The sequence below is a fragment of the Corallococcus sp. CA047B genome (assembly GCF_003612065.1).
GTDB classification, from domain to species: domain Bacteria; phylum Myxococcota; class Myxococcia; order Myxococcales; family Myxococcaceae; genus Corallococcus; species Corallococcus praedator.
This window is the reverse complement of sequence record NZ_RAWD01000027.1, coordinates 1-49,853: the sequence shown is the minus strand read 5'-3', so window position 1 is coordinate 49,853 and position 49,853 is coordinate 1. Positions and strand designations below refer to the sequence as shown.

At 70.5% G+C, this 49,853-nt stretch carries 48 protein-coding genes and 1 pseudogene; 27 read left to right on the top strand and 22 right to left on the bottom strand.

Going from position 1 to position 49,853, the window contains the following annotated elements:
* The 3 genes and pseudogenes from D7X74_RS07310 to trxA all read left to right on the top strand — a co-directional run.
* Window positions 1-715: pseudogene (locus tag D7X74_RS07310) on the top strand (hypothetical protein); the annotation flags it as partial.
* Window positions 716-909: 194 nt separating this feature from the next.
* Complete coding sequence (locus D7X74_RS07305) at window positions 910-1,233, top strand: FKBP-type peptidyl-prolyl cis-trans isomerase (protein WP_120532196.1); 324 nt, start codon at window positions 910-912, stop codon at window positions 1,231-1,233.
* A gap of 39 nt (window positions 1,234-1,272) precedes the next feature.
* Window positions 1,273-1,659 carry a thioredoxin gene (trxA, locus tag D7X74_RS07300; protein WP_120532195.1) on the top strand — a complete coding sequence of 129 codons (387 nt, stop codon included), beginning with the start codon at window positions 1,273-1,275 and terminating at the stop codon, window positions 1,657-1,659.
* A gap of 39 nt (window positions 1,660-1,698) precedes the next feature.
* Here trxA and D7X74_RS07295 read toward each other — a convergent pair whose 3' ends face one another.
* Window positions 1,699-2,598 carry a hypothetical protein gene (locus tag D7X74_RS07295; protein ID WP_233602004.1) on the bottom strand — a complete coding sequence of 300 codons (900 nt, stop codon included), beginning with the start codon at window positions 2,596-2,598 and terminating at the stop codon, window positions 1,699-1,701.
* A gap of 117 nt (window positions 2,599-2,715) precedes the next feature.
* Here D7X74_RS07295 and D7X74_RS07290 point away from each other — a divergent pair, with 117 nt between their 5' ends.
* Window positions 2,716-5,223 (top strand): TonB family protein, encoded by a 2,508-nt coding sequence (locus D7X74_RS07290; protein WP_120532193.1) that lies wholly within the window; start codon window positions 2,716-2,718, stop codon window positions 5,221-5,223.
* Window positions 5,220-6,050, top strand: a complete 831-nt coding sequence (locus D7X74_RS07285; RefSeq protein WP_120532192.1) for a hypothetical protein — start codon at window positions 5,220-5,222, stop codon at window positions 6,048-6,050. Before D7X74_RS07290 ends, D7X74_RS07285 begins: the two co-directional genes overlap by 4 nt.
* Before the next feature lie 15 nt (window positions 6,051-6,065).
* On the opposite strand, the gene D7X74_RS07280 is transcribed toward D7X74_RS07285, so the two are convergent.
* The 6 genes from D7X74_RS07280 to D7X74_RS07255 all read right to left on the bottom strand — a co-directional run bounded on the left by D7X74_RS07280 (window position 6,066) and on the right by D7X74_RS07255 (window position 10,811).
* On the bottom strand, window positions 6,066-6,629 hold the full coding sequence (locus tag D7X74_RS07280; RefSeq protein WP_199732703.1) for a Uma2 family endonuclease: 564 nt from the start codon (window positions 6,627-6,629) through the stop codon (window positions 6,066-6,068).
* Window positions 6,630-6,722: 93 nt separating this feature from the next.
* Window positions 6,723-7,694 (bottom strand): Ig-like domain-containing protein, encoded by a 972-nt coding sequence (locus tag D7X74_RS07275; protein ID WP_120532191.1) that lies wholly within the window; start codon window positions 7,692-7,694, stop codon window positions 6,723-6,725.
* Between the two features lie 131 nt (window positions 7,695-7,825).
* Window positions 7,826-8,572: a putative metal-binding motif-containing protein gene (locus D7X74_RS07270; RefSeq protein ID WP_120532190.1), complete on the bottom strand. Its 747-nt coding sequence runs from the start codon at window positions 8,570-8,572 to the stop codon at window positions 7,826-7,828.
* A gap of 131 nt (window positions 8,573-8,703) precedes the next feature.
* A complete protein-coding gene (locus D7X74_RS07265) occupies window positions 8,704-9,345 on the bottom strand; it encodes a hypothetical protein (protein WP_120532189.1) in 642 nt (213 codons plus the stop codon).
* A 123-nt stretch (window positions 9,346-9,468) separates the two neighbouring features.
* Window positions 9,469-10,071, bottom strand: coding sequence for a hypothetical protein (locus D7X74_RS07260; protein ID WP_233595370.1), 603 nt, complete (start codon window positions 10,069-10,071; stop codon window positions 9,469-9,471).
* 44 nt (window positions 10,072-10,115) lie between these two features.
* Window positions 10,116-10,811 carry a hypothetical protein gene (locus tag D7X74_RS07255; RefSeq protein WP_120532188.1) on the bottom strand — a complete coding sequence of 232 codons (696 nt, stop codon included), beginning with the start codon at window positions 10,809-10,811 and terminating at the stop codon, window positions 10,116-10,118.
* Window positions 10,812-11,077: 266 nt separating this feature from the next.
* Here D7X74_RS07255 and D7X74_RS07250 point away from each other — a divergent pair, with 266 nt between their 5' ends.
* Together D7X74_RS07250 and D7X74_RS07245 are read left to right on the top strand one after the other, a co-directional pair.
* A complete protein-coding gene (locus D7X74_RS07250; protein WP_233602005.1) occupies window positions 11,078-11,914 on the top strand; it encodes an endonuclease/exonuclease/phosphatase family protein in 837 nt (278 codons plus the stop codon).
* Between the two features lie 6 nt (window positions 11,915-11,920).
* Entirely contained in the window at window positions 11,921-13,630 is a 1,710-nt protein-coding gene (locus D7X74_RS07245) for a carboxypeptidase regulatory-like domain-containing protein (RefSeq protein WP_120532186.1), read from the top strand.
* Between the two features lie 15 nt (window positions 13,631-13,645).
* Here D7X74_RS07245 and D7X74_RS07240 read toward each other — a convergent pair whose 3' ends face one another.
* Entirely contained in the window at window positions 13,646-14,188 is a 543-nt protein-coding gene (locus tag D7X74_RS07240) for a MarR family winged helix-turn-helix transcriptional regulator (protein ID WP_199741784.1), read from the bottom strand.
* A gap of 657 nt (window positions 14,189-14,845) precedes the next feature.
* Between D7X74_RS07240 and D7X74_RS07235 the strand changes: the two genes are divergently transcribed.
* The gene (locus tag D7X74_RS07235) at window positions 14,846-15,415 is read left to right on the top strand and encodes a HEAT repeat domain-containing protein (protein ID WP_199741783.1); all 570 of its coding nucleotides are present in this window, start codon (window positions 14,846-14,848) and stop codon (window positions 15,413-15,415) included.
* A gap of 42 nt (window positions 15,416-15,457) precedes the next feature.
* Here D7X74_RS07235 and D7X74_RS07230 read toward each other — a convergent pair whose 3' ends face one another.
* The 4 genes from D7X74_RS07230 to D7X74_RS07215 form a co-directional block, all read right to left on the bottom strand.
* Window positions 15,458-16,093 carry an EcsC family protein gene (locus D7X74_RS07230; protein ID WP_120532184.1) on the bottom strand — a complete coding sequence of 212 codons (636 nt, stop codon included), beginning with the start codon at window positions 16,091-16,093 and terminating at the stop codon, window positions 15,458-15,460.
* Between the two features lie 35 nt (window positions 16,094-16,128).
* Entirely contained in the window at window positions 16,129-16,569 is a 441-nt protein-coding gene (locus D7X74_RS07225; RefSeq protein ID WP_120532183.1) for a hypothetical protein, read from the bottom strand.
* Between the two features lie 115 nt (window positions 16,570-16,684).
* Window positions 16,685-17,077: an aspartate 1-decarboxylase gene (gene panD / locus D7X74_RS07220; protein WP_120532182.1), complete on the bottom strand. Its 393-nt coding sequence runs from the start codon at window positions 17,075-17,077 to the stop codon at window positions 16,685-16,687.
* Between the two features lie 139 nt (window positions 17,078-17,216).
* Window positions 17,217-18,062 carry an LEA type 2 family protein gene (locus tag D7X74_RS07215; RefSeq protein WP_120532181.1) on the bottom strand — a complete coding sequence of 282 codons (846 nt, stop codon included), beginning with the start codon at window positions 18,060-18,062 and terminating at the stop codon, window positions 17,217-17,219.
* A gap of 136 nt (window positions 18,063-18,198) precedes the next feature.
* Here D7X74_RS07215 and D7X74_RS07210 point away from each other — a divergent pair, with 136 nt between their 5' ends.
* From D7X74_RS07210 to D7X74_RS07185, 6 genes are all read left to right on the top strand, one after another.
* Window positions 18,199-19,764 carry an alpha/beta hydrolase gene (locus tag D7X74_RS07210; protein ID WP_370450723.1) on the top strand — a complete coding sequence of 522 codons (1,566 nt, stop codon included), beginning with the start codon at window positions 18,199-18,201 and terminating at the stop codon, window positions 19,762-19,764.
* A 20-nt stretch (window positions 19,765-19,784) separates the two neighbouring features.
* On the top strand, window positions 19,785-20,519 hold the full coding sequence (locus tag D7X74_RS07205) for an ATP-binding cassette domain-containing protein (protein WP_120532180.1): 735 nt from the start codon (window positions 19,785-19,787) through the stop codon (window positions 20,517-20,519).
* Window positions 20,516-21,688 carry an ABC transporter permease gene (locus tag D7X74_RS07200; protein ID WP_120532179.1) on the top strand — a complete coding sequence of 391 codons (1,173 nt, stop codon included), beginning with the start codon at window positions 20,516-20,518 and terminating at the stop codon, window positions 21,686-21,688. The genes D7X74_RS07205 and D7X74_RS07200 overlap by 4 nt, the downstream gene beginning before the upstream one ends.
* Window positions 21,689-21,794: 106 nt before the next feature.
* Entirely contained in the window at window positions 21,795-22,868 is a 1,074-nt protein-coding gene (locus D7X74_RS07195; RefSeq protein ID WP_120532178.1) for a DUF2804 domain-containing protein, read from the top strand.
* The gene (locus tag D7X74_RS07190) at window positions 22,869-23,126 is read left to right on the top strand and encodes a hypothetical protein (RefSeq protein WP_199741782.1); all 258 of its coding nucleotides are present in this window, start codon (window positions 22,869-22,871) and stop codon (window positions 23,124-23,126) included.
* Window positions 23,127-23,210: 84 nt separating this feature from the next.
* Entirely contained in the window at window positions 23,211-24,302 is a 1,092-nt protein-coding gene (locus D7X74_RS07185; RefSeq protein WP_147446488.1) for a zinc ribbon domain-containing protein, read from the top strand.
* On the opposite strand, the gene D7X74_RS07180 is transcribed toward D7X74_RS07185, so the two are convergent.
* The 3 genes from D7X74_RS07180 to D7X74_RS07170 form a co-directional block, all read right to left on the bottom strand.
* On the bottom strand, window positions 24,294-25,652 hold the full coding sequence (locus tag D7X74_RS07180; protein WP_120532176.1) for a phosphoenolpyruvate kinase: 1,359 nt from the start codon (window positions 25,650-25,652) through the stop codon (window positions 24,294-24,296). The genes D7X74_RS07185 and D7X74_RS07180 overlap by 9 nt on opposite strands.
* 16 nt (window positions 25,653-25,668) lie before the next feature.
* On the bottom strand, window positions 25,669-28,221 hold the full coding sequence (locus D7X74_RS07175; protein WP_120532175.1) for a M1 family metallopeptidase: 2,553 nt from the start codon (window positions 28,219-28,221) through the stop codon (window positions 25,669-25,671).
* Window positions 28,222-28,285: 64 nt separating this feature from the next.
* Window positions 28,286-28,480 (bottom strand): hypothetical protein, encoded by a 195-nt coding sequence (locus D7X74_RS07170; protein WP_120532174.1) that lies wholly within the window; start codon window positions 28,478-28,480, stop codon window positions 28,286-28,288.
* A 143-nt stretch (window positions 28,481-28,623) separates the two neighbouring features.
* Between D7X74_RS07170 and D7X74_RS42945 the strand changes: the two genes are divergently transcribed.
* The 3 genes from D7X74_RS42945 to D7X74_RS07155 all read left to right on the top strand — a co-directional run bounded on the left by D7X74_RS42945 (window position 28,624) and on the right by D7X74_RS07155 (window position 31,617).
* On the top strand, window positions 28,624-29,778 hold the full coding sequence (locus tag D7X74_RS42945; protein WP_158622194.1) for a hypothetical protein: 1,155 nt from the start codon (window positions 28,624-28,626) through the stop codon (window positions 29,776-29,778).
* A 111-nt stretch (window positions 29,779-29,889) separates the two neighbouring features.
* Window positions 29,890-30,636 (top strand): CHAP domain-containing protein, encoded by a 747-nt coding sequence (locus tag D7X74_RS07160; RefSeq protein WP_147444233.1) that lies wholly within the window; start codon window positions 29,890-29,892, stop codon window positions 30,634-30,636.
* Window positions 30,637-30,861: 225 nt separating this feature from the next.
* Complete coding sequence (locus D7X74_RS07155; protein WP_370450722.1) at window positions 30,862-31,617, top strand: transglycosylase domain-containing protein; 756 nt, start codon at window positions 30,862-30,864, stop codon at window positions 31,615-31,617.
* Window positions 31,618-31,636: 19 nt separating this feature from the next.
* On the opposite strand, the gene D7X74_RS07150 is transcribed toward D7X74_RS07155, so the two are convergent.
* Complete coding sequence (locus D7X74_RS07150; protein WP_120532171.1) at window positions 31,637-32,593, bottom strand: polysaccharide deacetylase family protein; 957 nt, start codon at window positions 32,591-32,593, stop codon at window positions 31,637-31,639.
* Between the two features lie 27 nt (window positions 32,594-32,620).
* On the bottom strand, window positions 32,621-33,091 hold the full coding sequence (locus D7X74_RS07145; protein WP_120532170.1) for a DoxX family membrane protein: 471 nt from the start codon (window positions 33,089-33,091) through the stop codon (window positions 32,621-32,623).
* A 95-nt stretch (window positions 33,092-33,186) separates the two neighbouring features.
* Here D7X74_RS07145 and D7X74_RS07140 point away from each other — a divergent pair, with 95 nt between their 5' ends.
* From D7X74_RS07140 to D7X74_RS07125, 4 genes are all read left to right on the top strand, one after another.
* Complete coding sequence (locus tag D7X74_RS07140) at window positions 33,187-34,113, top strand: LysR family transcriptional regulator (RefSeq protein WP_199732707.1); 927 nt, start codon at window positions 33,187-33,189, stop codon at window positions 34,111-34,113.
* A 289-nt stretch (window positions 34,114-34,402) separates the two neighbouring features.
* Window positions 34,403-35,788 (top strand): bifunctional lysylphosphatidylglycerol flippase/synthetase MprF, encoded by a 1,386-nt coding sequence (locus tag D7X74_RS07135; protein ID WP_120532169.1) that lies wholly within the window; start codon window positions 34,403-34,405, stop codon window positions 35,786-35,788.
* A 39-nt stretch (window positions 35,789-35,827) separates the two neighbouring features.
* On the top strand, window positions 35,828-36,802 hold the full coding sequence (locus tag D7X74_RS07130) for a trypsin-like serine protease (protein ID WP_120532168.1): 975 nt from the start codon (window positions 35,828-35,830) through the stop codon (window positions 36,800-36,802).
* A 111-nt stretch (window positions 36,803-36,913) separates the two neighbouring features.
* On the top strand, window positions 36,914-38,068 hold the full coding sequence (locus D7X74_RS07125) for a trypsin-like serine protease (protein ID WP_158622192.1): 1,155 nt from the start codon (window positions 36,914-36,916) through the stop codon (window positions 38,066-38,068).
* 9 nt (window positions 38,069-38,077) lie between these two features.
* Here D7X74_RS07125 and D7X74_RS07120 read toward each other — a convergent pair whose 3' ends face one another.
* Window positions 38,078-38,695 (bottom strand): hypothetical protein, encoded by a 618-nt coding sequence (locus D7X74_RS07120; RefSeq protein ID WP_120532166.1) that lies wholly within the window; start codon window positions 38,693-38,695, stop codon window positions 38,078-38,080.
* A gap of 80 nt (window positions 38,696-38,775) precedes the next feature.
* Here D7X74_RS07120 and D7X74_RS07115 point away from each other — a divergent pair, with 80 nt between their 5' ends.
* From D7X74_RS07115 to D7X74_RS44040, 4 genes are all read left to right on the top strand, one after another.
* Entirely contained in the window at window positions 38,776-39,705 is a 930-nt protein-coding gene (locus tag D7X74_RS07115; RefSeq protein ID WP_120532165.1) for a LysR family transcriptional regulator, read from the top strand.
* A gap of 180 nt (window positions 39,706-39,885) precedes the next feature.
* The gene (locus tag D7X74_RS07110; RefSeq protein ID WP_120532164.1) at window positions 39,886-41,196 is read left to right on the top strand and encodes a cytochrome-c peroxidase; all 1,311 of its coding nucleotides are present in this window, start codon (window positions 39,886-39,888) and stop codon (window positions 41,194-41,196) included.
* A 12-nt stretch (window positions 41,197-41,208) separates the two neighbouring features.
* Complete coding sequence (locus tag D7X74_RS07105) at window positions 41,209-42,327, top strand: metallophosphoesterase (RefSeq protein ID WP_120532163.1); 1,119 nt, start codon at window positions 41,209-41,211, stop codon at window positions 42,325-42,327.
* Window positions 42,328-42,348: 21 nt separating this feature from the next.
* Window positions 42,349-43,182: a c-type cytochrome gene (locus D7X74_RS44040; protein WP_233602002.1), complete on the top strand. Its 834-nt coding sequence runs from the start codon at window positions 42,349-42,351 to the stop codon at window positions 43,180-43,182.
* A gap of 28 nt (window positions 43,183-43,210) precedes the next feature.
* On the opposite strand, the gene D7X74_RS07095 is transcribed toward D7X74_RS44040, so the two are convergent.
* A complete protein-coding gene (locus tag D7X74_RS07095; protein WP_120532162.1) occupies window positions 43,211-43,438 on the bottom strand; it encodes a hypothetical protein in 228 nt (75 codons plus the stop codon).
* Between the two features lie 75 nt (window positions 43,439-43,513).
* On the opposite strand from D7X74_RS07095, the gene D7X74_RS07090 reads away from it, so the two are divergent.
* Window positions 43,514-45,916 carry a hypothetical protein gene (locus tag D7X74_RS07090; protein ID WP_120532161.1) on the top strand — a complete coding sequence of 801 codons (2,403 nt, stop codon included), beginning with the start codon at window positions 43,514-43,516 and terminating at the stop codon, window positions 45,914-45,916.
* 47 nt (window positions 45,917-45,963) lie between these two features.
* On the opposite strand, the gene D7X74_RS07085 is transcribed toward D7X74_RS07090, so the two are convergent.
* The 3 genes from D7X74_RS07085 to D7X74_RS07075 form a co-directional block, all read right to left on the bottom strand.
* Window positions 45,964-46,998 carry a rod shape-determining protein gene (locus D7X74_RS07085; protein WP_014400170.1) on the bottom strand — a complete coding sequence of 345 codons (1,035 nt, stop codon included), beginning with the start codon at window positions 46,996-46,998 and terminating at the stop codon, window positions 45,964-45,966.
* A 230-nt stretch (window positions 46,999-47,228) separates the two neighbouring features.
* Window positions 47,229-47,948, bottom strand: coding sequence for a glycosyltransferase family 2 protein (locus tag D7X74_RS07080; protein WP_120532160.1), 720 nt, complete (start codon window positions 47,946-47,948; stop codon window positions 47,229-47,231).
* A 56-nt stretch (window positions 47,949-48,004) separates the two neighbouring features.
* Window positions 48,005-49,462, bottom strand: coding sequence for a pyridoxal-dependent decarboxylase (locus tag D7X74_RS07075; RefSeq protein ID WP_120532159.1), 1,458 nt, complete (start codon window positions 49,460-49,462; stop codon window positions 48,005-48,007).
* A 114-nt stretch (window positions 49,463-49,576) separates the two neighbouring features.
* Here D7X74_RS07075 and D7X74_RS42940 point away from each other — a divergent pair, with 114 nt between their 5' ends.
* On the top strand, window positions 49,577-49,813 hold the full coding sequence (locus D7X74_RS42940) for a SelT/SelW/SelH family protein (protein ID WP_233595375.1): 237 nt from the start codon (window positions 49,577-49,579) through the stop codon (window positions 49,811-49,813).
* The last annotated feature ends 40 nt before the right edge of the window (window positions 49,814-49,853 follow it).

The following is a 49,853-nucleotide window of genomic DNA, read 5'->3' as shown; positions in this document are numbered from 1 at the left end:
GCCTCCGGCCGCTCCGCCTCCCCCCAGTGACGACATGAGCACCCGCGACAGTTCGCTGTCCGGCACGTCGTCCAGCTCGGATGCGACGGGTGGCAGCGGCGTCGCGGCGCCGTCTCAGTCGACGGACTTCCGTCCCTCGGCGACGGCGAACGAGGACATCGAGCCGCTGGAGGTGGAGAAGAAGAGCAAGAGCGACACCAAGGGCCTGACGCTGCTCATCGGTGGCGGTGTGGAAGGCTACACCGGCGCCCTGGCTCCGCAGTTGGCCCCGGGTCCCTCCGCGGGCGTGACGGCGTCCATCAAGCCGACGTCCGTGCTGGGCATTGAAGTCGGTTACTCCGGCGCCTTGAACAACATCAAGGACGCGGGGGTCTTCGGTGCCGACGACGGTCCGGACCTGGTCCGCAATGGTGGTCAGGCGGCCCTGACGCTCGCCATCGCTCCGACGCCGGTGCAGCCGTACCTGCTGGGCGGCATCGGTATCAGCAACTACCACTTCCGCGGCGGTGAAGCGCTGGGCTACAGCGATGACACCGTTGGCAACGTGCCCGCGGGTGTGGGTGTGCGCGGCCACTTCGGTCACTTCACGGCGGACCTGCGTGGCTCCTACAACTTCCTGTTCGACAAGCAGTTCGCTCCCAACATCGAGAGCGGCGGCGATCCGTCGGGCGGTGGTAGCTACAACGCGTCGCTGAACGTGGGTGGCACGTTCTGACCTGAAGCCTGAATGACGACATCCATGGCAGGAGCTGGCGGCGGGGAGCCCGGAAACGGGAGCCCCGCCGCCGCTCTCTTTTTTCATCCTGCTTTTTTCACCGAGCGGGCGACCATTCAGGGCGGCGGGAGGCTGCGAACGCCGTTAAAGTGCGCACTTTTCCTGGGTGGATTCCCGCCCTAGGAGTCATGCACATGAGCTTGAAGATCGAAGACGTGAAGGTGGGGACCGGGGCGGAGGCCACGGCGGGCAAGAAGGTGACCGTGCACTACGTGGGCACGCTGACCGACGGCAAGAAGTTCGACAGCAGCCGGGACCGGGGACAGGGCTTTTCGTTCCCCCTGGGCGCGGGCCACGTCATCCAGGGCTGGGACCAGGGCGTCGCCGGCATGAAGGTGGGCGGCGTGCGCAAGCTCACCATCCCGCCGGAGCTGGGCTACGGCGCTCGCGGCGCGGCGGGCGTGATTCCCCCCAACGCCACGCTGCTGTTCGAGGTGGAGCTGTTGACGGTTGGTTAGGACCTGACTTCAAGGACTCTGGAAAAAGAGAGGCCGTTCATGGCGACGCTCGAGATCACGAAGGACAACTTCAAGGAGACGGTGGGCAAGAACGGCATCGTCGTGCTGGATTGGTGGGCGACCTGGTGTGGCCCGTGCCGCGCGTTCGCGCCCGTCTTCGAGAAGGCGTCCGAGCTGCATAAGGACATCGCGTTCGGGAAGATCGACACCGACGCGCAGCCGGACCTGTCTGGCGCCTTCCAGATCCGCTCCATCCCCACGCTGATGGTGTTCCGGGACGGCATCCTCCTGTTCGAGCAGCCGGGCGCGCTTCCCCAGGCGGCGCTGGAGGACCTCATCAAGCAGGTCCGCGCGCTGAACATGGATGACGTGAAGCGCGAGGTCGAGGAGCAGCGCAAGGCCAAGGGCGGCTCTCCCGAGGCCTGACGTCCAGCCGGGCCCCTGCCCGTGTCCACGGGCAGGCGCCTACGGTGCGGTGGGCGTGCAGACCCCGCCGCCATTCAGGTGCGCTTGATCCACGATGCTCTGGGTGACGAAGGCCTGGAGCGTCCGCAGGTCATGGGCGCCGGGCTGGTAGACGACGGGTTGCCCCTGGGCATCCCGGAGTTCACCGCCGTCCAGCCCGTGCAGGTCCAGCAGGTCCTGGGATGACAGCCCCTCCGGGGTGATGGCGTGGTTCGCGTCCGCGGTGGCGGCGATGGCTTCGAAGCGAAGCTGCACGCCCCGGTGGGTGCCCAGCCGGTCGTAGAACATGTGTTCGGCGTGGATGGTGATCTCCGCCTCCGCCACGGAGTTCTCCGGCACGACCAGGCCCTGGGTCCCATCCACGCCGTTGATGCAGTCCACCATCCGCGCGTTGACGGGGAAGCCCATGCGGAAGGTGTAGAGGCCCAGCGCGGGGCCGCGGTTCTGCGCGCGCCCCTCCACGAAGTAGCTGAAGCCGCGCTCGCGCATCATCGCCAGGTCGTCGGCGGACACGGAGACTCCCGCCACGGTGCGGGCCTCCGGAGGGCTCACGCGGAAGGACACCTGGTGGCGCCCGGCCTCCAGGCCCGTCAGCCCGGTGAGCGGCACGTCCTCCTTTTGCACGTCCACCAGCACGTGCTCTGGCGACGCGTGCACGTCGCCGGCCGCGGAGGTGAGGGTGAAGTCCCCCACGGACACCAGGTACTTGCTGAACTGCACGGACCAGCCGTCCTGGAAGAGGTGGTCCGCGTAGCCGCGCTGGGTGCCGTCTCCACCGCTCAGCGTCAGGCGCACGTCGCCCCGGGCCGCCGTCTCACCGCAGCCGGTGGCCGCGAGCGCCACGGCCCCCAGCAGCAGGGGGAGCCGCCTCCATCGGACCGGGGTGCCTTGGGTTTTCATGCATCTGGTTGGTATTTGTAACGTGGTTGCAAGTCAAGTGTGGGTTGCGATATCCACGGGTCGCTGTCTGGGGGACCGCCTGCGTCGGGTGGTCACCGTGGAGCGAGGTCGTTGCCTGTGTTCATTCCGACGCTGGTGCTCTGGCTGCTGAGCGCGTCGCCCGAAGTGCCCGTGACTCCCCCCGTACCCGTGGAGGCCGCGCCGCCGGTGATGCCGGCGGACGTCCCCGCGTTGACGCAGCCCGTGCGGGTGTTGCTGCGGCTGACGCTCGACGACAGGGGCGAGGTGTCGCGGGTGGACGTGCGCGAGTCGGCAGGCGTGGCGTTCGACCGGGCCGCGATGGCGGCGGCCCTGCGTTGGCGCTTCGAGCCCGCGCGCCGGGGGGAGGTGCCGCTGGAGGTCCAGGTGGACGTGCCGGTGACGTTCGAGCCGGTGGTGCCACCTTCTGACGCAGGAGCCGCGCCGCGTGCCGAAAACACGGACGTCACGCAACCCGCTGATGACGGTGGTGGTTCTTCTCCGGACCCGAAGCCGCCGTCGTTCTCCACCACGGTGCGCGGCCAATCCGTTGCCCCGCCCCCCGTGGCGGTGGGGGACTTCCACATCACGGTGGGGCAGCTCGCGGACGTGCCCCGCAACTCGGCCACGGACCTGCTGTTGCTGGCGCCGGGCGTGATGCTCGCCAACCACGGGGGGGAAGGCCACGCGGAGACCCTCTACCTGCGCGGCTTCGACGCGGGCGAGGGCAAGGACGTGGAGATGCGCCTCAACGGCGTGCCTCTCAACGAGGTCTCCCATGCCCACGGTCACGGCTACGCGGACACGTACTTCATCATCCCGGAGCTGGTGCAGTCGCTCCGTGTGACGGAGGGGCCCTATGACCCTTCCCAGGGCGACTTCGGCGTGGCGGGCACCGTGGACTACCAGCTCGGGCTGGAACGCCGGGGCATCACCGCGTCCGCCAGCTACGGCAGCTTCGCGTCGCGCCGGCTGTCCCTGGTGTGGGGTCCTCCCGAGTCCACCGACGCCACCTTCGTCGGCGTGCTGCTGCGCCAGGGCCACGGCTTCGGCCCCAACCGCGCGTACGCGAACGCGGGCCTCATGGCCCAGACGGAGCTGCGCCTGGGCCCGGAGACGCGGCTGCGCCTGTTCGGTGCCAGCTACGGCGCGCGCTTCTCCACCGCCGGCGTGGTGCGCGAAACGGACGTCGTGGACGCGCGGCTGCCCTGTGACGCGGACGCGGACTCGCAGTTCTTCTGCCTCTATGACCCGAACCAGGGCGGCGCGAGCCAGCGGCACCTCGCGTCCGTGGAGCTGGTGTCGCGGCTGGAGCGCGGTGGGCGCTTCGTGCAACAGGCCTTCGCGGTGGCGCGCCAGATGCGCAGCCGCGAGAACTTCACCGGCTTCCTCCAGGACACGCCCCCGGTCGGAGAGGCGCAGCGCGGCGACAACACGGAACAGTCCTACCAGGGCACCACCGTGGGTCTGCGCGGGCGCTACACACCGGGCCTCACCTGGGCCGGTCAGCCCCAGCCGGTGGAACTGGGCTATGTGGCCCGCTACGACAACGTGCACACCCGCGCGCGGCGCCTGCGCGACAAGGGGGGCGCACCGTACGCCACCATCTTCGACAATCAGGTGCGCACCACGAACCTGGGCGCGTACCTGTCACTGCGCGGGGCCCCCATGGAATGGCTCACGCTCCGGGGCGGCGTGCGCGTGGACACCTTCCTGTTCGGCGTGGAGGACCTGAACCGTCCGGAGTCGGACCGGCAGGGCTCGCGCATCCCCGAGGAGTCGGTGGAGGCCTACGGGTTCTTCGCCAGCCCCCGCGCCAGCGCGGAAGTACGCCTGACGCCGCGCCTCACCTGGCTCACCAGCGCGGGCCTGGGCGCGCGCTCCAGCGACGCGGCGGGGCTGTCCGACGCGGAGTTCGCCCCCTACGCGCGGGTGACCTCCGGCGAGACGGGACTGGGCTGGCACTGGCGCGACGACGCGGGGGACTCCGCGCTGGAGGTCCGGGGCGCGGTGTTCGCCACGCGCGTGTCGCAGGATCTGGTCTTCAGCGAGACGACGGGGCGCAACCAGCCCATCGGTCCGTCGCAGCGGCTGGGCGCCTTCGGCACCGCGCGCTTCCAGTGGAACCAACGGCTGGACGTGCAGGCGAGCCTCGCGTGGGCCCGCGCCACGCTGCCCGTGCCCGGTGCGTCCTCGTGGCGGCTGTGGGACGGCACGGTGATTCCGTACATCCCGCAGGTGCTGGGCCGGGTGGACGCGGCCTGGCGTGGCACCACCACGGTGGCCCGGCAGCCGGTGGGGTGGAGCCTGGCATTGGGCCACAGCGCCATCGGGCCCAAGCCCCTGCCGTTGGACCGCTACAGCGAATCCATCTTCCTCTTCGATGTGGCGGCGCGGGCCCGCTGGCGCGCCGTGGAGCTGGGCGTGACGGTGGAGAACCTGCTGGACGCGCGCTGGCGCGAGTCCGAGTTCAACTACGTGTCCAACTTCCGCGGCCCCGACGCGCCCGCGTCCCTGCTGGCCACGCGTCACTTCTCCGCCGGTGCCCCTCGCACCGTGCGCGGCACCCTCACCGTGTACCTGGACCTCCAGGAGGACCGGCCATGACCTCTGCCTTGCGTCCCTCGCGTCGTGCCTTCACGCGGTTGCTGGGCGGTGCGCTCGTGGCGGGCGTCCACGCCTGCGGGCTGTCCGGCACAGGCGGTCGGAGCATCACCTTCCGCATGGGCCTGCGCACGGCCATGGCACCCGGTGAGGACACCGTCGGCGTCTTCACCACCGACACGGGCTGGCGCGTGGCGCTCACCACCGCGCGCATGGTGCTGGGGCCCATCTACCTGTTCGAGAAGGCCTCGCCGCTGCAGCCCCAGGCCCTGCTGCGCCGCGTGAGCGACCTGCTGCTGCCCACCGCGCACGCGCACGAAGGGGACTTCTTCTCCGGAGGCCGCGTGCTGGGGGAGTGGGACCGGGAGGTGGTGTTCGACCTGCTCGCGCAGCCGGGACAGGCGCGGGTGCTGGGACACTCCCCGGGCATCGCGGGCCTGGCGCGCTCATTGTCGCTGCTGCTCCAGCCGCCCTCCCGGGCCCTGGGGGCGGAGGGTGACGTGATGGAGGGGCGCACCCTGTTCCTGGAAGGTGTCGCGACGCAGGCGGAGGCGCGCGTGCCCTTCCGGCTCGCGATGGACTTCCCGCCCCCCGTGGAGCTGCAACGCGTGGACTTCGTTCCCATCCAGGCGGACCTGGATGACGAGGGGTTGTTCTGCCTGGAGGCGCAGCCGCACCGCTGGTTCACGGGCACGCGCTTCGACCGGCTGACGGTGCCGGCGGAGGGCACCCCCGTGGACGTGGGGCCGGAGACCCAGGTGCACCGCGCGCTGAGCGTCAACGTGCGGCGCTTCGATGCCTTCACCGGCGCATGGGAGCCCCGGGGCTAAGGGGGGCGGTGGGGCTCAGCCCGGCTGCCAGAACGGCGACAGCGTCAGCTCCACGTTCCCGAAGGGGTCCGCGCGCACGCGGTCCTCGTCGACGAAGACGTTCTTCAACACCCAGCGCTCGTGCTCCTGGCGGAACACCTCCAGGATGTGGTGCACGGGGTTGATGACCCAGGCGTGGTGGATGCCCGCGCGGGCGTAGCGGGGCAGCTTCGTGGCCAGGTCCAGCTTCGCGGTGGCGGGCGACAGCACCTCGCAGATCCAGTCTGGCGCGCGGTCGATGAAGGAGCCATTGGGCAGCGTCGGGGGCCGTCCGCCCACCCAGCCCGCCAGGTCCGGCACCAGCACGTCCTGGCCCAGCAGCAGCCGGGGCTCGGCGGTCCACCACCAGCCCTCCGGCGCTCGGCCGAGCAGCGGCGACAGCCCCTTGCGACGCGCGACGGAGGGCGAGGAGATGTAGAGGACGCCATCGAGCGCTTCGCCCACCAGGTAGTGGGGCAGCGTCTGCACTTCCTCATGGGGATCGAGCGGCTTGTGGGGAACGGGCTGGCGCATGCGGTAGTCCTCGCGGTGGGACTTCACCGTAACGAGCGCGCCCTTTTCGCCGCATCGGACCGCCGGGGAGGGCGACCTTGTCCTGGTGGACGTGCGCCCCTCCCCGCTGGACATGTCTGGCTACTCGCGCTCCAGCACGAATTGAAACTTCTCCGCCGGCACCGGTCCGAACTGGAACAGGTAGATCTGATCGCCCGGTGCGGACGTGAAGGTCAGCGTGTGCGTGATGCCCCCGCAGATGAACCGCGCGGGTGCGAGCACCGACACCACGTCCGTCCCTCCCGCCGTGTCGTTGGTGACCTTCGTGTTCACTTCCTGGCTCAAGTAGAGCGTGACGTGCTCGGTGTTCTCCGGGTCGGAGATGAAGGCCGTGTAGCCCCCGAAGCCCGCCTCTCCCGAGCGCAGGGTGACTTCGTAGCGCGCGTGGCCGGTGTTCGTGTCGGGCGGGAAGTCGAAGGGCGTGCGGCCCGCGGTGACGACCTCCGGCGTGTTGACGAGCGTGTGCGTGCACGCGTGCTCCATCGCTGGATCTCGCTCGCCGGTCGTGAAGTCCAGCGCGCTGTCGCCCAGGCCCGAAGTGGTGGGTCCCAGCGCGCGTCCTGCCCCGTCCTTCAGCGCGGTCAGCTCCACGACGTAGTGCGTGGAGACCTCCAGCGGCCGGTTGCTCTCCTCGGTGCGCGGCACCGTGACGGTGAGCGTGCGCGCATCCCCGGACCAGCTTCCGGTGAGCACGCGGGGCGGCACCGTGGTGTCCGTGCGGTCGCGCAGTGTCACCTGGGCGAAGGTCGGGTCCATGGGCTCGCTGAACGTCAGCGAGAGCACCTTGCGGAAGGCGATGAGCGGCTTCTCACCGGAGGTGTCCAGGTACAGCTCCAGCGGGTAGACCTCCGTGGCACCTTCGGTGGGTTGAGAGGTGGTGACGGTGGCGGTGGAGGTCGGCTCGGTGCCTGCGTCGGCGCTGGTGCCCGCGTCGGACCCAGCGTCCGCCGAGGTGCCGGCGTCCGGCGTGACGGTGGGTTCTTCGTCATCACAGCCGGTCAGGGCGAGCGCGGCGCAGGCAGCGAACAGGAAGGCGGCGGAGGACAGACGCATCGGGGTGGATCCTTCAGGAGAGGGGCACGGAGGAAAGGCCCACGCCGGAGCACCCTTCCGAGGGGAGATGCTCCGGCGCGGGAGCAGACCGTGTTCAGGTCCGCGTCAGCGTGGGACGGGAGTTCAGCGCGCTAGCACTGCGACCCGTCGCAGTTGTCGTCGATGCCGTTGCCACAGATTTCAGCGGCGCCCGGGTTGACGCTGGCGCCCGAGCCCGGCGTGTCGTTGCAGTCAAAGCGCTGCGTCGTGTAGCCGGAGGGCGGCGTGCACGCGGTCAGGACGGAGGTGGTGTTGTTGCCGTACCCGTCGCCGTCCGCGTCCTGGTAGTAGCGGGTGCGCGTGTCGTTGAGGAACTCCGGCACCACCGTGATGGCATTGCCCGTCGCCGGGCCCGTCGCGACGATGTACGTCGTGCCCGCCGTCAGGTCGTACACGGACACGGACACGAGCGAGCAGCCGGAGGCCGACACGGCGTGCGTCAGCGCGGAGGCCACCGTGGCGCTGGTGCTGCCGTTGACGACGGTGATGGGCACGCTCTGCGTCCGGTAGAACGCGTAGGAGCCGGTCGTCGCCGGCACGTACGTCACCGAACCCTCCGCGCCGGACGGCAGCGCGAGGTCATAGGCCTTGTGCTTCGTGCTGATGGCGGGCGCGCTGGTGGTGCGCGTGGCGCTCGCCGTGATGGCCACGTGGTCCGTGGGGTTGCCAGCGTGGGCGCACGCATGCGTGGTGATGCCCGTGCCCAGCGACGTGCAGCCGGCCTCCAGCTCCTGCGAGTCCTGGGCCTCGAACGTGGACTCCGGCTCTTCCATCGGGCCGCAGGCCACCAGGCCGAGCGACAACAGCGCGCTCAGCGCGATGCGCTTCGTCTTCATCATGGGGGTGTTCCTTTCGGGATGCCGGGCGCGGGGTGCCATGCGGCTTCAAGCCGCCGGTGCGCCCGGTACTCTGAGTCATGCCGTAAAGGTAACTCAGTTGCAATAGTGTCCCGGGTGATTCCAGGCCCGGGTCACTGGAGGTGTTCGATGACGAGTCCGAGTTCGGTGAGCGCGGTGGGTCCGAAGGTGACGGTGTACTGGACCTTGTCGGTCAGCTCGTAGCCGACCATCTGCTTCAGGCCTTCACAGAAGGGACCGGTGGCCTGGGCGGCGACGGGCTCGATGACGCGCTCGCCTTCCTTCACGGTGACGGCGAGCTCCGGGGTGCTCAGGTAGAGGACGAAGTCACCAGTGGCCCACGCCTTGAAGTTGAACGTGCCCACGGACTGGCCGCCCTCCTGTCGCAACTTCACGGTGTAGTGCGTGTGGAAGTCGTCCACGCGCGGCTGCCGGTCGGGGGATGCGGTGACGGTGGAGAAGGGACCATTCGCGACGTGGAAGCAGGCGTGCTCGCCGTTGTCCCCGAAGTCGAAGCCCTCGCGCGGGACGTAGTCCGGGTCCGGCACGCACGACAGGCCCTGCTCGCTGGCCAGGGAGCCCCGGTCGCAGTGACACCAGTCGCCCTCCGGCTCCCGGTGGATGTGCCCGTTCGGCTTGCACGGGTCGGTCTGCTCCTGCGGCGTGCCGCCGTCGGGTCCGGCGTCGTCGCCTCCGCAGGCGGTCAACGCCGCGATGCTGCCGGCCAGGAGGAGGGCACGGAACGGGATGCGCATGGGAGGACTTCCTGGTTGGAGTCTGGATGTAGATGCAATTGAGATACAGAAGTTTTAGGATGTCGGGAAGGCCCGGCCGCGCGGAGGCGGTCCCGGGCCTTCTTTCAGACGCCCGTGGAGGGGTTACTCCTCGTGGCCTTCGTGTGCCGTCTCCTCGATGACGAGCAGGAAGGTGGCGGCCTGGGGGACGACGGCCGCGAAGTCCACGCGGTAGTCGATGCCACCCTCCAGGTCTGCGGTGACGGCGGTGCGCAGGGTGCCGCAGACCTCTTGCGGGACCTCGTAGCGGCACTCCAGGCCGACTTCCTCATTCGTGGCCGCGTTGACGATGCGGACGGCGCGGTGGCCGGAGGTGAGGAGGGCGAACTCGTTGGACTCCTCGGGCGTGAAGATGACGGAGCCCGCGTAGCCCAGCGTCCAGTTCTTGTAGGTGATGGCCGGGAGGGTGACGTTGTACGCGGTGTGCCCGACGCTCACGTCCACGAAGGACGGACCGCCGAGGGGCGCCGCGGTGACGGACTCGAAGGGGCCGTATTCGGCGTGGACGCAGGAGTGCTCGGCGACCTCCTCCAGCTCCTCCGTGTCCTGGCAGGCGGCGAGCAGCTCCGACTGCTGGGTGATGGGGGCTTCGGCTTGCGGCGTCCGCTCCTCGGTGGCGCCGCAACCGGCGAGGAGGAAGACCGCGCTGGCGGCGACGAGGGCATGGGTGGACAGGTGCTTCTTCATGGGGGGCTCCTTGGGATGGGTGCTGCGGGGTGTGAGGGCAGGGCTCAGGAGCGGTCCGGGCGCAGGACGAGCCACGGGACGCGCACCTCGCCCGAAGGCAGGTGTTCGGGCGGGAGCTGGAGGTGGGCGCTGTGCGCGCTGGGGGAGAGGCGGGCCGCGCGTTCCCAGGCGTCACGAAAGGACGCCTCGTCCGGGAAGGTGACGCGCGACACGCAGCCCGCGGCGTAGCAGTGGGCGGCTTCCGCCTGGACGGGCCGCACGTCCCGGCGGATGCGCTCGTGCCACGAATCCAGCGCGGCGCGAGCGTCCTGCGTCCACGGCTCCTCGCTGTCACCGGACGCCGTGAGTTCGGCGAGCACCGCGTCGCGGCGGGCCTGGGGGCTCGCATGGTCCGCGCGCAGGGCCTTCACCAGCCGCACGCGCGTGTCCGGCAGGGCGCGGCGTGCGCGGTCGCGCAGCTCCGGCTGGGGCGGCCCCTGGACCTTCAGCGCCGCGTCCAGGAATGCCTCCGGGGGAGGCTCCAGCTCAGCCCGGGATGCGGCGGGCGAGGCCTCCCGCACTGTCGCGGGCTGGACGACGGTCACGGGGCGTGGGGCGGGCTTCACGGGTGTCGGACGCGTGACGGCGGGGAGGGCAGGGACCGCGTCGGCGGAAACTTCCACGGGGCGCTGGAGCCAGCCGAGCGCCAGACACGACAGCACCACCCCTGTGCCTCCGACGCTCCAGACGATGCGGTTCATGGGTCCCCTCAGGGCGCACCGGTGGCGGTGCGCGAGCCGCCTCGCCTTCCAGCCAGGGGCCCGCAATAGATGCCATCAAGATCCATATGCAATCAAGTTGCATTTATGGGATGGCCTCCTGGGTAGGGAAGGGTCACGGGGTGGACGTGACCTCGTTTCCACAAAGGTTTGCTGTCCCTGGAGGCCGGGCTTGCGGAAGATGGGGTGCTGTCTTTCCCGCAGGCCCGAGGTGCCGTCGTATGAGAGGGTCGTCCTTCTTGTCGCGTGTGCTGATGTTGACCGTGCTGGTGCTCCCCGCGTTGTCGCAGGCGGCCTCCTACCTTCGGGTGGTGAGCTGGAACCTCCGCCACGAGGGATGGGCGGCCGAGCAGAGCTACCTGGAGGACGCGCAGCAGTTGTGGAACCAGTTCGGTTCGAGCAGCACGTCGAACAACGGCGTGGACCTGGTGTTCCTCCAGGAGGTGATGAACACGGCGGCGGCGCAGGCCGTCGCGCAGAACCTGACGCAGGTGTCGGGGGTGACGTGGACGGCGGCGGTGACGCCGCTCATCGGGCGTTCGTCCTACAAGGAGTCGTACGCGGTGCTGTACCGGGCGGACACGGTGTCGCTGCTGTCCTCCACGGTGTGGAACGACACGGGGGACCTGTTCGAGCGCGAGCCGCAGGTGGTGAAGGTGCGCCACGTGCCCACGGGCGCGGACTACACGTTCCTCAACTGGCACACGGTGTGGGGCGTGGCGGCGGACCGCAAGCTGGAGGCGCAGGCCATCGACGCGGTGTTCGCGTCCGTGCAGTCCGCGAGCGGCACCGACCAGGACGTCATCCTGGTGGGCGACCACAACATGGCCTGCACCCATGCCTCCTGGAGCGAGCTGAAGGCCGTGTCGCCCGCGGTGACGTGCAAGCTGGACACGCCCACGACGCTGAACTCGACCGGGGGCTTCGCCAACGCGTATGACCACTTCTGGGTGCAGGACACCTACGTGACGGAGTTCTCCAGCGCGGGCCGCGACTACATCGGGAACACGCAGGACTACGTCACCCGCTTGTCAGATCACGCGCCGGTGTGGCTGTCCCTGTACTCCAGCAGCGACACGGACTGACGCCGGATGCGCTGGAAGCAGGTCCTGTCCGGGGTGCTCCTGGGCGCGGTGCTCCTCGCCGCGTGGTGGGCGGCGCCCCGGAAGCCCGAACCGCTGGTGGCCCCGGTGCCGTCCGCGTCCGTGGAGGTCGCGGACGCGGGCGTGCGCGATGTCGTTCCTCCCGTGGAGACGCGGGAGGCGGCGGACGCGGGCTTGTGGTTGCGGGCGACGCTGGAGGGCGCGCATCCGTTCGTTGGAGAGGCGCGCGTGGGCGCGGCGTTCATCACCGACGAGGACCTGCGGTGGTGGAAGCAGGGGCAGGCGCGGGGGGGGCACGCGGGGCCTTCGCGACTGGAGGACCTGGCCAACGTGCGCGGATGGGTGACCGCGCCCGTCACTGCTTCCGCGCAGGGCGGTGTGCTGGGGCCGGTGGAGGTACATCCGGCGCCGCGCTACCAGTTGGTCGCGTTCGAGCCGGACGGGACGTTCTGGTGGGGGGACCACGTGCCGGCCTCGCCCCCGGAGTCAGGGACGCTGGACGCGGGCGTGCTGCGGGCGACGCGGCCCACGGGCGTGCGCGTGCGATTGACCGGTGCGAGGGATGAGGCGGGGACGTTCTCCGTGCGCATCGAGCGCGACGTGGATCCGGCGGACGCGGAGCGGGCCAGTGCCCTGCTGGTGGTGCTGCGGTTGGTGGCGCCGGAGTTGATGGTGGCGCTCCAGGACGGGCTGCCGGTGCCGCTCGTGAAGGATGGCGACACGGTGCTGGCGCCGCTGCCTCCGGACCGGGCGGTGCGCTTGTGGCTGCGCGCGCCGTCGGGGAGGGAAGGGGGGCCGGTGGAGGTGCCGCTGCGCGAGGGCACCGTGGGCACGGTGACGCTGGATGTGGCGCGGCTGTTCCCCGAAGGCGTGGGCCGCGCGGTCACCCTGCGGGGTCGGGTGCTGCTGGGCCAGACGTCACGGCCCGCGGGGCCGGCGGTGTTGCGCACGGAGGAGGGCCGGGAGGTGGCGGTGGACGCGGAGGGGCGCTTCACGGTGCCGGACGTGCCGGCCTGGCGTGCATCGCGCTTCACGGTGTGGCGGGAGGAAGCGGAGTCGGGGCGGCCGGTGGCGCCGTCGCATTCGGAGTTCACCTTCACGCCCACGGCGGAGATGGCCGGGACGGTGGAGGTGGTGTGGCGCATGCCGGTGTACCGGTGGCTGGTGTTGCGGATGGATGGCTTCACGCGAGCGCAGCTTCAAGCGCAGGCGCAGATCCCCTATCCGGTGTACCTGCTCCAGCGTCGGGATGCCCGAGGCGCCTGGAGCGATGTGCCCACGCAGGAGTTCATCCCCGAGAAGGACGACGTCGCGGTGTCCCTGTTGGAGCCCGGCGCATACCGGGTGCTGACCGCGTCCTCACCGTATGCGCTGCGCCCGAGCACGGAGGCGCGTGCGGGCGCGGACGACGCGGACGTCGAGGTGAAACTCACGGCGGAAGAGACCCCGGCCCCTTCCTGCGAGGTGCGCGTCACGCACGAAGGGCGTCCCGTGGTCGGGGCGCTCGTGACGGCGGGTGGTGGAGACCGCTCGATGCCGCCCGTGCGCGGAGAGACCCGCACGGATGGACGGTGGCCCCTGGGGCCGGTGCGCTCCGACCTGCTCCCGGTGGAGGTGCAGGCGGAGGGCCTTCCGGCCTGGGAGGGCGACGGTGTGGAGGCGTGCCGTCGCTCGGGCGTCATCGAGGTGAAGCTGTAGGCCCGAGGGCCGTGGTCAGGCGGCGGAGGCCGTTAGAACCTCGTCGGCGACGAGGGGCGGCGTGGTGCCGTCCTCTTCCTCTTCTTCGGAGGCGCGCGCCTGGGCGCCGAGCGCTTCGACCCACAGCTCCAGGACGTCCATCAAGGCGCTGCGCGTCTCGCCCTGAAGCGGGGCCAGCAGCCGCGCCATGCGCTCCTGCACCAGCGCATCCGTCTCCTCCGCGACCGCGCGGCCCGCGTCGGTGAGGCGCACGCGCACGCGCCGGCGGTCATGCCGCACCGAACGTTCGCGGCGCACGAGTCCCCCCTCTTCCAGACGGTCCACCAGCCGGCTCAAGCGGGGCATGGCGAGTCCCCCCAGGCGATGGGCCAGCTCGCCCACCGGCAGCAGACACTCCGCGCGCAGCCACCACAGGGCCTGGAGCTCCAAGGGCTCCCAGCGAGGATGTGGCAGGGACGCCAGGGGGCTGGCCAGGGCGCCGCAACGGGCCGCGTCGACAAGGAGGTTCCGCCAGCGCGCCACCTGCACACGCACATCCACCGAGAGCTCCGTCGTCATCCACCCCTCCATCCCGAGGATGGGCCAGCATCCGGCCACGCCAGTCCCGCCCTGGGGTTTTCGCGGGCTTTGGCCCGCATGAGACTCAACGTGGATACGTGACGGACATATCGGTCGGGTCGGACACGGTGATTTTCAGTTCGTGAAAGGGCCCGGGGCGCTCCATTCCTCCTCGGGGGGTGAAAAGGGGCGATGTGGTTGCCCGTAATTTGCCCATGCCCTGCCCACGGTAGTCAGTGGTGCCGAGTTGGAGGAGGCGAGTTGCAGACCAAGGTGGTGGGAATACGGTTCGTTCGCCCTGGGTAGGTCCGCTAGGGGCCCCCTTGGGGAATGCTTCCAGCAAAGGGGGTTGGCGATGTTCGAGCAGTTCAAGCCACTCAACCGCAGCCTCGGGATGCTCCTCAAAGAAGTGGAGAGAGCGCATGGAACTCAATCGCTGATCTTCAACAGCGTGGAGAACGCTGTGCGGGACTTCCCTACGCAGCGAACAATCTGGGCAGCGTACGAGGGAAGGAAGCCGTTTTGACGAGGGCAACTCCACTGTTCTGGCCCCTCTCTACAGGGCGCAGGAGACCATGCGTCGGTGAGGTGCTCCGCGCTGGTGTGTCCATCTCTGGTCCAAAAGCACTCTCTTCAGGAACTACAACTGGAATTCAAATGGCACGGTCTGAACCGCTGTCGGAAGAGCAGCGCGAGTCCGCGCTGAAGGACATTCAGGGGCCAGACCGCAGTGTCATCGTTCCAGCGGCCAAGGCCCTGTCGGCGGATAAGTCGACCACATCGAGACTGCTCGAGTTGCTGGATGTGGCGAGTCATGTGGATGCAAGGCATGGGATTCTCTATGCGCTCTCGTGGCACGCCGATCTCAGGACGTGGGACCTCATGGTCCGCATCCTCGCGGACCCGCGGGAGGCACCCAAGGTACGGGGACAGGCCGCGGAGGGCCTGTCCTACATGTTCCATGAAGTGAAGATGGATTCGAGGGAGGCTGAGGTCGCGGTTGAAGCGTTGCTCATGGCCCTGAAGGACCCCTCCCCCGAGGTTCGCTACTGTGCTGTCAATACGCTTGGCGCGACCGGGCATCTCCCGCTCGTTCCGGTGCTGAAGGAGATGTTGGCGGATCAGACCCCGGCGCCGGGGTGGGTCGGCACCGTGGGCGAGGAGGCGTCCAGGGCACTTGATTGGATTGAGAGGGCGCACTTGCAGCGCCTCAAGGACGGGCTCTGACGTCCTTGGCGCGACGTCGGGATGTAACGCCGCGCCCGGGGCTCAGTCCCCGCTCGCCGCCCTGCGCTTCGCGGTCCGCGCCTTGGCGTGCGCCTTGTCGAAGCCTTCGTAGAAGCGCACGGCCTGCTCGCCCACCATCTGGATGTGCTGGTTGTTGAGGTACGCGGTGATGGGCGCGGCGACCAGCGGCATGGCCCGGCCCAGCGTGTTCATGCCGCCCTTGGCGAGCAGCAGCGCGGCCAGCTTCCCCAGCACCTTGGGTCCGGAGCGGTGCAGCGGCCCCAGCCCGTTCGCGTAGCCGAACAGGTCCAGCAGCTCTCCGCGCGCGCGGTCCGTCTTGAGGTTCGCCTTGTAGAGCGTGGCCAGGTCGGTGAGCAGGATGATCTGCAGGTAGGCCATGAACACCAGGTCCGCCGGCAGGGAGATGAGGCCGAACACGCCGCTCACCCCGCCCACCATGCTGGCCAGGCTCTTCTTCTCATCCACCAGCCGCTGCGCCAGCTCCTTGGTGCTCGCGGACGGGTAGCGCTTCTCCAGCGCCGCCACGCGCACCTTGGCCCGCCCCACCTCCTGCTGGATGAGGTCCGACAGGCGCATCGCGCCCAGCTTCTTCAGCTCCGCGGGGGTGAGCTTCTTCATGAAGCCCAGCCGCTCCGTCACGCCGTCGTAGAAGGCCATGTCCTCCTCCTTGGGCCGCGCTCGCGGCCCGTCGTCTAGTAACCCCGCTCGGCCAGGTACAGGTCCACCAGCGCGCCTTCCTCGTACCAGGCGTGCCGCATCTCCGACTGGAACCAGCGCGAGTCCGGCCGCGCCTGGCGGATCTCCACCTTCACCCGGTCGGGCCCCGTGTCGATGACCGACGCGCGCGCCTTGCACGCCGCGCCCGGCTCCTCGCCGAAGCCTCCCTCCAGGCACACCTCGTCGCCCACCGACAGGCGCCGCGTGTACTCACTGGCCAGGTAGAGCGCGTCGTCACACCCGCTGCGCACGGAGGCCTTGCCCAGCGCGACGCAGCGGTTCTTCTGGGGCGCGGGGAAGACCGGCACGTTCGAGGACATCGCGTCCTCGTCGTTGGGGTCCTTCTGGTAGCCCACCGACCTGCAGCCCGCACCCACGCACGCCAGGGCCAGCAGGCCCGCCCACGTCCACCTCATCGCGCCACCACCTCCGGGACGGGGGGATGCCCGCGCCCCTACGCCTACAGGAAAGGGCGGGGAGCATGGCAGACGGGGCGGAGGCCGGCAAAAGGAGCCGGCCCCGGGTCCGTCCTCAGGCGATACGGCGCGCGGGTCCGGGGATTTCCTCGGTGATGCCGGGAACCGCCCGGTTCTTGCCGTCCACGAACACCACCGTGGGCTTCCAGTTGGCCAGCTCCGCCTCCTCGACCTCCGCGAAGGTGGCCAGGATGACCAGGTCGCCCGGCTGGTTGAGGTGCGCGGCGGCGCCGTTGATGCAGATGACGCCGCTGCCGGACTCACCCTCCAGGGCGTACGTCTCCAGGCGGGTGCCGCGCGTGACGTTCCACACCGCGACCTTCTCGAACGGGAGGATGTCCGCGGCCTGGAGCAGGTCCCGGTCAATGGTCACCGAACCCTCATAGTCGAGGTCGGCCTGGGTCACCGTCGCGCGGTGGATCTTGGACTTGAAGAGGATGCGGCGCATGGCGGGGGGCCCTCTGGAGCGGGGCAACCGTAACGGCTCCCAGGGCCGGGGACAACATCCCCGGTGTCCCGCGCACCGCCTGCTCCCCTGGAAGCCCCCCGCCCGCGAAGGGGAAGGCCCCCAGGGAACGGGTGCCTGCCTACTTCTTGGTGAAGTTGACGAGCTGGCTCAGGTTCAGCGGTACGGACTGAGCGTCCGACGTCAGGTTGCCCGTCATGCTCACCTGCGCGTTGCCGCCCGAGCGCAGGGCCATGGCCGCCGACGCCGCGCTCGCGAAGTTGATGGTCAGGGGCAGCGTCACCTGCTTGGTCCCGCTGCCATCCAGCATGCCCAGGTTGCCCGTGGACAGGGTGCCCACGTTGGCGCCCGCCACCTTGAGGGCGCCGGTGATGCCCGCCACCGGCAGGGGGAAGCTGTTGCGGTTGGTGATGGCCAGGGGGAACTCCACCGTGGCCCCACTCAGCGTGATGTTGGTGATGCGCGGGGACTGGAACTGCACCTGGGGAATCTTGGGCACGGGGAACGTGCCCTCCTTCTCCAGCGGGAACTTCAGCACGCCCAGCGGCGTCTGGATGCCCAGCGTGCCCTGGGCCTTGAAGGCCGCCGCGTCCTTGTTGAGGAACGTGGTCACCACCGGCGCGATGTCCGCGAACTTCACGTTGGCCGGGAACACCAGCTCGCTCTTGCCGTTGGACTTGAGGTTCATGCCGTTCTTCGGCTTGCCCGCCACCAGCTGCTTGCCCTCCACGAAGAAGGCGTAGTCCACCGACGCCAGCTTCAGGCCCAGGCTGTTGGGGTTGTCCACCTCGTACACCAGGTCCACCGTGGCATCCGACAGCGACGCATTCGCCAGCCGCGCCGTCTTGAACTTCATCGTGGGCTTCTTGAAGGCGCCGTTGAGCAGGCTCTGGAGCGCGGCGCAGCCGCTGAGCATGGTGATGGACAGGGCGAACAAAACCAGGAACGCGCGATTCTTCATGGGCATGGGCGTAGCAGAGGACGCACCCTGGCCGCGCGGGATTCAATCGCGTTCAGGACCGGGCCTTCGGCGCGAGGGTGCACCTTCCGCACACCAATGGTATGCGGCCAGGGACTCCCCCGCGCCCGGAGGTTGGCCCGCCGTGACAGGTGGCATCTTCTCTCACCCCCTCGCCACCTCTCCGGGAGCGCCCGCCGGGCCCCCGCGTGGACCGTGGGCGCCGCTCGCGCTGACGGTGCTGCTGACGCTGGCCGCCTGCTCCCGTCCCTCCAGCGGGGCCCCCACGGAGGCCCCGGGAGCCACTGGCTCGGCCTCTGGCGCGGTGCGGCGCATGGCCATGAAGCCGTGCCGCCTGGACGGCGTGGCGGCGCAGACGCTGTGCGGCACGCTGGAGGTCTTCGAGGACCGGGCCGCCGCGAAGGGGCGGAAGATTTCCCTGCGCGTGGTGGTGGTGCCCGCGCTCGCGTCGCAGCCGAAGGAGGATCCGCTGGTCTTCCTGGCCGGTGGGCCCGGACAGGCGGCCTCACGCACGCGCATCCTTCCCGCGCTGGAGCGGATCCGCCGTCAGCGCGACATCATCTTCGTGGACCAGCGCGGCACGGGGGACTCGCACCCGCTGGACTGCGACGCGCTCAATCCCTCGCGCGTGTCGCTGGCGGAGCGCTTCGCGGACCGCGAGGACGCGGACGTGCTGCCTCAGTGCCGCAAGGGCTGGGACGCGGACGAGCGGCTCTACACCACGTCCATCGCGATGGACGACCTGGACGACGTGCGCGAGGCGCTGGGCTACGCGAAGGTGAACCTGTGGGGCATCTCCTACGGGACGCGCGCGGCGCTGGTGTACATGCGCCAGCACCCGGACCGCGTGCGCACCGCCATCCTGGATGGTGTCGCCCCCATGGGGCAGTACCTGCCGCTGTACGCCGCGCGCGACGGGCAGCGCGCCCTGGACCTGCTGCTGGAGGCGTGCACGAAGGACACCGTCTGCGCGACGGCGTACCCGGACCTGAGAGCGCGCACGGAGGCGCTGCTCGCGAAGCTGGACGCCGCCCCCGCGAAGGTGCGCCTGCCCCATCCGCGCACGGGCGTGGCGGAGGACTTCGTGCTCACCCGGCGCGTCTTCACGGCGGAGCTGTTCGCGCTGCTCTACAGCCCGGACGTCGCGTCGCTGGTTCCGCTGATGCTGGACCGCGCGTCGAAGGACGACTGGACGACCTTCGTCGCGCTGTCGCTGGGCCTCACGGATGAAGTGGCGCGCACCACCAGCCGGGGCATGTTCCTGGCGGTGGTGTGCGCGGAGGACGCGCCCTTCTTCACGGCGGAGGACGCCGAGCGCGAGGCGAAGGGCACCTGGTTCGGCTCGCGCATGGCGCTGGATGTGAAGAAGGCGTGCGCGCAGTGGCCTTCCTCCACCGTGCCGAAGAGCTTCCGCGAGCCGGTGGTGTCGGACATCCCCACGCTGCTGCTGTCGGGCGAGCTGGATCCGGTGACGCCGCCGCCCTGGGGTGAAGAGGCGAAGCGGACGCTGTCGCACAGCCTGCACGTGGTGGTGCCGGGGCTGGGACACAACACGGTGGGCGCGGACTGCGCGCGCTCGCTGATGGCGGAGGTGCTCACGCGCGGCAGCGTGGAGGGCCTCACGCCCGACTGTGGAAAGGGCCTGAAGCGCCCGCCCTTCTTCACCTCCTTCGCCGGCCCCGTGCCGTAGGTCAGGAAGTCCGTGCGCCCATGATTGAAGCCAGGAACCTGCACAAGCAGTTCGGCAAGGTGACGGCGGTGGAGGACGTGACGTTCACCGCGGAGGACGGCGTCATCACCGGCCTGCTGGGCCCCAACGGCGCTGGCAAGACGACGACGCTGCGCATGCTCTACACGCTCATCCGCCCCGACAGTGGCACCGCCACCGTGGACGGCGTGGACGTGGCGAAGGATCCGGAGAAGGCCCGGCGCGCGCTGGGCGTGCTGCCGGATGCGCGCGGCCTCTACCCGCGCCTCACCGCGCGCGAGCACGCCCGGTACTTCGGGGAGCTGCATGGGCTGTCCGGTGCCGCGTTGGATGCGCGCGTGGAGGAGCTGGTGGAGCTGCTGGACATGAAGGACATCGCGGACCGGCGCACGGAGGGCTTCAGCCAGGGCGAGCGCGTGAAGGTGGCGCTGGCGCGCGCGCTGGTGCACGGGCCCCGCAACGTGCTCTTGGACGAGCCCACCAACGGGCTGGACGTGATGGCCACGCGGTCGGTGCGCACGCTGTTGCGCAAGCTCAAGGCGCAGGGCTGCTGCGTGGTGTTCTCCAGCCACGTGATGCAGGAGGTGGCCGCGCTGTGCGACCGCATCGTGGTGGTGGCGCGGGGGCGGGTGGTGGCGGACGGGACGGCGGACGCGCTGCGCGCGAGCACCGGCAAGGACAGCCTGGAGGAAGCCTTCGTGAGCGTGATTGGCAGCGAGCAGGGGTTGCGCGAATGAGGCGGCTGGTCGGGACGGTGCTGCGCAAGGAAGTTCACGACCACCTGCGCGACCGGCGCACGCTGGGCTCCGCGCTGATGTTTCCGTTGCTGGGCCCGCTCGTGTTCCTGGTGATGTTCAACGTGATGGCCTCCTGGTACCGGCAGGACCGGCCGCTGGAGATGCCGGTGGTGGGCCGCGAGCACGCGCCCAGCCTGATGGCCTTCCTGGAGCGCTACGGCGCGAAGCTTTCGGAAGCGCCCACGGACTACGAGGCGCTGGTGCAGGCCGGCAAGCTGGACCTGGTGCTGGTGGTGCCGGACGACTACGCGCAGGACTTCGCCGAAGGGCACACCGCCGCGGTGCGGCTGGTGGTGGACAGCTCGCGCAACAAGGCGCGCCAGTCGGTGCAGCGCGCGCAGCGGATGCTGGCGGTGTATTCGCAGCAGACGGGCAGTCAGCGCCTGTTCGCGCGCGGCGTGGCGCCGGAGCTGGCGGTGCCCGTGCGCGTGGACGAGCTGGACCTGTCCACCCCGGAGAAGACCGCGGCCACGGTGCTCACCACCATCCCGCTGTTCCTGGTGATGGCAGCGTTCGCGGGCGGCATGCAGCTGGCCAGCGACACCATGGCGGGGGAGCGCGAGCGCGGCTCGCTGGAGCCCCTGCTGCTCAACCCCGCCCCGCGCGGCGCGGTGGTGGCGGGCAAGTGGCTGGCCACGTGCGCGATGGCGGCCACGGGCGTGATGTTGTGTCTCTTGGGATACTTCCTGGTGGTGAAGCGCGTGCCGCTGGAGGACCTGGGTGTGCGGGCCCGGTTCGACGCGCAGGCCGCGCTGGGGATGCTGGCGGCGGTGCTGCCGCTGGTGCTCGCCGCGTCCGCGGTGCAGATGTGGGTGTCCACGTACGCACGGTCCTTCAAGGAAGCGCAGACGTACCTGTCGCTCCTGATGGTGCTGCCCACGCTGCCGGGGATGCTGCTGGCCCTGTCGCCCATCCAGACGCAGACGTGGATGTTCGCGGTGCCGGTGCTGGGGCAGGAGATGCTCGCCGCGGAGGTGATGCGCGGTGAAACATTGGGGCCGGTGCCCTTCCTGCTCGCGCTCCTGTCGTGCCTGGTGGTGGCGGCGCTGGCCCTGCGCTTCACCACGCGGCTGTTGTCCCAGGAGCGCATCATCTTCGGCAGGAGCTAGCAGGCAGGCGGGTGGCGGCAGGCCGCCGCCGCGAGTGTCGCCAGGGCGCCGGTTGTCCTTCCGGAGCGCGTGACAGGCGCGGCGAAGTGCCGTCCAATGACCCGTGATGACGCCCGAGCGAGAAGTCGATGCCCTCCTGCCCCTCGCCCCGACTTCGGTGGCCTCCTCGCAAGGGGAGCCTCGGTTCGGGACGTACCAGGGTGAACTGCCCGAAGTGGACCTGCCCCGCCTGCTGGGGAAGTGGGCCCCGGGGCGCACCACGCGCCTGCTCAAGCGCAAGCGCTGGCACTACACCTTCGTCGCCACGCAGGAGGTGGCGGCGCTCTTCGCGGTGGTGGACCTGGGCTACACGGCCAACGCCTTCGCGGTGGCGGTGGACCTGCAGGAGAAGAAGCCCCTGTGCGACGTGAGCTTCCTGGGCGTGCCCGGGCCGCTCGCGGAGGTGAGCGACCGTCCGGGCGCGGGCCTGACGGCGGCGTTCCGCACGCTGGGCGGCAAGATGTCCGTCAAGCGCGGTGAAGCCGACGAGCGCTATCAGGTGGAGGTCGACGTCAGCCGCATGCGCACGCAGTCGCTCCAGACCTTCCAGTGGAAGGGCGAGCTGCTGGTGGCGGGCGGCCCTCCGGCGCTCACCGTCATCGCGCCGGTGGCGGGCGACGGGCTGGTGAACGTCACCCAGAAGCGCAGTGGCCTGTTGGCCTTCGGCAGCCTGGAGGCGGGCGGCAAGCGCTTCCGGTTGGATGGCGGCGTGGGCGGCATGGACTACACGCAGGGCTATCTGGCGCGGCACACCGCCTGGAGATGGGCCTTCGCGGCGGGCCGGCTGCCGGACGGCACGCCCGTGGGCATCAACCTGGTGGAGGGCTTCAACGAGGGCGCCACCGAGGCCAACGAGAACGCCATCTGGCTGGGAGACAAGCTCTACCCGGTGGGCCGCGCGCGCTTCGAATACAACGCGAAGGAGCTGCTCGACCCCTGGCGCATGACGACGGACGACGGCGCGGTGGACCTGCGCTTCAAGCCCATCTACGTGCACCGCGAGGAGCGCAACCTGCGCCTCATCGTGAGCCACTTCGCCCAGCCCGTGGGCTTCTTCGAGGGCACGGTGCGCGTGGGCGGCCGTGAGCTGGCGCTGTCCAACGTCCCGGGCGTCAGTGAGGACCAGGACATGCTCTGGTAGGTGCGGCCGTGGGGTGACGCGGATCCGGTGGCGCAGGACTTCCGCGCGGCCTTCGGCCTGGGGACGGATGACAAGAGCATCGGGCTGCTCGACATCGACGGGGTGAACATGGTGGCCATCCAGGCGCTGGCGCGGCGCACGCAGGAGCTGCATGCGAAGAGCGCGGAGGTGGACACGCTCAAGGCGGAGATGGCGGAGCTGAAGCGCAGCCTGTCCCGGCTGGAAGCGGTCGTGCATGCGCGCGGCGCGAAGCCCTGACCCCGTCGCCATGATTCAGGGAAGCACCAGGGGCGCGGTGTAGGCTTTCGCGCTCCTGTTCGCCTTCGAGGAGGACTCCGCGCCATGTCCTGCCCGCACTGTGGTCAGCCGCTGCCTGAAGACCCGCCGTCGCGGACGTGTCCGCACTGTGGTCGGACCGTGACGCGGGCCGGGGACGCGCCGGAGTCGCCGGTGATGGATGACGTGGCCCAGAAGGCGCAGCGGGCCGTGGACTCGGCGGGCCGCGCGGTGCAGGGCGTGCTGGACGACCCCCGGCTGCGCGAGCGACTGCCCGGGGGCTCGCTGCCGCTGCTTGGCGCGGGGCTGGTGTCGGCCGCGGTGTTGGTGCCGGTGCTGCCCTTTGTCGGCGGGGGCCTGGACCTGCCGTGGGCGGCGTTGATGCTGGTGGCGGCCGGGATGCTGGGCGCGCGCGAGTGGAGCGCCGCGGGCAGGCCGCTGCCGGACGCGCTCAAGCCGGTGGTCGGGTGGGCCGCGCATCCGGCGTTCCTGCCGATGTTCACCGCGCTCACCGTGACGCAGGCGTTCCTGTCACTGGGGTTGGGCGTGGCCGCCCTCTTGTGGGTGCTGGCGGCGCTGGTGGTGGGCTCCGTGCAGTGGCGCTCGTTCCGGGCGTCATCCGCGGCGCAGGAGGAGCTGCCCCGGCGTCCGGCGGAGGTGCGGCTGAAGCGGTGGGTGTTCGCGGGCGTGGCCGCGTGCGCGCTGGGCCTGCTGCTGCCGTGGAGCGCGTGGTCCGGTTCGCTGGTGCCCACGGCCTATCTGCAGCGCGAGCGCACCATCACGATTGACGACAACTTCGGTCGGGAGATCCACGACGACCCTCAATGGAAGTTCAACACGCTGGTGTTCCCCTCCACGCGCGGAGGCGCGAGCGGTCGGGGCCGGATGGGCGCGACGGGCGTGGTGCTGGGGTTGCTGGCGCTGGGCGTGCTGGCGTCGGTGCGGCGTGCGCGTCAGGCGGTGCCCACGGGGGTGGCGCCGGTGCTCGCCGGGCTCATCACCTTCTGGGCGTTGACGGGCCTGTCGGCGAGGCCCGGGCCGTGGCTGTTCCTCTTGGGCATCCTCGCGGTGGACGTGGCCGTGGCGCGCGAGTGGCTGGGGCACCGGGGCGCGGTGGGACGGCCTCCGGAGCCCCCCGAGCCTCGGGCGTCAGCGTGACGGGGCCGCGCGGGCCTGGACGATGGCGCGGAAGGAGCGGCCGTGCAGCTCCTCCAGCGTCAGGCCGGTGGCGCGGACCTCTTCCTCGGTGAGGGCGCCGCACGCGAGGCCGCGCAGGAAGAAGTTGAGCAGGCCCTGGCCGGTGGCGGCGTCGTCGAACACGCCTCCGAGCATCGTGGCCTGGGCGGCCTTGTCCACGAACGCCTTGAGGCGCTGGGACGACGGCTCCAGGCCCTCCAGGAAGAAGGCGTAGACGGCGGCGTAGCGCACGGGAATCTGGGCGGGGTGCAGGTCCCAGCCCTGGTAGTACGCGCGCTCCAGCGAGTGGCGCGTGTTGCGGTAGGCCAGCTGCCACGCGCGGTGCACGGCGTCGGTGTTCTCGCGCTGCTGGGTGGGCAGCAGCGGGGTGTCGCCCTGCTTGCGGTGCGGGCCCACGGGCATGACGGTGGTGGCGCCGTCGGACAGGCGCACGCCGGTGCCGGCGAGGAGCACCTGCACGGTGTCGCGCAGGAAGTCACAGGCGGGGTGGAGCATGCCCTGCACGTGCGCGCTGACGTTGAGGGCGGCGGTGTAGTCGTAGGCGCCCAGGTGCACGTGGGAGCAGCGGCCCTCGCCAGCCTCCACGAGGGAGAGCAGATGGGGCCGGCCGCGGGAGTCGAAGAGGGCCTGGGGGGTCTCCACCATCAGCTCCAGCATCAGCGCGCCGGAGGGCAGGCCGTGAGCGGACTCCAGCTCCGACAGCAGGTGTGCCAGGGCGGTCACCTGTTCGGGCACGGTGACCTTGGGCAGTGTGACGACGAAGGACGGTGGGAGCCTGCCGCCGGTGTGCTCCAGCAGGGCGGTGACGAAGAGGTCCAGGGTGCGGGAGGAGCGGGCGTACAGCTCCTCGGTGAAGGACTTCACGCGGATGCCGATGAACGGGGGCAGGGTGCCCTGCTCCAGGCCGCGAGCGACCTCCTGCGCGGCGGAGAGCGCGTGGGCGTCCTCCTCGGCGTCGGGGCGGTGGCCGTAGCCGTCCTCGAAGTCCAGGCGGAAGTCCTCCACGGGCTCGCGCTCCAGCTTGTCCACGACGCGGGCGTAGACGCGCTGGGCGAAGCCGCCGCGCTGGGGCAGGCCCAGACCATGGGCGAGGTGCGCGCCGTCGGGCGCGTGGTCGCGCAGGGACGCGAGGGCGAGGTCGCCCATCTTCCGCGCCGTGTTGGCACGGAAGAGGTGGGCGCCGCCGTACACGGTGTGCACCGGCTGTCGCTGCGAGGATTCGCCCGGGTACACGCGGGCGAACGCCGTGTTGGCGCGGCGCAGGGCCTCGCGGGAGGCGGCGGAGCGTTCGGGCGTGAGCGTGGTCTTCATGGGCTGCCGGATATCATCACGGCCGCCGCTTCAGCCACGCGGAGACCTCCGGGGCCACGCGCTCGCGCAGCGCCACGTCCTGCGTCAGCCGCTCCAGCGTCTGCGCCGTGGCCTGCTGCGCCTCAGGGACCGGGTTCGCCTGGAGCAGGGCCTTCACCTGCTCCAGGTGATCGCGCGTGCGCAAGAGGCCCAGGCCTTCCACCACCCGGCGCAGCAGCATGGGCGCCGCGCCCGTGCGCGCGACCAGGTCCTTCCAGCGCGCCTGCAACTGCCGCCACCACGCGTCGCGCCCGGTGCGGTTGCCCAACAGGCCCGTCGCGAAGCTCGCCACGTCCTGCGTCTTCACCGTCTCCGAGAACAACAGCGCCTGCGCCCGCTCCGTCAGCTTCGGATCCTCGAAGGACGTGAGCGCCATCAGGTAGCGACGCTGCGTCGCCGGATCCGGCTCCGTCGGCATCCGCTTGAGCAGCTCGTCGAACAGCGCCGCGTCCCCCGCCCGCGCCACCATGCCCACCGCCGTGTCCAGCAGGTTCGCGTCCAGCGCCGCCTTGTCCCCCTGGAGCATCTTCGCCACCAGCGGCCGTGCCTCCGCCAGCGTCTCCGGGCTGCGCGCCAGCCCACCCACCGCGCGCACCAGCGCCGCCCGGCGCAGCCGCACCCGGTCCTCTTCTCCCTTCAAGGACTGCCAGCCCAGCTTCTTCAGCCCGCCGCCGAGCAGCGACTCCACCCACCGGCGGAAGCGCTCCTGGTCCTCGCCCTCCGTCAGCCGGTTCTCGATGTACCCGAGCCGCCCGACGAGCTCGTCCAGCACCGCCTCGTCCTCCTCGTCGCCGAAGCGCCCCGCCAGGTCCAGCAGGTCCGCCACCGGCGCCTGCCCCGCGCGCACCAGCGCCCAGGTGTCCGCCAGGAGCGAGATGCGCTCCGACGGCGCCAGCGTCCCCAGGTTCGCCGCCAGCCTGTCCAGCGCCGGCTTCTCGTACGCCACCCGGTAGAAGCCCGTGGAGCCGCCGTTGGCGCACAGCCACTTCACCTCGCCCGTGCCGTCCAGCGTCACCGTCGTGCGCGCGTCGCGGAACAGCACGCGCTGCTCACGCACCCCGGCGCCGTCCTCGAAGCGCAGCACCATGGGCACCGGCCACGTCTCCGGGCTCTTCACCCCCGGCTCCGAATAGAAGCGCCGCTGCGTCAGCTCCACCTTGCGCCCCTCCACCTTCACCGACACCAGCGGGAAGCCGCTCTGGCCAATCCACGCCGTGGCCAGCTCCGACACCGGCTGCTTCGCCGCCTCGCCCAGCGCGTTCCACAGGTCGTCCTTCACCGCGTTCGCACGCGCGTGCTTGCGCATGTACAGCCGGATGCCTTCGCGGAAGGGTCCCTCGCCCAGGAACCCCTCAATCATCCGCAGCACCGCGCCGCCCTTCTCATACGTGATGGCGTCGAAGCTCTCACCCGCCTCGCCCGCGTTGCGCACCTCACCGTGGATGGGGTGCGTGGACTTGAGCGCGTCCAGCGCCAGGGCGCTCGCCCGGTGCGCGTCGAAGTCCAGCCACATGCGCCATTCCGGCCGCCACTGGTCCACAATCTTGAACGCCATCCACGTCGCGAACGCCTCGTTGAGCCAGAGGTCGTCCCACCACACCATCGTCACCCAGTTGCCGAACCACTGGTGCGCCAGCTCGTGCGTCACCACCTCCGCCACCCGCTTCTGCACCGACAGGGGCGCGGTGGCCGGATCCAACAGCAGCGCCACCTCCCGGTAGGTGATGAGGCCGGCGTTCTCCATCGCGCCCGCCTCGAAGTCCGGGATGCCCACCTGGTCCACCTTGCCAAAGGCATACGGCAGCCCGAAGTACTCCTGCAGCCGGGGCAATACTTGAAGGGCCGCGTCCTGACCGAACTTCGCCAGGTGCGCCTTCTCCTTCAGCGCCCAGGTGCGCACCGCCACGCCTTCGGCCTTCTCCTCGGGCGTGCCGACGAGCGGGCCCACCACCAGCGCGATGAGGTAGCTGCTGAGCAGCTCCGTCTCCTGGAACGTCACCTTGCGCAGCGCACCGTCCGCCTCGTCCTTCACCACCTTGCCGTTGCCCAGCACCGTGTGGCCCGGGGGCACGCGCACCGTGAGCGCCCAGTGGGCCTTGAAGGCGGGCTCGTCGAAACAGGGGAACAGGCGCCGGGCGTCCGCGGCCTCGAACTGCGTCGCGGCCACCGCACCCGCCGCGTACAGGCCGCGCAACCCGTCGGAGAAGTGCCCCGTCCACAGCACGTCCAGCGTGGCGGCGCCCGCGGGCAGGGGCGCATCGAAGGTGAACACCACCGTCTCGCTCACCGGCATCACGCGCGCGGACGCGGGCTTGCGCGTGTCATTGCCAGAGCGGAAGGTGACCTCGCCCAGCTCCAGTGCGTTGGCGTGGAGGATGATCTCCGTCGTGGGCTGGGACAGCTCCAGCTCCACGCGCTCTTCGCCCGTGAACGCGCGGCCCTCCAGGTCCAGGGTCACCGTCGCCGTGTAGCGGCGCGGACGGAGGGTGGTGGGCAGGCGGAAGTTCTTGTCGTCGGTGGGATGCGCCATAGGGGCGCGAATCTAGCGCCGGCCGCGCCTTGTGCTCGTGCTCCATTTCCCAGTGTCCGCCGCTTCACGGCGATCCGGCCCGGGCGCCGGGGGGCAAGAGCTGCCGGAACAGGCTCGACTCCCGCTGGAAGAATCCCACCGCGTCCACCCGGGGCCGCAGCGTGGCCGGTGCCCGGAGCGGCACCTCCGTGACGGCGTCGCTCTGGCGGTAGAGCCGCTGCTCGGCCGGGGACAGCCGCGGGTCGCAGGCGAAGCGCACCGGGGGACGTCCATCCCCGCCCTTGGGGGAAGGCCGTACATCGGCCCCGGTGCACCTCCACCGGGCGACATGCTCGTTGGCCGGCGAGCACCCTGGAGGGGGGCGGGTGGCCTTGCCGGGGGGCGCTCGCGCAGACTGCGCGGATGGTCTCCCGTCTGTTCCACGTGGTCCTGTTGGCGCTGGTCACCGTGCTGGGGTTGTCCTTCGCGAACGCGATCTCCGGCGTCACCGTCAGTGGGCTGGAGTGGCTGCTGGGGGCGCTGGCCTTCAAGCCGTTGTCCGTGGCGGAGTCCGGGGTGGTGCGGCGGCTGGCCGAGTGGGGCCTGCTCGCGCTGACCGGCGTGCTGTTGGGTGTGCTGCAGTCGCGCGTGCTGCGGATGGCGGGCCTCCAGGCCTCCGGGTGGGTGACGGCGACGGCGCTGGGCCTCGCGGTGGGGCTGGCCGGTTCACGGGCCCTGGCCATGAGCCTGGGGGTGCCGCAGGCGATGGCGCCCGTGGGCCTGGGCGTGGTGATGGGCCTGGCGCAGTGGTCCGTGCTGCGGCGCGAGGCCCATGGCGCGGTGGTGTGGGTGGCGGCCTGCACGGTGGGCTATGGACTGGCCGGGCCGGCGGCGGCCTGGGGCGAGCGCACCCGGCGGATGGCCATGGCGACGCACCAGCTCTGGCAACTGCCCTCCATCTCCTGGACGACGCAGGCCATCGCGGTGGTGTCGCTCGCGTTGTGCACGGCCATTGGCGCCGCGTTCATCCTCGCGAGCCTGCGCACGCAGGTGCTGCCGGGCCCGCGCTCGCGGATGCCGGGGGCCGTGGCGCAGTGGGCGGTGCTGGGGGTGGTCCTGCCCCTGCTGTTCACGATGGAGGCCCGGGCGAAGTCGGCGGCGGTGCGCTCCAGGTTTCATGAGACGAACAGGCCCAGCCGGATCGTGGAGGTCCCGAGGCCGGCCCCGACTTCGACGGGGATCCGCCCGGGATGCGCCAGCCGTGGCTGCGGGCCGGACATGGCCTTCGATGATGATGACCACGACAGGATGCAGCGCCGGCTCGACCGCGTCACCCAGATCGACCCGGACGACGCCACCTCGGACCTGATGGTTCCGGACGACGCGGAGGCGCTCGGGGCGCCAGACGATGCCTACGGCGACCCGCCGCCGAGGGGAGCGCGGCCGTCCACCCCCGTCGTCCATGACGAGCATCTGTACATCCTGTCCTCCCCGGGGACGCTCAAGGTGCGCGGTTCGGCCCGGTGGAACAACGCCGCATCGGAACCTTCCGAGCCGCTTCCGCCAGCGACGCACTGAACGGCTGCCGGAGCGCGTCGCCAGGGGAAGGGTGCGCCGTTGCCGTGGGTGGGAACTTCCTTGCCCACCGCATGAAGGCGCTGCGGGGGCCGCCCGTCTGGAGGTGGACACGTGGGGCCCCGTGTGGGCCGGGCACGCCCATTGCTCTATCGCGAGCGCATGGGACGAGGCGTGTGGGTGGGCGCGTTGGTGAGCGCGCTGGTGTGGGGGGGCGCGGCCGAGGCCGCGAACAAGGCGACGGCGACGAAGCGGGCCACGCCGGTGGTGCTGGCGGACCGGGCGCTGTGGCGGGCGAAGTCCTGGGTGGGGCTGACGACGCTGGCGTCGGTGAATCCGACGATGAACGACGACTGCTCGGGGATGGCGCGGCTGGCCTTCCAGCAGCGGCGGTTGGACCTGCTGCCGGACGACGTGATGCCGCAGGAGAACGGCGTCACCGCGATCCACCGCAAGGCGCAGGCGCTGGGCATGCTCACGGACGCGCCGACGCCGGGGGCGCTGGTGTTCTTCAAGGAGACGTTCGACCGCAACCGCGATGGGCTCATCAACGATGGGCTCACGCACATCGGCATCGTGGAGCGGGTGGGCGCGGACGGCACGGTGACGTTCGTGCACAAGTCCGGTGGGTTGGTGAAGCGCTCGCGCTTCAACCTCCAGCAGCCGGAAGCGCGCCGGGATGAGAAGGGCCGCGTGGTCAATGACTGGCTGCGCCGCAAGGGGAAGAAGACGCGCGGCTATCTGGCCGGAGAGCTGGTGGCGGGCTTCGCCGCCGTGGACGAGCGCTGGCGCTCGCCCGAGCCGCAGCGGCTGGCCTCCGCCCAGCTCGTGAAGGGTGACGCGACGGGCGCCCGGCGCTAGACACGGCTGGCGATGTCCAAGGTCGAAGCCGAAGGTCCTTCCGAAGCCCCGAACTCCGAGCCCGGCTCGGAGTCCTCCGCCGCGTCCACGGGGTCCGCTGTCTCTGGCGCGACGCCCGCATCCAGCGCTGGGCCTGTGTCCTCTCCGCCATCGCCGCCGGAAGTCCCGCCCGCGCCGTCACGGCGGCGGCGGTGGGGACGTTGGGCATTGGGAGGGCTGCTGCTCGTGGCGCTGGTCGTCATCGCGCACGCGTACGTCACGCTGCCGGATGCGCGGCCGCTGGCGAAGGAGAACCCGAAGACGACGGCGCTGATGGAGCAGCGGGCGGAAGAGGCGCGCGAGGCCGGACGCAAGCCTCGCCGGCGTCAGCAGTGGGTGCCCCTGTCCGCCATCTCCAAGCCTGCGGTGGACGCGGTGCTCCTCTCCGAGGACGCGAGCTTCTACCTGCACGACGGCGTGGACACGGTGGAGCTGGCGCGCGCGGTGGGGCAGGCGGTGGAGGAGGGGAAGCTGGGCCGGGGCGCGTCCACGCTGACGCAGCAGTTGGCGAAGAACCTCTGGCTGTCCACGGACCGCAGCCTGTTGCGCAAGGCGAAGGAGCTGATGCTGGCCCACCGGCTGGAGGAGGCGCTCACCAAGCAGCGCATCCTCACGCTGTACCTCAACGTCGTGGAGTGGGGGAACGGCGTGTATGGCATTGAAGCCGGGGCGCGGGAGCACTTCGGCGTGTCCGCGTCCCAGCTCACCGTGGCCCAGGGCGCGGTGCTCGCCTCGATGTTGCCGTCTCCGCGCAAGCGCTCACCGTCGAGCGGTTCGAGCGCGCTGTTGAAGCACTCGCACCGCGTGGTGCATGCGCTCAAGGTCTACCGCCGCATCAGCGCGGACCAGGAGGAGGCCGCGCACAAGGAGGTGGACCGGTTGCTCGGCCGCGCATCCGAGGACACCGGTGGCGGGGACGACGCGGAAGAGGACGCTCCCTAGCGGGAAGTGCTGGTGGCCCTCAGGTCCCGGCCTGCTCCAGCGTCCAGCGCGCCAGTTCATCCTTCCGCGCGAACCAGACCCCGGGCTGGCGCTGGGCGTAGCGGATGAACTCCTCCAGCATCTTCACGCGCCCCGGCCTGCCGGAGATGCGGTCGTGCATGCTCACGGACATCATCCGGCGGCGCCCACCCGCTTCGGCATACAGCGCGTCGAACTCGTTCTTGAGCTCGCTGGCGAACTGCTCGGCGGTGTAGTTGCGCGACTCGAAGTTGATGATGTCGTTCATGCCCAGCGTGTAGGGCACCACCGCGAAGGGCTTGCCCCGCACGTCCACGACGAAGGGCTCGTCCCGGCTTACGTCGTCAATGTGATACAGGAAGCCCAGGTCCTGGAGTATCTCCAGCGTCCGGGGCGTGCCCCGCATCCAGAAGGCATTGAAGCCCACCGGCGTCTGTCCCGTGGCGCGCTGGATGGCGCGCACGTTGGCCTCGTAGGAGGCGCGCTCCTCCTCGGGCGTCATGGAGAACTGCGGCGTCCACGTCTGGCCATGCGCGGCGGCCTCGTGCCCCCGCTCCACGATCTCCTTCGCCAGCGCGGGGGTGCGCTCCACCGCCTGCCCCACCATGTGCGAAGTCACCCGGATGCCCCGCCGCGCGAACATCTCCAGCAGGCGCGGGATGCCCTCCTTCACGCCGTACTCGTACCAGGTGGCCGCGGGCAGGTCGGGGTACTTCGGGTCGATGGGCGGGAACGGACTGCTCGCGCCGCGCTCGGGCTGTGCGCCGGATTCGAACTGGAGCGACAGGGAGATGGCCAGACGTGCCCCATCGGGCCAGAAGCCCTTCTTCGTGGAGGCGGTCTGCTCCTTCTTGCCGCGCGTGGGAACCTCCGGCGCGCCAGCGCTCGCGGTGCGGGACATGGCGAGCGCGCCAGTGGCCAGGGCGCTCTGTGAGAGGAATTGACGTCGGGTGCTCATGGAGGGCTCCAGGGAAGGGGATGGGATTCAGGACACTGGATGGGACGTGGCGACCGGGGCGGGCAGGCGCAGCCGGTCCAGGGACAGCCGGTTGAAGCGGGCGGTGCCCAGCAGCGCGGCGTAGAAGCCGACGTAGAGCATCTGCACGCTCAGCGTCTCCCACTCCCCGCGCAGCGCCGTCCCGAACACAAGCGCCATCATCAGGAGCCCTCCGGCGGCGAGCACGGGGCGCGTCAGCAGGCCGACCAGGAGCAGCGCGCCCACGAGCGTCTCCGCGAAGGGCAGCACGAGCGCGAAGGGGCGCACCAGCGCCGTGGGCATCAGGGAGCCCGCGAAGGCCTTGACCAGGCTGTCGGCGAAGGCCCCGGGGCCGCCCACCAGTCGGAGGACTCCGTGCAGCAGGATATTGAGGCCCAGGGTGACGCGCAGCAGGGCGTAACCGGCCTCGCCGTCGGTGAGGCCGAACAGGTGGGGCGTTTCGGTGGGAAGCGTTCGCATGGGTTCTCCTCCGGGAAGACGCGGTGGGCGTCCCGAGGCCCTTCTCTTGCGCCCCGACGCCCGGATTGGGAACGTGGCCCCGAGGAACGACGCCTGTGCCCCAGCGGAAAAGAACGACGCCCCTGCTGTTCGACGAGGTGATGCCCCTGCACGCCTTCGTGCGCGCCGTGGAGGACGGAGGCTTCTCCGCGGCCGCCCGCCGACTGGGCCTCACGCCTTCCGCGGTGAGCAAGCAGGTGGCCCACCTGGAGGCCCGCCTGGGGGCCCGCCTGCTGCGGCGGACCACGCACCACGTGAGCCTCACGGAGGCAGGCAGCCTCTTCTACGAGCACTGCCGCCGGGTGCTGTCGGAGCTGGAGGATGCCGCGCTGTCGGTGACGGCCCTGGACGAGCGGCCCCGGGGGCTGCTGCGCATCGCCGTGCCCGCCGTGCTGGGCGAAGTCCAGGTGGCCGCGATGGCCGCCGCGTTCCAGGCCGCCCACCCCGACGTGCAGGTGGACCTGGATGCCAGTGACCGGCTGGTGGACCTGGTGGAGGAAGGGTTCGACGTGGCGATCCGCATCGCGGATGAGCTGAAGGACAGCACGCTGGTGGTGCGGCGCCTGGCTCCCGAACAGCGGATCCTCTGCGCGAGCCCCGCGTACCTCCAGCGGCGCGGGACGCCGCGCACCCCGGACGACCTGATGGCGCAGGACTGCCTGGTCTTCAAGCGCGGCCAGGCCCCCATGGAATGGCAGCTCGAAGGCCCGGGCGGTCGTCGTGGCCTGCGCGTGTCCGGGCCCTTCCAGGCCAACAACAACCTCATCCTGCGGCAGGCCGCCCTCCAGGGACGGGGCATCGCCAACCTGCCCGTGTATCTGGTGCAGGACGACCTGCGCGCGGGCTCGCTGGTGTCCCTGCTCCCGGACGCCCCGGTGGTCGGGCGCGGCATCTTCCTGGTCTATCCCCACCGCCGGCTCATCCCCGCGAAGGTGCGCGCCTTCGCGGAGTTCTGCCTCCAGGCCTTCGAACGACTGCGCTGAGCCGCGCGACAACCACCGCTTCAACGCCCCCACGGGAGGGCCGTCCCGTGGAGGCGCTGAAGCGTTCCTGCAACCCACCCCCCCCGGCGCACGACTCCGGAAGTCGGGGACGTCCTTCCAACAGTGCGTTTCCGCGGCCCGATTGGATCCTTCCGGGCGCGCGAATCACGCAGGGACAGGCTGCCTCGCACGCCGCGTCCGGGCGGTGGCCCACCCGCTCGCCAGCAGGCTCGGAGAAGGCTTTGTCTGGCGGTGGGGCCGGGCGGGACGTAGCTTGAACGCAAACGACATGGCCGCTTCCCCTCCACCCTCCGCCCAGGGCGCGGAGGACGAACGCGAACGGGTGCTGGCGCTCCTGCGCCAACACGGCTGGAACGCGACGTCCTTCCAGGTGCTGCAACCGGGCTTCCGCTACTGGTTCGCGCCAGGGGGAGACGGGTGCGTGGCGTACGTGGACACGGGCGGCGCGTGGGTGGCGGGAGGTGGCCCCATCGCCGCGCCGGAGCGGGTGCGGGACCTGGTGGAGGGCTTCCATCAGGCGGCCCGGAGCGCGGGCCGGCGCGTGGGCTTCTTCGCCACCGAAGCGCGCTTCTCCCAGCTCGTCCCGTTCCACGAGCTGCCCATCGGAGAGCAGCCGGTATGGGACCCGGCGAACTGGGAGACGGTGGTGCGCGGCAGCCGCAGCCTGCGCGAACAACTGCGCCGCGCCCGGGCCCACGCCGTCCGCGTGCGCGAGGTGCCCGCGGAGGTGATGGAGACGCCGGGCCACCCGCTGCGCGAAGCCGTGGAGGTGCTGGCCGAGCATTGGCTTGCGTCCCGGCGGATGGCGACCATGGGCTTCCTGGTGGGGCTGGCCCCGGACGCCTTCGCCCGCGAGCGCCGGGCCTTCGTCGCGGAGGTGGAGGGCCGCGTGGTGGGCTTCCTGTCCGTGACGCCCGTGTTCGCGCGCGACGGCTGGTTCCTCCAGGACCTGCTGCGCGAACCCTCCGCGCCCAACGGCACCGCGGAGACCCTGGTGGATGCCGCGATGCGCGCCGCCGCGGCGAACGGCCGTCGGTATGTGACGCTGGGGCTGGCGCCGCTTTCGGGCCCGGTGCGCCCGTGGCTGCGATTCGCGCGCACCGCCGGCCGGCCCCTGTTCGACTTCGAGGGCCTGCGCGCCTTCAAGGCCAAGTTCCGCCCCGACGCGTGGGTGCCCCTCTTCCTCTCCCATCCGGCGGACGAACCCGCCCCCTGGGCCGTCTACGACGCGCTGCGAGCCTTCGCGCGGGGCAGCCTGGTGAAGTTCGGGCTCCTCACGCTGCTGCGAAGGCCGCGCTTCTTCGTGCGCACGCTGACCGCGCTGCTGGTGCCGTGGACGTTGCTGCTCGCGCTGCCGGTGAGCACACGGTGGTTCCCCTCGCCCTGGGTGCAGGGCGGCTGGGTGCTGTTCGACGCCGGGCTGGTCGCGGGCCTGCTGCTCCTGATGCGCCGTTGGCGGGATGGACTGGCCACGCTGCTGGGCCGGCTCACCACCGCGGATGCGTGTCTGACATTGGTGCAGGCCGTCACCTTCAACGCGGTCCGGGCCCGGGGGCCTTGGGACTGGTGCATCATCGTCGCGTCGGTGCTCGCCCCGGCCACCGCGTCCGCGATGCTGCTGCGCTCGCGCGACCTGCGCGTCCCCGAACCGTAGCGCCATGCGCGACGCGGCGCGGTGACAGCCCGTAGGGCGATGGCATGGCCGGAGGCGCGGGTGCTAGATGCTCGCAATCCCTCTCAGGAGTGTGTCCCCTGGCCTCTTCTCCTTCGAAGTGCGTGCTGTCCTCCCTGGGTACGGACGCATCAGGAGATTGTCGGGGGCACGAATGCCCTCATCACGGACTTCCCCTGGATGGTGTCGTTGCAGGACGCGGGCGGTACGGCCTTCTGCGGGGGCGCCATCCTCGACGCCAGCTCCATCGTCACCGCGCAGAACTGCCCCCTGGCCACGCGCTCGGACGAGACGGCGGGCTTCCTCGCGCCGGGCATCACCGCCACCGAGACGGGCTGGGGCCTGACGGCGTTGAGTGGTCCCAACCCGCTGCCGGACACCCTGCGCAAGGTGGGTCTGCCCATCGTCTCCAACTTCGCCGCCATCCCCGTGTTCGGGCCCATCACCGCGGATCAGCTCGCCACGGGGACCGGTTCCATGGGCGGTCCGGACACCTGCCAGGGTGACAACGGAGGGCCGGTGGTCGTCAACGGCGCATCCGGGAAGATCCTCGCGGGCGTGGTGAGCTGGGGTTCGAACAGTTGTGGACGGCCCAACACCCCGCGCATGCATGCCCGCATCCCTTCATTCCAGACATGGCTCACCGACGTCGCGGGTCGGACCTCCAGCTCGCTCCTGTCCCAGACGGGGGTGGCCGGCCTGACGGGCACGTGGACCCACTTCACCGCCACCATGCCGGTGGGCGCCGCGTCCCTCAACGTGGCGCTGGGCGATGGCACGGGCAACGGCGACCTCTATGTCCACACCGCGACGCCCACCTCCACCCCGTACACCTGCGCCTCGACGGGCACCGGTGGCAACGCGGAGTACTGCTCCCTTCCCAGCCCCGCCGCCGGCACCTGGTACGTCTGCGTGCTGGGCGCCGCCGACTACGCGGGCGCGAACCTGCGCGTGACGGTCTATTGGTTCCACGGACGCGTCAGGAACACGCCCTGACGTGTCACGGGCCGCGTGGGCGGGCTCGCACCCCACGCTGGCACTGGGAGCCTGCGAGGCATGTCCCCTGCAATGCCTGCCTCGAACCTTCTGCTCGTGGAGTGTGTCCCCGTGGCCTCCTTGCCCTTGATGTCCCGCACGAAGTCTTCGCACCGCATCCGCGCGGTCCTGTCCCTGGGCGCGATGGGCGCCGCGTTGATGGGAGGCTGCGGTCCGCAGGACCTGCCGGTGGACGGGGCGGAAGTGGGGGAGGCGGCGCAAGAGATTGTCGGTGGCACCACCACGGCCATCACGAACGCTCCCTGGCAGGTCTCCTTGCGGACCGCCAGCGGCGCGCACTTCTGTGGCGGTGCCATCCTGGGCCAATGGTACGTCCTCACCGCGCAGCACTGCGTCGCCGGCAGGAACCCCGCGACCGTGAGCCTTGGCGCGGGCAGCGCGACCCGCAGCTTGATGACCTCCACGGGGCAGGTCGTGCAGGTGGCCGACTTCCTGCTGCACCCGGGCTACATTCCGAGCACGCTCGACATGGATGTGGCGCTCGTACGGCTCGCCTCTCCGCTGACCTTGAACGCCACCACGGTGAAGGGCATCACCATGGCCACGGCGGCGGATGTGACGGCCGGACGCACCGATGTGGGCGTCATCGCCACCGCGACGGGCTGGGGAGGTCTGGTCCCGTTCGGCGCGCCCCAGGACGACCTGCGGACCGTGGACCTGCCCATCAGCGCGTACACGAACGCCGCGCCTCCGCTGACCGCCTCCATGATCGCCGCGGGTGGCGTCGCGGGACAGAGCATCTGCCATGGGGACAGTGGTGGCCCGCTGGTCGTCAACGGCGCGTCGGGGAAGCTCCTCGCGGGACTCACGAGCTGGACCGCGGGCTGCGGACAGGCCAACCATCCGAGCGTCTTCGCCCGCGTCTCGGCCATCGAGCCGTGGGTGACGAACATCCGCAGCCGACCCGTCACCCCGCGCCTGTCCGAAGTCCTGTCGGTCCCCACCGCGGGCCAGTGGCTCCATCGCTCCTTCACCGTCGCTGCGGGGACCCCGTCCCTCAATGTCCGGCTGAGCGGCGGCACCGGCGACGCCAACCTCTACGTCCACACCGCGGCGCCCCCGACGAGCACCTTCGTCTGCACGTCGACCGACGGCGGCACCGCGGAGTACTGCTCCATTCCCAGCCCCGCCGCCGGCACCTGGTACGTCTCCGTGCACAACCCCACGTCCATCGCGAACGTGACCCTGCGCGCGACGACCTATTAGGCCGCGAGGCTACTTCGCGCGCTTGAGCGGCACCTGGAGGTCCGCCGGCATGTGCGTGGCGTCGGCGTTGCAGCCTCCGGTGGCCGGTCGGGCTCCGAAGAACAGCTCATCCCCCGTGACCTTCACGACGTCCTGCTCCCAGGGGCAGGTGTTGAAGGAGAAGATCACCGAACACCCATTGGTGCCCGTGACATCCTGCTCCTTGCCCACCGTCCACTTCTGCGTGCCACACGTCCCGGGGGGCGCGCTGTTGAGGTACTGCGCGAAGCCCTCCGCCAGGGGCGTGATCTTCAGCGTGGAGAAGAGGAAGTGGGCAGGAGACGCGCCCTGGGTCGCGCCCGCCTTGTCGATGGCCGGGGAGCGCACGGCATAGGGGCCGGTGATGACCACGCGGGACATCTTCTTCGCCTCGTCACACGTGCCGTCCACGTAGAAGGTGATGACCGCCTTGGAGTCCGTCTTGGAATAGGTGAAGTCGCGCTTCACGTAATACTTCTGGTCCCCCGCGCCCGGGCGGACCTCGCACTGCGTGGACTTCCAGTGCCCCACGATGCTGGGCGGTTCGGCGGCGAGCGCCTGGGTGGCGAGGCACAGCGTGGCGATGGCGGCGAGGGAGAGGTTCTTCATGGCGGCTCCGGGTGCGGGTGACACGAGGAAAAGTAGCCCCGGGATGTGATTGAATGGACTGAAACGTCGTCACCTCCCGAATGAACAACCTTCACATCGATGTCCGCGACCTCAACCTCTTCGTCTTCCTGGACGCCGTCCTCACCGAGGGCAGCAATCGGGCCGCCGCGGCCCGGCTGGGGGTGAGCCAGTCGGCGGTGAGCCACGCGCTGGCCCGGCTCCGCCACCGGCTGGGCGACCCGCTGGTCATCCCCAGTGGCGGGCGCATGGTGCCCACGCCGCTGGCGGAGTCGCTGGCGCCCGTGTTGCGCGCGGCGCTGGAGCAGCTTCGCGGGGCGCTGCACGGTGCGCGCAAGTTCGACCCGGCCACGGCGCGGCGGACCTTCTGGCTGTCCTCGGCGGACCTCGCGGGCATGGTGGTGCTCCCACCGTTGATGCAGGAACTCACCCGCGTGGCCGCCTCGGGTGTGTCCGTGCGCGTGCGCGGGCCCGGGGAGGGCCTGGAGGACGCGCTCGAACGGGGCAGCCTGGACCTTGCGCTCGGAATCTTCGGGAACATGCCCTCCGCCTTCCGCGTCCAGGCGCTCTTCCAGGAGCGCTTCGTCTGCCTCGCCCGGGAAGGCCACCCCGTCACGAAGGGGCGGCTGACGCTCGGGCGCTATCTGGAACACGGGCACATCAGCGTGGCGCCCATGGGGGGCACGGGAAGTCTGGCGGACGAGGCCCTGGCCCGCCTGGGCAAGTCCCGTCAGGTCATGGTGGCGGTGCCGCACTTCTTCCTGGCCGTCTTCATGGTCGCCCGGACGGACCTGCTGCTGCTCGCCCCGGAGCGCATGGCGCTCCTGCTGGCGCCCGCGTTCCGGCTGAAGCTGCTGAGCCCTCCCCTGGAACTGGCGGGCTTCACTGTGAGCCAGCTCTGGCACGAGCGCATGCAACACGACCCGGCGCATGCCTGGCTGCGCAAGGCCGTCGCGGATGTGAGCCAGCGTTCAGCCTCCACGGAAAGATGAAGCCCAATCGGGACCCGACTCGCACGGTGGGTGCGGAGGTTCGAATCCAAGACACTTCACGCGCCCCCGCGTCGGAGTGACATTGCCCGATTTGCCCCTCTTGCGTGAAATGAGAGGCATCCGGTCGCAGGTCGCGCGGATGTCCCGCGTGGGCTCCTGAAGGCTGGCGGGAGGGGTGTCATGCGGCTGCCTTCGGGCGTCGTCACGGTGCTCGCCGTGGTGCTGAACACCGGTGTGGGGCTCGCAGCGTCCCCGCCTTCGCAGGCCTCCTCCACGCCTCCTCTGAAGCTGCCACCCGGCGTCTCCGCGACGCTGTGGCGGCTGGCGGTGCCGCCGGGTTCGGAGCCCACGCCGGAGAAGGTGGCGCTGGGGGAGAAGCTCTTCCGGGAGAAGCGCCTGTCGGCGGACAACACCGTGGCGTGCATGACGTGCCATGAGCCGGAGTTGGGCTTCACCGACGGCAAGGCGCTGTCGGAGGGCATCCGCCAGCAGAAGGTGACGCGCAACAGCCCCACGGTGCTCAACGCGCTCTTCAACGCCACCCAGTTCTGGGACGGCCGCGCGGGCACGCTGGAGGACCAAGCGAAGCTGCCCATCCTCAACCCGCGTGAGATGGGCATGCCGGACGAGGCGTCCGTCGTGAAGAAGGTGCGGGCCATCCCGGAGTACGCCGCGGAGTTCCAGAAGGTCTTCGGCCGCGAGGTGAACTACGACGACCTGGCGGCGGCCATCGCCGCGTTCGAACGGATGCAGTTCTCTGGCAGCGCGCGCTTCGACAAGTTCATCACCGGCGACGCCAAGGCGCTCACCGCGTCGGAGAAGAACGGCTGGGCGCTCTTCAACGGCAAGGCGCGCTGCAACTCCTGTCACGCGGGCAACGCCGTGTCGCCGCTGTTCAGCGACCAGAAGTTCCACAACATCGGCGTCGCCGCGCACAAGCAGGACTTCGTTACCCTGGCGCGCAAGGGCGTGCAGGTGGTGCGCACCGGGGATGAGAAGCAGATCGACGAGCTGGCGCTCCAGACGGAGTTCTCCGAGCTGGGGCGCTTCCTGGTGACGAAGCAGGAGAACGACGTGGGCTCGTTCAAGACGCCCACCCTGCGCAACGTGGGCATCACCGGGCCGTACATGCACGACGGGTCGCTCACCACGCTGTGGGACGTGATGGACCACTACAACAAGGGCGGCGTGGCCAATCCCTTCCTCGACGGAGGGATGCAGCGGCTGGGCCTCACGGAGCCGGAAATCGACGACGTGGTGGCGTTCCTCTTCACGCTCACGGACACGAAGTTCGACAAGCTCAACAAGGAGCAGCTCGCGAAGCAGCGCGCCCGGAAGAACACCCGGCCGGAGCGGGACACCGCGGTGGCCCTGGGCAAGAAGGGCAACCTGGGCGACCTGGCGCCCAACCCGGACCTGAACGTGAAGAACCCGGCGGACCTGGGCATCTACGGCGACGTCACCCCGGTGACGACCACCAAGCAGCAATAGCGGAGGCGCGCCATGGGCAACAAGTTCCGGAGCATCGAAACCAAGCACTACGCCGAGCGCGAGGCCTTCTTCGAGGGCCTGAAGAAGCTGGACCGCCGCGCCTTCCTCCGCGTCGCGGGCATCTCCGCCGGCATCGTCGCGGGCATGGGCAAGCTCACGCCCCAGAGCTTCCAACTGGTCAACGTGGCGGAGGCGCAGGGAGAGAAGCCGAAGTTCTCCTTTGCGTACATCTCCGACACGCACCTGTATGAGAACAAGCTCAACGACCGCTTCGTGCGCGCCATCCTCAAGGCCGTGGATGACGTCAACGCGTTGGACCCGCAGCCGGACTTCGTGCTGTTCGGCGGGGACCTGGCGCAGCTGGGGCAGGCGGGTGAGCTCAAGCTGGGCGCCCAGATCCTCAAGAGCGTGAAGGCCCCCATCAAGATGATGGTGGGCGAACACGACTGGTTCCTGGACATGGGCGAGCTGTGGCGCGACCTGTTCGGCGCGCCCAACTACTCCTTCGACCACAAGGGCGTGCACTTCGTGGTGCTCAACTCCATCCATGAGAAGGATTTCTGGACGGAGCGGAAGCTCACCCCCATGGAGCGAATGAAGATCGTCGCCGGCCTGGACAATGGCATCCAGTCCCGCTTCGAGGTCGGCGGGGAGCAGCGCCAGTGGCTCCAGAACGACCTGGCCAAGGTGGCGAAGACGACGCCCCTCATCGTCTTCAGCCACTCGCCGCTCTACAAGTATTACAAGCCCTGGAACTTCTGGACCGACGACGCGGACGAGGTGCAGGCCATCCTCAAGCCGTACGACAAGGTCACCGTCATCCACGGCCACACGCACCAGCTGCTCAGCAACCGCATTGGCAACATCCAGTTCCACGGGATGCTGTCCACCGCGTGGCCGTGGCCGTACGCGCCGGAGGGTCTGCCCGCGCTCACGGTGCCCATGAACCGCGCGGATCCGTTCAGCCAGTTCGACGGCTGCGGGACCGGCCGCATGGACGTGCTGGAGTCAGGGCTCGTGGACAAGGTCTACAACCTCTGGCAGCGCGACCCCATCACCGTGCGCTCCAGCTACCTGGCCTCCAATGGCAAGCAGGCTTCGCCTCCCAAGCCCAAGCTGCCCACCTACTAGCCTCGACGAGGACCCCCTCTCATGACCTTGCGAATGAAGCTGCTCGTGGTCCCGTGCGCGGCCCTGTCCTTCGCCGGGGGCGTGGCGCTGGCCACGTCCCCCGTCACGAAGCCGGCGCCTCCGGTGTCGGAGCCCCTGCCGAAGCACGCCGTCCCCGCGTCGAAGGACGGCAACCTGGTGTTGGGCCTTTGCGACGGTGAGACGTCGCTGGAAGTGGAGGGCGTGAAGGAGGGCCAGAAGCTCACGCGCGAGCAGGCCCTGCGCGCCTCCTCGAAGCTGATGGCGGACTGGCGCCAGAAGAACCCGGACGCGCTCTGGGACGAGGTCCCGGGGCCCGCGCTGGCCCAGGCCACGCCCCCCAACGCGAAGAAGTCCCCCGCGCCCGCGCCGCAGCCCAACCCGGGCGCGAAGCCCGCCAGCAGCGACGTGAGTCAGGGCGGCGTGGGCGCGGAGTCCGGCGCGAAGGCGGTGCCCCAGCAGCAGAAGGCCAATCTTCAGACGGGCCACACCTACGGCGCCTACTCCGAGCGCGACGAGCAGATATGGGCGGACTCCACGCAGGCGTTCGTGAAGGAGGGACACCGCGTGTTCCACGACGCGGAGGCCGTGGGCGGGACGGTGGGCGTGTCGTGTGACATGTGCCATCCGGACGGGGCCAACACCCACCCGGAGACCTATCCCAAGTACCAGGTGCAGCTGGGCCGCGTGGCGCTGCTGCGCGACATGATCAACTGGTGCATCGAGAACCCGGCGCGCGGCAAGCCGCTGGCGGACGGGGACCCGAGGATGCGCGCGATGGAGGCGTACATCTACGCGCAGCGCAAGGGCACGAAGCTGGAGTACGGCAAGCACTGAGGGCCGGCCCGTCGGCCCGGGTTGCCATCTATGCCCGGCCGACGAGGAAGCGGATCATCAGCAGCGCGGCCACGAGGTAGGCATAGCCCAGCAGGACCCGCGCGGTGATGCGCATGGGGGTCAGCTTGCGGGGAGTCACCGCTTGCTCCTGGGAAGGCGCGCGGCGCATGTCGCGCATCTGCAGGAAGCGCCCCAGCCCGAGCGCCAGAATCACGGAGAGGATCCAGAAGTCCATCACGTCCATGGCGCGGAGCATCGGGCACCCGCCGGAGGCGATTCAAGGCTCGGGGGCTTGCCCCCACCCTCCGGGTGATGGGTTGAATGCGCCCCCATGTCCCTCGCCCTGCCCACGGATCCCAGCGGCCTGCTGGAGCGCGCTCCACGTCTGGCCGAGCTGCTGCCGGACGCCGCACTGGCGGAGGCGCTCGCGCGAGGAGACGCGTGGAAGGTGCACGCGCTGCTGATGCAACGGCTGGCGCAGGAGCGGCCGGGGCCCACGCGGGAGCTGCTCGCCGCGCTGGTGGAGGACCGGGGGGCGTTCGTCACCTCGGCCCCGACGCCCCGGACGCCTTCCTTCCTGGGCACGGGCCTGCGCTGGAAGGGCCAGCCCGCGCCTACCGCGCCTGACGCACCCTTCGTCGCCGAGCGCACCGTGACGGTGCTGGGGCTGCCGGTGTGGCCGCTCAACGACTACCTGGTGCGAGGGACGCCGTCGGCGCCGCTCCAGGTCATCGGGCAGGTGCCGCCCCCGGCACGGCGGGCGTGGCGCCGCGCGGGCGTCGTGGGCTGCGTGGTGTTGGGGCTCTGCGTGGGCGTGGGGCTGGGCGGCGCGCTGCTCAGCCTGGGCCAGAAGCACGCCGTGTCGGTGATCAATGGCTTGTCGCGGCCGGTGGTGGTGCGCATCGGCGCGCAGCACTGGGAGGTGGCGCCCGGTGCACGGGTGGACGGCGTCGTGACGCTGGAGAAGGGCGAAGTACCGCACGGCCGGGCGAGCTGGCCCGGTTCGGAGTGGCCCTTCGAGGACGTGGTGCTGCCGACGGCCGGCGACCACATCGTCTACAACGTGCGCGGCGCGGCGACGCTGGAAGGCCAGGGGCCCTCGGCGTCGCGCACGATGGGTCTGTTGAGCCGGCGGCCGCTGCCGGGCACCGGGTCGCTGCTCTTCCCGGACGAGGCGCTCGTCGTCGCGAAGGCGGACTGGGAATCCACCGTGCTCGGCCACATGGAGGCCGGCCGCTGGCAGCTCGCGGGACAGGTGGCCTCCGCCGTCGCGGAGGTGGAGGCGGGCAACGTCCGAGCGCGCGAGCTGGGGGCCCGCAGCGTCCTGCTCGCGGATGCGCAGACCCACGACCACCGGCCCGGCGACCCGCGCGCGAAGAACACCGCGACCTTCGCCCGGATGCTGATGCACCAGTGGCAGAACGACCTGGGCGCCCAATCCCTGGCGCAGGACCTGATGGCCTCCGCCGGCCTGGGAAAGGAGGCCCTGGAGCGCTACTACGAGCACGAGAACGCGTTCCGGGACCAGCCACTGCCCGCCCTCTACCTGCGGCGGGCCCGCACGCTGGAAGTGCTGTCGTCCCTGGCCCTGCCTGAATACGAGAGCCTGGCGAAGCGCTTCCCAGACTCGCCCGACGTCGGCCGTGCCCTGCTGGAGGCCCGCTGGCGCAAGGAGCTGGAGGACCCGCTGGCGTCGCGCGAGCTGACGTGGGGCCCCACCCGGGACTTCGTGCGGGACACCTCCAGCCGGCTGGAGGCGTTCGCCGCGAAGCATCCGCCTGAAACCGTGGAGCAGTTGGAGCTGTTCGTCCGCATCCACCTGCGCGCGTGGCGCAAGGACGCGGCGACGGCGCTGGTGCACCGCTTTGGCCAGGACCCCCGCCACCGGAGCTGGGACTTCCTGGTGCTGGCCGGGCGGCTGGCGGAGGTCGTCGGGCCCGCGCACACGCCCTACGTGCTGCGCGACTGGATTCCCCCGGCGATGACGCGGCAGCCGGAGCGGATGCTGCTGTTGGATCTGCTCACCGGCCGGCGGATGCCGAAGGAGGAGGAGCGGCTGGCGCTGAAGTCCCCCATCGACCAGACGGTGCTGGCCCTCACGCGGGGCACGCTGGAGCAGCCCGCACACGCGATGGAGCAGGCCGCGAAGGAGTCCGACGCGGTGCTCTCCCGCATGGCGCCGGAGGTCGTCGCGCTGCTCGCCCTGGAGCTCACGCGCACGGGGGATGCGCGGGGCAAGCGCCTCTTCACCACGTCCCTGCCGCTGCTCTTCGCCCGCGACGCGCTGCTCAAGTACCTGCACTCCGGTGAGGTCACCCCGGCGTTCTCCCGTCTGGCCCCGGACCTGCGCGCCGCCGCGGTGCTGGTCCGCGCCCGCCGTGAGGCGAAGGAGGGCTACACGGTGTTCACCGGCCGGCTGGACGGGCTCGGGGGGCTGGATGCGCTCCAGGGCTTCGCTGCCCGCGCCGCGCCTGTCTGGGTGAAGCTCGCCTTCGACGCGTGCATGGACACCAAGGTGCCCCACAAGCACCCCGAGGGCGTCATGGTCATGCTGAAGGGCGACCTCATCCAGCGTTGGAACCAGGAGGAGAACAACCGCGAGGGACGCCGCCCCAACTGCGTGGCGCGGGTGGTGGAGCCCACCGGGCTGCCTCCGCCGAAGGACGCCCCCGCCGCAGGCACCCCCGCCGCAGGCACCCCGGAGGCCGGAAACGCGAACGGCGCCGACCCCTGAAAAGCGGGTCCAGCGCCGTCACGGTGCAGCGAAGGGCGAAGGGGACTTCAGCCCGGCTGGCAGACCTGACGGAGGATGTCGAGCGACTCCAGCGCCTTGCCCGCGCCAATCACCACGGCGGAGAGCGGGTCCTCAGCGAGGAACACCGGCAGGCCGGTCTCCTCGCGCAGCAGCGTGTCCAGGTTCTTGAGCAGCGCGCCGCCACCGGCCAGCACGATGCCCCTGTCGGCGATGTCACCGGCCAATTCCGGGGGCGTGCGCTCCAGCGTCAGCTTCACGGCCTCCACGATGCCGTTGACGGGCTCGGCGAGCGCGTCGCGAACCTCGTCGCTGGACACCGTGAGCGTGCGCGGCACGCCGGCCACCAGGTCGCGACCCTTGATCTCCATGGTCATGACCTCGTCCGTCGGGTACGCCGTGCCGATGCCCATCTTGATGAGCTCCGCCGTGCGCTCACCGATGAGCAGGTTGTACTTGCGCTTGACGTACTGGATGATCGCCTCGTCCAGCTTGTCGCCGCCAATGCGCACCGACTTGGCGAACACGATGCCCGCGAGGCTGATGACCGCGACGTCGGATGTGCCACCGCCGATGTCGACAATCATGTTGCCGCTGGGCTCCGTCACCGGCAGGCCCGCGCCAATCGCCGCGGCCATGGGCTGCTCGATGAGGTAGACCTCCCGGGCGCCCGCGTTGGCGGCCGCTTCGCGCACCGCGCGGCGCTCCACCTCCGTGATGCCGGACGGGATGCCGATGATGATGCGGGGGTTCACCAGCGTCTTGCGGTTGTGCGCGCTCTGGATGAAGTAGCGCAGCATCGCGGCGGTGATTTCGAAGTCGGCGATGACGCCGTCCTTCATGGGCCGGATGGCCACGATGTTGCCCGGCGTCCTGCCGAGCATCTCCTTGGCCTCCTTGCCCACCGCGAGGACCTTCTTGCCCCCGCGCGAATCCTGCTGCACCGCCACGACCGAGGGCTCGTTGGAGACGATGCCCTGACCGCGGATGTAGATGAGCGTGTTCGCCGTACCCAGGTCGATGGCGAGGTCGCGCGAAAACAGGGTGTGGAGCCAGTCGAACATACGGGGGCGGAAACTTTCGGAAGGGCCCCGAAACTTCCCAGCCCTTCAGACGGAGTGCGTTGACGAAACTACTACGCGCCGCAATACGGAGGAAGAAAAGCCGGAAGCACCTTGGGGTTCCGCCTGCTGGATAACCAGCCCCAGCGGCCGCTGTGTTCCATTCTCCGCAATCCCGCCGTGCCGCCCGGAGGGTTGAGCGCATCCCCCCCAGGACAGCAGCCGGGCGGGCGTCAGCGCTTCACGGAGTACTTCGCGATGGCGTAGAGGGCGCGCACGCCGTCCTTCCATCCAATCTTCTTACCCTCCTCGTAGGTGCGCCCGTGGTAGCTGATGGGCACCTCGAACACGCGCCAGTTTCCGCGCGCCACCTTGGCGGTGATTTCGGGCTCGAAGCCGAAGCGGTCCTCCTCCACGTGCACGGACCGCAACACCTCCGCACGGAATGCCTTGTAGCAGGTTTCCATGTCGGTGACGTTGAGGCCGCTGGTCATGTTGGAGAGCATGGTCAGCAGGTTGTTCAGCACCGTGTGCCAGTAATAGAGCACCCGGCGCGGCGAACCGATGAAGCGGCTGCCGAAGACGACGTCCGCGTCCCCGTCCAGGATGGGCTGGATGACGCGCGGGATGTCCCGGGGGTCGTATTCCAGGTCCGCGTCCTGCACGAGGATGATGTCCCCCGTGGCCTCGGCGAACCCCCGGCGCAGCGCGGCCCCCTTGCCCTGGTTCTTGTCCTGGAAGAGCACGCGCACTTCGTTGCGGTTCTTCGGGTTTCCCCCCAGCAGCGAGAGCCCCTGTTCGGACAACTGCCGCAGGAATTCACGGCTGCCGTCCTTGGAGCAGTCGTCCACCAGGACGAGCTCCTTCGGGAAGTCCACGGCGATGCAACGGCGGAGGATTTCCGCCAGGGTGGGAATCTCGTTGTAGACGGGGATGACGAGCGAGACGAGCATGGCGACCCGCCCCTATCGCGTTTCGTGGCCCCGGGCGACTCCCTTGCACACAAAATTCAGGGTCCGGCCGCCCTCCGGAGGGCCTCCAGGAGGGCCTCCAGGTCCCCATCCCCGGTGAGGGGGTGGATGAGGGTGGTGCGCAGGTACACCCCGTCCGGCAGCCGCGTCTGCACCAGGTAGAAATTTCCCCGGGTGACCAGCGCCTCCCGCAGGCGGGCCTGGAGGGCATCCCAGCCTTCCTTCGGGATGTGCGCGGGCGTGTGGCGGAAGCAGACGATGTTGCAGTCCGGGGGCACCGCCACCTGGAAGTCCGGGGTGGCCGCGAGCATCGCCGCGAACCTCCGGGCCTGGTCGTAGGACGCGGTGACGGCCTCCTCGAAGACGCGCGTGCCCAGCACGGACAGGCACGCGTACACCTTGAGGGGCATCATCTCCTTGGTGCACTCCAGGGTGCGCAGGCCCACGTCGCTGTAGGGGCGTGGGTCGTCGCCGTGGAAGAGGTAGTGGGCCTCCTGGGAGAAGGCGTCGAAGGAGCGCGCCCCGTCGCGGAAGAGCACCGCCGTCACCAGCGCGGGCATCAAGAGGCCCTTGTGCGCGTCCCACACCACGGAGTCCGCCCGTTCAATGCCCTTCACCTGCGCGCGGTACTTCGGGCTCAGGCTGGCCGCGGCCCCATGCGCGCCGTCCACGTGGAACCACAGGCCGTGCTTTTCGGCGAAGTCCGCGACCGGCTCTAGCGGGTCGAAGGCGCCGGTCGCGGTGGAGCCCGCGCTGGCCACCACCGCGATGGGCTTGCGCCCCTTCTGGACAGCCCCCTGGAGCGCGTCCTCCAGCGCGTCCGGCCGCACGCGGAAGTGCGCGTCCACGTCCACCGGCGTGAGGCCGCCCTCGCCCCAGCCCATGATGCGGACCGCCCGGGCCAGGCAGTAGTGGGCGGAGCGGGGCACCAGCACCGTCAGGGGCGGGCCCGCGTGCGCGCCGCCGTTCCACGCATCGAAGCCGGCCTTCGCCTGCCGCGCGGCGAGCAGCGCGGTGAGGTTGCCCGCGCTGCCCCCGGAGGTGAGCACGCCCCGGGCGCCCTCCGGCAGGCCCAGCTTCGCGGCCATCCACGCGAGCACGTGGTGCTCCATCGCGGTGGCCACGGGGCCCATTTCGTACACGGCCATGCCGTTGTTGAGCAGCGAGGACACGGCGTCGCACAGGGCCGCGAGCGGCAGCGGCGCCGTCACCTGGTGGCCCACGTAGCGCGGGTGGTGCAGGTGGTGGGAGCCCTCCAGCACGCGCGCCATGAGGTTCGCGAAGGCCGGGGCCAGTTCGGCGGGAGGCTCCTCCGGGAAGGGCGTGGCGAAGCGCTCCTGGTTCACGGAAGGCGGCGCCCAGGGCAGCACCGGCATCGCGCCCCCCTTCAGCGCGGCCTTCAGGTAGTCCGCCAGCTGGTCCATCAGGGCGTGGGCGGTGGTCCGGAAGGCCTCCGGGTCATAGGCGGCTTCCAGGGGCGGAAAGACGGTCGTCATGGCGGGCGCAAGCTAGCGGGTGGCGGCGGGAGGGGGAACGCGCGTTCGGCACTGGCGCCTGTCCCGCGCGAGGATTAACGAAAGGGGGCACCCCGAAACGCCAGGAGGCTTTCCATGACCCAGACGACGGTGACCATCACCTACTGCACGGCTTGAGGCTATGCCCCCAGGGCCGCCCGTGCGGCGGCCGCGCTGAAGGAAGAGCTGGAGTTGGAAGCGGAGCTGAAGAAGGGCTCCTCGGGCATCTATGAAGTCGCCGTGAACGGCCGGGTCGTCATCCGCAAGACGGGTCTGGCGTTCCCCACCGACCAGGAGGTGGTGGACGCGGTGGCCAGGGCCGTGGGTCCGTAGCCGCAAGGCCCCTTTCCGCCCGTGCCTCCCACCCGGGGGG

Coding starts and splice junctions, on each gene's coding strand:
- D7X74_RS07130 (WP_120532168.1), top strand. CDS start 35,828: ATGGCATGGCCGGAGGCGCGGGTGCTAGATGCTCGCAATCCCTCTCAG.
- D7X74_RS07120 (WP_120532166.1), bottom strand. CDS start 38,695: ATGAAGAACCTCTCCCTCGCCGCCATCGCCACGCTGTGCCTCGCCACC.
- D7X74_RS07295 (WP_233602004.1), bottom strand. CDS start 2,598: ATGAAAACCCAAGGCACCCCGGTCCGATGGAGGCGGCTCCCCCTGCTG.
- D7X74_RS07175 (WP_120532175.1), bottom strand. CDS start 28,221: ATGGCGCATCCCACCGACGACAAGAACTTCCGCCTGCCCACCACCCTC.
- D7X74_RS07110 (WP_120532164.1), top strand. CDS start 39,886: ATGCGGCTGCCTTCGGGCGTCGTCACGGTGCTCGCCGTGGTGCTGAAC.
- D7X74_RS07115 (WP_120532165.1), top strand. CDS start 38,776: ATGAACAACCTTCACATCGATGTCCGCGACCTCAACCTCTTCGTCTTC.
- D7X74_RS07085 (WP_014400170.1), bottom strand. CDS start 46,998: ATGTTCGACTGGCTCCACACCCTGTTTTCGCGCGACCTCGCCATCGAC.
- D7X74_RS07145 (WP_120532170.1), bottom strand. CDS start 33,091: ATGCGAACGCTTCCCACCGAAACGCCCCACCTGTTCGGCCTCACCGAC.
- D7X74_RS07230 (WP_120532184.1), bottom strand. CDS start 16,093: ATGGCCTTCTACGACGGCGTGACGGAGCGGCTGGGCTTCATGAAGAAG.
- D7X74_RS07275 (WP_120532191.1), bottom strand. CDS start 7,694: ATGCGTCTGTCCTCCGCCGCCTTCCTGTTCGCTGCCTGCGCCGCGCTC.
- D7X74_RS42945 (WP_158622194.1), top strand. CDS start 28,624: ATGGTCTCCCGTCTGTTCCACGTGGTCCTGTTGGCGCTGGTCACCGTG.
- D7X74_RS44040 (WP_233602002.1), top strand. CDS start 42,349: ATGACCTTGCGAATGAAGCTGCTCGTGGTCCCGTGCGCGGCCCTGTCC.
- D7X74_RS07075 (WP_120532159.1), bottom strand. CDS start 49,462: ATGACGACCGTCTTTCCGCCCCTGGAAGCCGCCTATGACCCGGAGGCC.
- D7X74_RS07270 (WP_120532190.1), bottom strand. CDS start 8,572: ATGATGAAGACGAAGCGCATCGCGCTGAGCGCGCTGTTGTCGCTCGGC.
- D7X74_RS07265 (WP_120532189.1), bottom strand. CDS start 9,345: ATGCGCATCCCGTTCCGTGCCCTCCTCCTGGCCGGCAGCATCGCGGCG.
- D7X74_RS07195 (WP_120532178.1), top strand. CDS start 21,795: ATGACGCCCGAGCGAGAAGTCGATGCCCTCCTGCCCCTCGCCCCGACT.
- D7X74_RS07205 (WP_120532180.1), top strand. CDS start 19,785: ATGATTGAAGCCAGGAACCTGCACAAGCAGTTCGGCAAGGTGACGGCG.
- D7X74_RS07185 (WP_147446488.1), top strand. CDS start 23,211: ATGTCCTGCCCGCACTGTGGTCAGCCGCTGCCTGAAGACCCGCCGTCG.
- panD (WP_120532182.1), bottom strand. CDS start 17,077: ATGCGCCGCATCCTCTTCAAGTCCAAGATCCACCGCGCGACGGTGACC.
- D7X74_RS07135 (WP_120532169.1), top strand. CDS start 34,403: ATGGCCGCTTCCCCTCCACCCTCCGCCCAGGGCGCGGAGGACGAACGC.
- D7X74_RS07180 (WP_120532176.1), bottom strand. CDS start 25,652: ATGAAGACCACGCTCACGCCCGAACGCTCCGCCGCCTCCCGCGAGGCC.
- D7X74_RS07285 (WP_120532192.1), top strand. CDS start 5,220: ATGACCTCTGCCTTGCGTCCCTCGCGTCGTGCCTTCACGCGGTTGCTG.
- D7X74_RS07240 (WP_199741784.1), bottom strand. CDS start 14,188: ATGACGACGGAGCTCTCGGTGGATGTGCGTGTGCAGGTGGCGCGCTGG.
- D7X74_RS07080 (WP_120532160.1), bottom strand. CDS start 47,948: ATGCTCGTCTCGCTCGTCATCCCCGTCTACAACGAGATTCCCACCCTG.
- D7X74_RS07105 (WP_120532163.1), top strand. CDS start 41,209: ATGGGCAACAAGTTCCGGAGCATCGAAACCAAGCACTACGCCGAGCGC.
- trxA (WP_120532195.1), top strand. CDS start 1,273: ATGGCGACGCTCGAGATCACGAAGGACAACTTCAAGGAGACGGTGGGC.
- D7X74_RS07090 (WP_120532161.1), top strand. CDS start 43,514: ATGTCCCTCGCCCTGCCCACGGATCCCAGCGGCCTGCTGGAGCGCGCT.
- D7X74_RS07215 (WP_120532181.1), bottom strand. CDS start 18,062: ATGCCCATGAAGAATCGCGCGTTCCTGGTTTTGTTCGCCCTGTCCATC.
- D7X74_RS07305 (WP_120532196.1), top strand. CDS start 910: ATGAGCTTGAAGATCGAAGACGTGAAGGTGGGGACCGGGGCGGAGGCC.
- D7X74_RS07255 (WP_120532188.1), bottom strand. CDS start 10,811: ATGAACCGCATCGTCTGGAGCGTCGGAGGCACAGGGGTGGTGCTGTCG.
- D7X74_RS07095 (WP_120532162.1), bottom strand. CDS start 43,438: ATGCTCCGCGCCATGGACGTGATGGACTTCTGGATCCTCTCCGTGATT.
- D7X74_RS07245 (WP_120532186.1), top strand. CDS start 11,921: ATGCGCTGGAAGCAGGTCCTGTCCGGGGTGCTCCTGGGCGCGGTGCTC.
- D7X74_RS07260 (WP_233595370.1), bottom strand. CDS start 10,071: ATGAAGAAGCACCTGTCCACCCATGCCCTCGTCGCCGCCAGCGCGGTC.
- D7X74_RS07225 (WP_120532183.1), bottom strand. CDS start 16,569: ATGAGGTGGACGTGGGCGGGCCTGCTGGCCCTGGCGTGCGTGGGTGCG.
- D7X74_RS07235 (WP_199741783.1), top strand. CDS start 14,846: ATGGCACGGTCTGAACCGCTGTCGGAAGAGCAGCGCGAGTCCGCGCTG.
- D7X74_RS07200 (WP_120532179.1), top strand. CDS start 20,516: ATGAGGCGGCTGGTCGGGACGGTGCTGCGCAAGGAAGTTCACGACCAC.
- D7X74_RS07150 (WP_120532171.1), bottom strand. CDS start 32,593: ATGAGCACCCGACGTCAATTCCTCTCACAGAGCGCCCTGGCCACTGGC.